Raw genomic sequence first — 57,173 nt, forward strand, 5'->3', positions numbered from 1 at the left:
CCGCGAGGTCGGCCGTCTTGTCGCCGGCCCACTCGATGGCATCACCGACCCCCTCGACCGCGTCCTCGGCCACGTCCTCGACCGAGTCGGGTATGAAGTCGCGCCAGCCCATCAGTTACCGCCCCCGTTGCCGTTCGCCTGGTCCAGCAGGTCCTTCAGCGAACCGATCTTCCCGGTCGAGGTCACCGTGTCCTTGGTGTCCGACCAGGTCTTCTTGATGTCCTCGTTGCTCTTCTGGAACGACTCGACGCTGTAGTCCGGCTTGTAGACGTCGGCCCGGAAGATGTCGCCCCAGCCCTTCTGCTCGATGTCGTCCTCGCTGGCGTGGGGGTTGCCGTACGCCGCGTTCGCCGCGACCTTGAAGGCGCCGCCGATGTACTGCTCCTCCTCCCACACGGTGCCCGCCGCGATGCCGAGGTTCCCGGCCAGGGTGGACGCGTCCTGGATCAGGGAGCGCACGCCCCACTCCCAGCGCTCGCAGAAGTCCTCGAAGTCGGTGGCCAGTCCCGCGTGCCCGGCCTCCATCCCCGTCATCGCCAGATCGCTGAACCCCGCACCCTGGGAGGCCCCCGCGGCGTCCGAGGACTCCCGCAGCTCCGAGATCGCCGCGCGCAGCCCCTTCTGGATCGACGCGACCGCTTCCGGAGAGACCTCGAGGTCCCCGTCGCCCGCCATCAGGCCACGTCCACGGCGTCGACGGCGCAGGCATCGGGGACGATCCCGGTGACCGGCGGGAAGAACATCGAACCGTCCGGATCGGCCACGTTCACGACCACCCCCGCCGGCCCGTCCGCCATCGGAACCACGGCATCCACGAGACGGGCACCCAGGATCGCGAGGTAGGTCCACTCCCGGCCGGCAGCGCCGCGCGCCTCGGCGAACCGGGCCAGCGCCTCCTCGTCCGTGAACGCGTACAGCCAGCGGATGCCGCCCTGGACGGCGGACATCAGGCCACCATGAGAACCATCGGAGTCGGCGGAACCGTCGGCTCCGCCGGCGATCGGCACGAGCAGCACGGCCCGGCGGAACTCGCCCACCAACCGCGCCGGATCACCCCGGCCGTCCCGGACGGCTGCTATCTCCCCCGTCAATTCCACGCTCTCGTCCCCCTCAGGTGCTGGTCAGTGGCCGAAAGGAAACCGTACCCCGGGCGGTTGATCCACTTTCAGGGGGATCTCCACCACGCCGCCGAGGCGGACGACTTCCTCGACGCGGGCGCATCTTGTTCTTGAATGGTTGCTCATGTATTTTCAACCCATGCCCAGACCTCGAGAGTTCGAGCCCGACGCCGTGCTGGACCAGGCGATGCTGCGGTTCTGGCTGCGCGGGTACCGGGCCACGTCCATCGAGGATCTGGTCAAGGCGACCGGGGTGAAGCCCGGCAGTCTCTACAGCGCATTCCCCGGCGGCAAGCGCGCACTGTTCCTGAAGTCGCTGGAGCGCTACTCCAAGTTGGTCGTCCCCCAGAAGCTGGGCGAGCTGGAAGCGCCGGGCGCCTCACTGGCCGAGCTCCGCGGGTACTTCGACGGGCTGGTGCGCGATCTCCTCAGCCCGGAGGGCCGGCAGGGCTGCCTGCTGGTGAACACCGCGATCGAGCAAGCGGCCGAGGACGACGAGGCCGCCGCCGTCGTACGCGGCCATCTGGCCCGCCTGGAGCAGTGCATGGCCACGGCCCTGCGGAACGCCCGCAGCGCCGGGGAGGTGCGCGGCTCGGTCGATCCCGTCGGCAGCGCCAAGCTGCTGGTCGCGACGTGCCAGGGGTTGATGGTCGTGGGGAAGGCGAATCCCGACGAGACGGTCCTGCGCGCCATCACGGACAACGCCTTCGCCGCCCTCGCCTGACGACCGGACCGGGAGCCACCCCTGCGGTGGCTCTTTTTTCAGAGCCAATAGTTGAACCACCGTTCAAGAACGGAGTCTGATCCATGAAGGCCATCGTCATCTCCGCCTACGGCGGTCCCGAGGTTCTCCGCATCACCGACCTGCCGGACCCCGTGCCCGCAACGGGCGAGGTACTGATCCGCGTCAAGGCATTCGGCCTGAACCACGCCGAGGCGTACATGCGCGCCGGCGCCTGGGGCGAGGTCGCAGCCGTCCCGGGGATCGAGTGCACCGGAGTGGTCGAGGCGGACCCCACCGGCCGGCTTCCGGCCGGGACCAAAGTCGTGGCGATCCTCGGCGGCATGGGCCGCACCCGCAACGGCAGCTACGCCGAGCTGGTGACGGTACCGGCGGCCAATGTGGTCCCGGTGCGCTCATCGCTGGGTTGGGCCGAGCTGGCGGCGGTTCCCGAGGTGTACGCGACGGCGTGGAGCGGGCTGTTCGGCAACTTGGACCTGCGGCCGGGAGAGCGGGTCCTGGTGCGAGGAGCGACCTCCTCCCTCGGCCAGGCCGCCGTCAACCTCGCCGTCGACCACGGCGCGACGGTGCTCGCGACCACCCGCAATCCCGCGCACGCGCCGTTGTTGAAAGAGCTCGGAGCCGACGAGGTACTCATCGACGACGGCCGTCTGGCGGCGCAGGTGACCACGCGGAAGATCACCGCTGACGCGGTGTTCGACGTCGTCGGCAACAACGTCCTGCGCGACTCCCTGGCCACGGTCCGCCCCCGCGGACGGGTCTGCCAACTCGGCTTCCTCGGCGGCTTCGAGCCGGTGCGGGACTTCGACCCGATCGCCGACCTCCCCACCGGAGTGCAGCTCAGCTTCTTCGGCAGCGCCTTCGTCCTGGGCAGCCCCGAATTCCCGCTCGCCGACGTTCCGCTGGACGCGATCTACGCCAAGGTCGAGTCGGGCGCGATCCCCGCGAGGCCCGTACGCGTCTTCCGGTTCGACGAGATCGTCGAAGCCCACCGGGCCATGGAGGCCGGTGAGGCGCTCGGCAAGATGACCGTCACCGTCGACTGAGCCTCCACACGGCCCGGCGCCCCCCTACGCCAGGCCTTGCCGGTCAGCACCGTTCCCCGGGCTCAGCGCCAGGTTCTTCCGGCGGGCGGGTGAGATCCCAGGTCTTCACCGTGTGGTCCGCGCCCGCCGTGACAGCTACGGTCCGGCCGTCCACGACCGCGGTGGCCACGTCCCAGACCTGGCCCGTGTGGCCGGTGAGCGGTGCTCCCTCCTGCTGCCGGGTCGTCATGTCCCACACCCGTACCGTCCGGTCCAGGCCGGCGGTGACGGCGAGAGTGCGCTGATCGGCGTGGGCTGCGGTGACGGCCCAGACGCGATCGGTGTGGCCGCCGAGCGGCCGGCCCACGGGCCGCCCGGTCGTCGCGTCCCGTACCCGTACCAGCCCGTCGTCCTCGGCGGTGAGGGTGACCGGTTGCCCGTCCAGCACCACGCTCTCCGCGGCGCCGGTCGAGCCGGCCGGGCCGGCGCTGCCGCCCAGGTGCGACCGGGTGTCGCGACGGCCGGTGATCAGCTCCCACACGCGTGCTTCCCGGTCGTCCCCGACGGCGGGGGCGAGGTGCTGTCCGCTCGGTGCGAGGGTCTCCACGACACGTACGCCGTCCGCCCCTTGACGGGCGGTGGCCAGGTCCCAGATGCGCAGGGTCCCGTCGGCGCCGGCCGCGAGCGCGACGCGCCGGCCCCCGATCACGGCGGTCTCGACCCCGCGCGCGGCTGCGCCGATCCTGAGGCCGGTCGTCACGTCCGCGAGGAGCGTCCCCTCTCCGGTGTCGACCGTGACGGCGACGACTCGCCCGTTCACCACCGTCACCGCCGCCACGTACGGGATGTCCTCGGCGTCCGGATCCTGCAGGTCCGCGGGGGCGGTCCCGGGGTCGTCGAGGGGGTGGCCGGTGGTCAGGTCCCACAGCCGCGGCGCCCGGTCCGCCCCCTCCGTGAGTGCGAGCGAGCGCCCGTCGAGCGATACGGCGCTCACCACGTCCAGGGACTCCCCCACCTCGCGGCCGGTGGCCACGTCCCATACACGGATCGTCCCGTCCGCTGCGCAGGTGAGCACCACGGACAGCCCGTCCAGCACCGCCGTGTCCGTCACTTGCGCGAATTCGCCGACGCGGCGGCCCGTCGCCATGTCCCACAGGCACGCGGTCCCGTCCACGCCGCGCACGGTCTTGTCCCGGCTGCCCGTGACGGCGACGGGCCGACCGTCGACCACCGCCGTCGCCACGGCCCGCACCGGGCCGCCGTGGCCGGTCAGGGAACGCAGGAGTCGATGGTCACGGGGCAAGCCCTCAGAAGACTCGATCATGCCCTGAAGAGTAGGACGTGTCCGGCCGATCATGTGACTACTCCCTTCCCAGGTCGTTGCGCTGGGCACGGGGCGGGGCGATCGGACGGATGCCGGCGGCACATCGGGACATCGGTACATCACAAAGGAACCCCTCACCCGCAGGCGGACGAGCACCGCTGCTCGACCGCCGACAGGCCGATCAGCAACCCGTCGCCAGTACCAGCTGTGAAAACAGCCCACGCCGTGACGCCCACGCCGCCACGGACGGGTGCCGGATGATCGTAGGTCGTATGGCGTGACGAGCTTTCGCCCGGAACGGAAAAAGTTTTCCGCAACCATCTATCGAATGGTCGTTCGTTGGGAATGCTGCGTGTAATCTCCCGCCTCCGCTCGACGCTCCGTCTCAGCGTTCCGCCCGGGCGGGCCTTCCGTTCTGAGCCTTCGGGAGGTAACACGCCATGCAGAAACTCCCCACTTCGCCGTCGGTCCCCAGCCGCCGCGACCTCTTAGCCGGCCTCGGCCTGGCCGCCGCCACCCCGCTCCTCCTCGGCGTCACCCCTGGCCCCGCACTCCGCGACCGCTCCTCCCGCCCGCCCGCTCCGGGTGGCCGTACGGTCCTGCTGCGCGGAGCCTCACTGGTGCTCACCATGGACCCCGCCATCGGCACCGGCCCCCTCGGCGCCGTAGCGAACGCCGACGTCCTGATGCGGAACGGCACCATCGCCGCCGTCGGCACGGCACTGCGGACACCGCCCGACGCCTGGGTGCTGGACGCCTCGGGCAAGCTGGTCATGCCGGGGTTCGTAGACACCCACAACCACCTCTGGCAGGCGGTGATCCGGGGAGGTTGTACCGACCGGGACCTGTTCGGCTGGTTCCAGGGGTGCACCGACCCCCAACGCGGACGGCTGACGCCCGCGGCAGTCCACAGCTTCGTGCGGCTCGCGGCCCTCGACGCCGTCCAGTCGGGTGTGACGACCCTGGTGGACTGGGTGGACATCTTCTCGTACGACCTCATCGAGAGCTATGTACGGGCCCTGGCCGACACCGGGGTGAGGTTCACGTACGCGATGTTCCCCCCGGCGCCCGACGCGGTGCTGGTCAGAAAGGTGAAGAAGGAACTGGTCGACCCGGTGCCGCTGGGTTCCTTCCAGGTCGCCACACATGCGGCGCGGGCGGTCCAGGACCACAACCGCGCCCACTGGGAGGTCGCCCAGGACCTGGGGGTCATGCTCAACTCCCACGTCCTGGAACGCCCCGAGCAGCGCGCCGACGACCCCATCGGGGTCCTGACCGACATCGGCGCGCTGGGGCCGCGGCTCCTGATCAACCACGCGATCCACCTGACGGACGCCGAGATAGCCGCCGTCGCCGAGCACGACGTACGCGCGGCCCACTGCCCGCTCAGCAACATGCGGCTGGCCTCCGGGATCATGCGGCTGTCCGAGCTCGGGCGGCGGGGCGTCAAGGTAGGTCTCGGCCTCGACGGCGGCACCAATGACTGCTCCGACTTCCACGCGCTGATGAAGACGGCCATCGGGCTGCAACGCGCCAGCACGACCGAGGTCGAGGTCTTTCCGCAGGTGACCGACGTCTTACGGATGGCGACGCTGGGCGGAGCCGAAGTCCTCGGCCTCGCGGACCGGGTGGGTTCCCTGACCCCCGGGAAGCAGGCCGACCTCGTGGTCATCGACCCGGCCGCCTTGAACTTCGCACCGCGCTTCGACTGGGTCGGCCAGATCGTCTTCAACGGGCGACCCGAGAACATCGACGCCGTCTTCGTGGACGGGCGGGCACTGAAGCTCGGCGGCCGGCTGGTCGACGTCGACACGGAGCGCGTCGTACGGGAAGCCGAGGCGGCTGCCACCCGCCTCCGCGCGGCCGGCTAGGGGGTGTCCGTAACGTCGTGCCGTTTCACCCGAGGCTCAGAGGGTCTCGCTCAGAGAGTCCGCCAGCCTGCGCCGCGCCGTCCGTGTCGCCGGTACCAGCGCCGCCGCCACGGCGCCCAGGACCGCCGTCGCGACCACCGTCAACAGCACCGGCAATGGCGGCAGTTGGGCTATGCCCGCGCCGATCCCGCTCGACGCGCCCTGGGTGTCCACCAGCCAGCTGCCGGACAGCGCCCCCACCGTCGTCCCCACCACGGCGGAGGCCAGCGCGGTCAGTCCGGCGGCGGTCACGATCATCGCGCCGATCTGCCGGGGCGTCAGCCCGATCGCCTTCAGCGCGAGCAGGTCCCGCCCCCGGTCGCGTACGCCCGTGCCGATCAGCGTCAGCAGTTCGATCAGCCCGATCAGCGCCAGCACCGCGATCAGGGCGGCGATCACTCCGCGCGCCGGCTCCAGCCGGTCCACCGGATTGGGCGTCTCCCGGACCTCCAGCGTTCCGCCGGCCGCCGCGGCGAGCGCGGCGCTCACCGCCCGCGGGTCCGCGCCCTTGCGCAGCACCAGGGCGTGGTAGTCGGGCCGCAGCCCCGGATCACGTTCCCGCAGTGCGTCGACGGTCGTGGTGATCACCCGGCCCCCGGATTCGGGCTCGATGGTGCGGCCGACGAGGTGCAGGATCTGCGGCCGTCCCTCGACGGTCATCCGCACCCACGCGCCGACCCGCACCCCGAGGAGGTCGAGCAGCCCCTGCCCGGCCACTGCCTCGTCCGGACCGCCGGCCGCGTGCCCTTCCACCACCTTGGAGGGGTACGGGTCCCGGGCCGTGCCCAGCCCGCGGAGCGTGATGGTGCCGGTCTGCCCCGGTACGAGCGCCGCCATCTCGGCGCCCGGATGGACCGCGGCGATGCCGGGAATCTCCGCGAGGGTCTTCTCCACTTCCGCATCGGACGACGCGGCGGGCTGTTCGGCCCGTACGGTCAGCGCCGCGGGCAGTCCCATCTGCGCGGGCCGGCTGCGGAACTGGTCCAGCGTCGACCAGGCCACGAGCGCGACCGTGATGAGGACCAGCGGCAGGGCGAGCCGGGCCACCGGTACGAGCGTCCGGCCGCGGCGCGGAAACGCCGCCCGCCACCCCAGGACCAGTGCGGGAGGCACCCGTATCCCCAGGGCCCGCCGGCCGAGCGCGGTCATCGGCGCGGCGGACGGCAGCGCCGCGCGGGCCACCGGCACGGGCGGTACCCGTCCGGCCCGCCAGGCCGAGAGCCCGGTGGCGGCCGCGATCAGCAGCACCGCGCCGCAGGGGACGCCGATCATGAGCGCGGTGTGGCCCGGCAGGTCCTGCCAGACCGCCGCCGCCTCCCCGATCCGTCCGGGTATCCGGGCGCCGAGCAGGGCGATCGCGGCCGTGCCGAGGGCCACGCCGAGGAGCGCGAAGGCCAGATGCTGTACGAGGAAACCTCGGGTCACCTGGCCCGGGGTGAAACCGACGGCCTTGAGGACGGCGATGTCCCTGAGCTGGCCGCGTACCCGCGCGCCGACCGCACCGGCCGCGGCGAGCGCCGCCGCGAGCAGCGCACCGAGCCCGAAGACGGCGAACATCTGGCCGAGGAGCCGGTCGTCGCCGCCCGCCTCGGCCCGGGCCTGCTGCCATTTGGTGACCTGGGCCACCCGGTCGGCGCCGAGGAGGGTCACGGCGCGCTGGACGATGAAGTCGGTGTCGTCCGGATCCTCCAGGCGCAGGCCCACGCTCTGCCCAGTGTCTCCGTGGGCGATCCCGTCGAGGGTGCCGGAGAGCACCCAGCCGGTGCCGGGCCCGCCGCCCGGGTGGTAGCGGGGCTCGGCCACCTCGGCGATCCCGCTCACCTGCAGTACGTGCGGGGCGCCGTCCGGCCCGGTGACCCGTACGGTGTCGCCCGGCTCGGCCCAGAGCGCCCGCGCGACCGAGGCTTCCAGCACGACGGCGCCCGTGCCGGCCCCGGTGTCGTTGTCGGCGCGTACGCCGTCGTCCGGCCGCGGGAACCAGCTGCCGGCGGTGACGAGCGGCCGGCCCGTCTCCGGGGGCGCCTCCGAGGCTGCGCGCAGCGTCACCCCGACCCGCGCGCCGCGCGACTCGACCGTCGTCGTCGCGGTGCGGTAAGGCCCGGAGAGGGCTGCGACCCCGTCCACGCCGGACAGGGCGTCCATGTCCGCCCCGGCGCGGGTCTGGAGCCAGATGTGTGCGCCGTGGGACTGGTTGAAGATCCGCTGCCAGGGGTTCGCGGCATAGCTGAACAGTGCGCCTGCGAGCAGGAGCGAGGCGATGATCCCGGCGCTGGCCAGCACCACGAAGAGGGCTTCGCCGCGGTGTGCGCGGAAGTCGGCGTGCGCCCAGCGCAGCGTGGCCCGCACGGTCACCGCTTCGGTTCCAGGTCCAGGTCCAGTACGCCGGACACGCCGCGGGCGGGGCCGCGCCGACCGCCGCCGTCGAGCTGCGCGTCGTCGGCTATGCGGCCGTCGAAGAAGCTGATGACGCGGTCGGCGGCGCTTGCCATCCGGGCGTCATGGGTGACCATCATGATCGTCTGACCGCGCTGGTGGAACCGGGAGAGCAGCCGCAGCACCTCGCGGGTGCCCTTGCTGTCGAGGCTGCCGGCCGGTTCGTCGGCGAGCAGCAGCGTGGGGTGGTTGACCAGGGCACGGGCGAGCGCGACCCGCTGCTGTTCCCCGCCGGACAGCTCGCCGGGCATCGAGCGCTCGCGGCCTTCGAGGCCGAGTTCGGCGAGCAGTTCGGCGCGGGATGCGCGGGCGGCCTTCGGGGAGGCACCGGCCAGCAGGGCCGGCAGTTCGACGTTGTCGGCGACGGTGAGGTTGGAGACGAGGTTGAAGAACTGGAAGACGACCCCGATGCTGCGGCGCCTGAGGACCGCCCAGCGGGCCTCGCGGTACTCGTCGACCCGCTCTCCCCCGAGCCACAGCTTCCCGCTGTCGGGCCGCTGGAGGCCGCCGATCAGATGCAGCAGCGTGGACTTGCCGGCTCCCGACGGCCCGGTGACGGCGACGAACTCGCCCGGCTGGACGGACAGGTCGACCCCGCGCACGGCGTGCACCGGCACGCCCTCGCCGTGGTGCGTCTTGGTCAGGCCCTCGGCGCGCACGATGGGCGGCGCGGGCACGGCAGGAGCGGTGGTGGCGTCGGTGGTGGCGTCGTCGCTCATTCCAGCTCCTCCTGACAGCGTTCCAGCCAGTCGAGGTCGGCCTGCAGGTGCAGCATGGCGCCCTCGATCAGCAGTTGGGAGATCTTGTTGTCGCGGTCCTCGGCCGCCGCCAGCTTGGACAGGTCCCGCATGGTGTTGAGGTACTGCCGCCGCTGCTTGTTGATCAGCGCGATCGGGTCGGCCAGACCCGACTGCGGTGCGAGTGCGAGCTTCATGAAGAACTCGTCCCGTACCCGGGGCTCCTCGGCGGTTTCCTCGAACCAGGCCAGCACGGCCTCGCGCCCGGCGTCCGTCAGCCTGTACGTGCGCTTGTTGGGCCGGCCCGACTGCTCGACGTCCTCGCCCTCGATGAGGCCGCTCTTCTCCAGCCTGCCGAGGGTGACGTAGATCTGGCCGACGTTGGGCTGAGGGTACGCGGCGCCCAGGAGCTTCTCAAGGTCCTGCTTCAGCTCGTAACCGTGCGCAGGGCTACGGGTGAGGAGCGCAAGGAGCGCCAGCCGCACTCGCTCCCCCTCCTTCCCGCTCCGTAGTCAACGGTTCACTCGGCAGCGGACCGGTGCAGCCGCCGTACGCCTCGTCTGCCTGGACGTCTAGTATCGCCCATGCCTAACGGGTATATATAGGCCACGATGGTCGGCAGCGCAGCCGGATCGTGCACTGGGAGGAATCTATGCGGTGGATGCGTGCCGCGGGTAGAGCTCTCCTGGTCGGGGCGGTGGTGCTGGCGGGGTACGCCGGTTTCGGCGTCCGCGCCGACGCGAGCCTGGCCGCGGAGGGGCGCGGTCCCCTGACGCTCGTGACGGCGGGCGATCTGACCGACTACCTCTCCCCGCTCCTGGACGACTGGAACGACGGCCATCCCGGCGAGCGCGTCACGCTCGTCGAGCTGCCCGATTCGGCGGACGAGACCCGGGCCCAGATGATCAGCGAACTGCGGTCGGGCCGCGACCGGTTCGACGTACTGAACATCGACGTCGCCTGGACGTCCGAGTTCGCGGCGGCCGGCTGGATCTCCCCGCTCGAGCGCGACCGCTTCCCCCTGGACGCCTTCCTGCGGCCCGTCGTCGACACCGCGACCTTCGACGGCCGGCTGTACGCGGTCCCGTACGTCACGAACGCGGGGCTGCTCTACTACCGCAAGGACATCCTGGAGCGGGAGGGCGAGCAACCGCCGCGCACCTGGGCCGAGCTGGTCCGCCAGGCGCGCACGATCGCCCCGAAGTACGGACTGGACGGCTATGCCGGCCAGTTCCTGCCGTACGAGGGGCTCACCGTCAACGTCACCGAGGCCGTGCACTCGGCGGGCGGTTCGATCCTGCGCGACGACGGCGCGCGCGTGACGGTGGACTCGGATGCGGCACGTGCCGGACTGCGGTTCCTCTCGGACGGTGTGCGGGACGGCTGGATCTCGCGCGAGGCGCTCGGCTACAAGGAGGAGGAGTCGCGGAAGGCGTTCCAGGACGGCCGGCTGCTCTTCCTGCGGAACTGGCCGTACGTGTACGCGGACGCCGGCGCGAGCGGGTCGAAGGTCGCGGGCAGGTTCGGCGCCGTGCCGCTGCCCGGACCCGACGGGCCCGGCACCAGCGTGCTGGGCGGCTCCAACCTCGCCGTGAGCAGCCACGCGCGGCATCCGGCGTCGGCGGCCGACCTGATCTCCTACCTCACCAGTGAGCGGGTCCAGCGGCAGGTCCTCACCGAGGGCTCGCTGCCGCCGGTGCGCGCCGCGCTGTACGAGGACCCCGAGCTGATCCGCGCGTATCCGTACCTGCCCACGCTCCGCGAGAGCGTGCTGTCGGCGGTGCCACGCCCGAAGAGCCCGCGCTACGACCAGGTGAGCCTGGCCGTGCAGGCCGTGGCGCAGGACGTGATGGCGCTGCGCCAGACGCCCGAGCAGGCGACGGCGCGGCTTGCGCGCGAGCTCGGGCCCCTGTCCCGCAAGGGCTGATCGCACCACTCTGCTTCCTCCGCTTTCCCCATCTCTCCCGAGGGCATCTACTTACATGTTAAGTAGATGCCCTTCGTCGTGCATGTGGGCACTTAGGTACAAACCACCCCAGCTTTTTGCTGTTTCTGGACACATCGTTGACACCTTCCGGTCGCTGATACTTAACATGCATGCATAACAGCGCACCGATCCGGGGCGCTCTCGCATTCAGCAGAACAGGTCGACGCGAGATGCTCAGCACCCTTCCGGCCGACACCGGCCACTCCTCCCGCACCACCACCCCGGCTGCCCCCTGGTGGCGCGACGCGGTGATCTACCAGGTCTACGTCCGCAGCTTCCTCGACAGCACCGGGGACGGCATCGGCGACCTGGCCGGCGTCCGGGCCGGGCTCCCCTACCTGCGGAAGCTCGGTGTCGACGGCATCTGGCTCAGCCCCTTCTACCCGTCGCCGCAGCACGACCACGGCTACGACGTCGCCGACTACTGCGGTGTCGACCCCGTTTACGGCGACCTCGCCGAGTTCGACCGGCTGGTGGCCGACGCCCGCCGGCTCGGGCTCAAGCTGCTGCTCGACATCGTTCCCAACCACTGTTCGAGCGAGCACCCGTGGTTCCTGGACGCGCTCGCCGCGGCGCCGGGCAGCGCGCCGCGCTCCCGCTTCCACTTCGCGCCCGGCCGCGGCCCGGACGGGGCCGAGCCGCCCAACAACTGGCACGCCATGTTCGGCGGTCCCGCCTGGAGCCGGACCACCGGGCCGGACGGCACCCCCGGCGAGTGGTACCTGCACCTCTTCACGCCCGAGCAGCCCGACCTGAACTGGCGCGACCCGGTCGTGGGCGACGACTTCGAGCAGGTGCTGCGCTTCTGGCTGGACCGCGGCGTCGACGGCTTCCGCATCGACGTCGCCGCCGGACTGTTCAAGCACCCCGATCTGCCCGATTCGGACGACCCCGGAGCCGACGAGCGCGCCCGGGACGCCGTCAACCAGCTGGCCTGGAACCGGCCCGAGGTGCACGACGTATGGCGCCGCTGGCGCTCGGTGTGCGAGGAGTACACCGCCCGGGACGGCCAGGAGCGGCTGCTGGTCGGCGAGGTGTCCGTGCCCACCGCCCGCGAACACGCCGCGTACGTCCGCCCCGACGAACTGCACCAGGCGTTCTTCTTCGACCTGCTCAGCGCGCCCTGGGACGCCGACGCCTTCCGCGCGACGATCACCGAGGCGATACGCGACATCGCCGGCACCGGCTCCACCGTCACCTGGGTGCTCAACAACCACGATCAGGTCCGTACGGTCACCCGGTACGCGGGCGAGCCCGGAGTGGGAAGCAGCGGGCTGGGAGCCGCCCGCGCCCGCGCCGCCGCCCTGCTGATGCTCGCACTGCCCGGCGCCGCGTACGTCTACCAGGGCGAGGAGCTCGGCCTTCCCGAGGTGCTCGACCTGCCGGACGAGGTCCTCACCGACCCGATCTTCCACCGCACCGGCAGCCGCAAGCACGTCCGGGACGGCTGCCGCGTGCCGCTGCCCTGGTCGGGACACGCCTCCCCGTTCGGCTTCAGCCAGGACGTGGCCGGCGCCAGACCGTGGCTGCCGCAGCCCGAGTGGTTCGCCGAGCACGCCACCGACCGCGCCCTGGCCGACACCCGCTCCTTCTGGCACCTCTACCGGGACGGCCTCCAGCTGCGGCGCAGCCTGCCGCAGCTCGGCGAGGGCGCCCTGCGCTGGCTGGACGCACCCCCGCAGGTGCTGGCGATCGCCCGCGGCGACGGCCTGATCTGCGCGGTCAACTTCGGCACGGAGCCGGTGCCCGCGCCGGTCGCCGGACCCCCGCTGCTCGCGAGCGGACCCTGCCCCGACGGTGTGCTCCCCGCGGCGACCGCCGCCTGGTGGACGGCCGAGTGCCCAACCCCCTGACCCCACCCGCCGGCCTCCCCGGCTGCCGGCCTCCCACGTACCGACCTCCCGAGAAGGAGCTCATCATGCGACGACCCAGCAAGACGACCCGGCGGACCGCTGCCACCGCATCGGCGGCCCTCGCCCTCGCCCTCGGCGCCACCGCTTGCGGCGGCGGCACCACCGGACCCGCGAGCGGCGGTGAACTGAGCGGCCAGACCGTGACCGTGGCCGGTGTCTGGACCGGCAGCGAGCAGAAGAACTTCAAGAAGGTGCTGGACGCCTTCACCGAGAAGACCGGCGCCAAGACGGTCTTCGTCCCCTCCGGCGACAACGTCTCCACCTTCGTCGGAAGCAAGATCGAGGGCGGGAACGCACCCGACGTGGTGATGGTTCCCCAGGTGGGCGTGCTCCGGCAGTTCGCCAAGGAGGGATGGCTCCTTCCCCTGTCCGACCAGGCCGCCAAGACGGCCGCCGCCTCCCTCGCCCCGGTGTGGGAGAACTACGGCAGCGTCGACGGCAAGTACTACGGCCTGTACTTCAAGGCAGCCCACAAGTCGACCGTCTGGTACGCCCCCGAAGCCTTCGCCCAGGCCGGTGTCAGCGAGCCCAAGAGCTACGCCGACCTGCTGAAGGCCGGCCGTACGCTCGCCGACTCCGGCCGCCCGGCCTTCGCCGTAGCCGGCGAGGACGGCTGGACCCTCACCGACTGGTTCGAGAACATCTACCTCTCGCAGGCCGGCCCGGAGAAGTACGACCAGCTCGCGCAGCACAAGATCAAGTGGACCGACGACAGCGTCGTCAAGGCGCTGACCACCCTCGGCGAACTGTTCAAGGACAAGCAGCTCGTCGCCGGCGGCGCCCAGAGCGCGCTCGCCACCGACTTCCCCTCGTCGGTCGAGCAGGTCTTCGGCCCCGAGCCCAAGGCGGGCATGGTCTACGAGGGCGACTTCGTCGGCGGGGTCGCCAAGGACCAGTTCGGCAAGAAGCTCGGGGAGGACGCCAAGTTCTTCCCGTTCCCCGCGGTCGACGGCGGCACGACGCCGGTGGTCAGCGGCGGTGACGCGGCCGTCGTCCTCAAGGACGCCAAGAACAACAAGGCCGGCATGAAGCTGCTCGAGTTCCTGGCCGGGCCCGAGGCGGCCGAGGTCTGGGCCGGCGCGGGCGGCTTCCTGTCCCCGAACACCCAGGTCGACCTCGCCGCGTACGGCGACGAAACCACCCGCAGCACCGCCAAGTCGCTGGTCGCGGCGGGCAACTCGGTCCGCTTCGACATGTCCGACCAGGCCCCGGCCGCGTTCGGCGGCACCAAGGGCGCCGGCGAATGGAAGCTCCTCCAGGACTTCCTGCGCGACCCGTCGAACCCGCAGGGCACGGCCGCGGAACTCGAGGCCGCAGCCGCCAAGGCGTACGGGAACTGAGGCGGCCCACCATGGCTGACACCCTGACCGCCCACACCCGGACCGCCCGCGCCGCGGCGAACCCGCGGCGCCTGGCCCAGCGAAGGAAACGCCGCCTCGCGATCGTCTTCGTACTGCCGGCCTTGCTGCTGCTCGGCGCGCTGGTCGTCTATCCGGTCGTCTTCTCGTTCTGCCGCAGTCTCTTCGACGCCAGCGGCGACCGTTTCGTCGGCGCCGGGAACTACGCGGCGATCATCGACGACCCGGCCACCCTCAAGGCGATCCGCAACAGCACCATCTGGGTCGTCGTCGCCCCTCTCCTGCTGACCGGACTCGGGCTGATGCTCGCCGTGCTCACCGAGAAGGTGCGCTGGGCCACCGCCTTCAAGCTGGTGCTCTTCCTGCCGATGGCCGTGTCGTTCCTCGCCGCGGGCATCGTCTTCCGGCTCGCCTACGAGCAGGACCCGAACCGGGGCGTGCTCAACGCGGTCGTCGTCGGCGTCCACGACACCTTCGACGACACCGCCGCCTATCCCACGGCCCGTGCCCGCGAGGGCCAGGGCCTGACCGGCAGGGCGGGCGGCCCGTACAGCACCGAGCAGACGGTACGCCCCGGCGGTTCCGTCAGCCTCGGCTTCGTCGGCGTGGCACCCGGCGCGATACCCGCCGACGCGAAGGCCGCGGCCGCCGCGGCGCCCGGTGCGGACGGGATCGGGGGCGTCGTCTACCTCGACTTCGCCCCCGGCGGCGCCGGCACACCGGGCAAGGTCGACCCGGGCGAGCGGGGCCTGCCCGGCATGACGGTCGAGGCCGTACGGGACGACGGCCGGGTCGCCGCGACCACGACCGCCTCCGCCGACGGGTCGTTCCGCTTCACCGGGCTCGCCGACGGCGCGTACACCGTACGACTGCCCGCGGCCAACTTCGCGGCGCCCTACCAGGGCGTGAACTGGCTCGGCCCGGCGCTCGTGACGCCGGCCATCATCGGTGCGTACCTGTGGGTGTGGACAGGCTTCGCGATGGTCCTGATCGGCGCCGGGCTGGCGGCGATCCCGCGCGATGCGCTGGAGGCCGCGCGGATGGACGGTGCCAGCGAGGGCCAGATCTTCCGCAGGATCACCGTGCCCCTGCTCGCACCCGTGCTCACCGTCGTGTTCGTGACGCTGGTGATCAACGTGATGAAGGTCTTCGACCTCGTCTACATCATTGCGCCGGGACCGGTCCAGGAGGAAGCGAACGTACTGGCCACACGGATGTGGCTGGTCTCCTTCGGCGGCGGCAACGACCAGGGGCTCGGCAGCGCCCTGAGCGTGGTGCTCCTGCTGCTGGTCGTCCCGGCGATGGTCTTCAACATCCGGCGTTTCCGAAGGAGCGGAGCATGAGCAGCCACAGCACCATCGAGCGCCGGCGGTCCCGGCGGGCCACACCACCGGTGAGGTCCGTCCCGGCCCCGTCCGCGCAGGGACCGCGCCGCAGGAGCCGGCTGTCGCGCCTGCTGAGCAGCTCGGTCGTCCAGGGCCTGCTGATCCTGGTCGCCCTGGTGTGGATCACCCCGTTGGCCGGGCTGTTCCTGTCCTCGATGCGCTCCGAGCGGGACAACGCCTCCGACGGCTGGTGGACCGCGCTGACCGACCCGTCCCAGCTGTCCCTGGACAACTACGGCGCCCTGCTGAAGGACTCCGGCATCGCGGAGGCGTTCGGGAACACCGTACTGATCTCGGTGCCCACCACCGTCCTGGTGGTCGGCATCGCGGCGCTCGCCGGATACGCCTTCGCATGGCTGGACTTCCCCGGCCGGGACGGCATCTTCCTGGTGGTCGTCGGGCTGCTGGTCGTACCCGTGCAGATCGGGCTGCTGCCCGTGGCCAAACTCTTCGGCGCGGTGGGACTGTTCGGCACGATCGCCGGAGTCGTGCTCTTCCACGTCGCCTACGGGCTGCCGTTCGCGGTCTTCCTGCTGCGCAACTACTTCGCCGAGATACCGCGCGAGATGCTGGAAGCCGCCCGGATGGACGGCGGCAGCGAGTGGCGGATCTTCTCGCGGCTCGTGCTGCCGCTGGGCCGGCCGGCCATCGCGAGCCTGGCCATCTTCCAGTTCCTCTGGGTCTGGAACGACATGCTCGTGGCGCTGCTCTTCGCGGACAGCGGGTCCCAGCCGCTCACGGTCGCACTGCAGTCCCAGATGCGGCAGTTCGGCAGCAACATCGGAGTCCTCGCGCCGGGTGCGTTCCTTTCGCTGGTGGTCCCGCTGGTCGTCTTCTTCGCCTTCCAGCGGCACTTCGTCCAGGGCGTGATGGCCGGCTCGGTGAAGTGACGGACTGCGGGGCGACTACGAAGCGGCCGGGGCCGGGGTGCGGGGCATGATGCGCATGCGGTCCCCGTCGAACGCCACCGTCTCGCCCGGCAGGATCAGCAGGCCGGATTCGCCGTCCTGGCAGACGCGGCCGATGCGGCGGACCTGGACTGCCGGGCCCAGCACTCCGGCCATGAAAATGGTCGGGTCGACCTCCCACCCCCGCGCGTCGAGCCAGCGCTCCAGTGCCTCGCTGTCCGCACTCTCCGCTCCGCGCGGCCAGTCGTACGTGCTCGCCATGCCTGCCCCCTGTAGCTGGTCTGATCACCGCGCCAGATGGTGCCACCCGCCTCCGACAGCCGCACGGCAATACCTGGGCTCCCCTACTCGGCGGTACCGGCGGAGCCCGCGGGATCGATGGCGGTAGCCGGGACTGCTCTGGGGATCGAAGGCACAGCCCCGATTCGCCTTGATTTCATCAACGCCCCCTGTGAGCGACACCACTGACGGCCTGAAGGGCATCCGTTCGGGGCGAAGTCACGTGCGTCGGCCGCCGCACACGTGACAGAGACGACAGGAGGAGCAAACTGGTCGGAGCCCTGCCGCTGCATGCGGAACTGGAGGGGCCGAGGAGAGGCGAGGTGGCCGACGGGGCGGAACCATCGGCGGACGCCGAGGGCGGCGGGGGTTCCGTCGAGCTCTGCTGAAGCGGACGCTCGGCTCCTTTCAGGTGTTCGCGATCTCGTTCGCGTTCATCTCGGTGGCGGTCAGCATCTTCGCGACGTACGACGACGTGCTGCAGAGCGCGGGGCCGGTCGGGATCTGGCTCTGGATCATCGCGGCGGTGGGACAGACCCTGGTGGCGCTGGTCGTCGCACAGTTCGCGGCCCGTATCCCGCTCAGCGGCTCCTCCTACCAATGGGCCTCACGGCTGGCCACCCGAAGGTCGGCTGGGGGTTCGGCTGGCTCACTTTCTGTTACCTGGCGATCGCCGTGGTGGCGATCGACAACGCGCTGGCGAGCCAGGCGTTCATGCCGCTCGTCGGCCTCGCACCGGACGAGGGCACGGCGCGCCTGATCACGCTCGTGGTGCTGTTCGTCCAGGCCGTGGTCGCGGTGGCCTCGACGCGCATCGTCAGCCTCATCAACTCGGCCGCGGTCGGGCTCGAACTGGCGCTCGTCGTGGTGGTGGCGATCGCGCTCGTCATCGCCGTGGCGGTCACCGGCGACGGGTCTGCCGGCAACCTCACTTCGCGCGGTGTCGCCGAGAACGCCCCCGACTATTTCGCCGTCGGCGGCGGTCTGATGATCGCGATGATCATGGGTCTCGCGACGCTGGTCGGCTTCGACTCCGCGGCGAACCTGGCCGAGGAGGCCAAGGACCCCTTCCGTACCGTGCCACGCGCGATCGTGGGATCGGTCGTGGCGGCCGGAGTCCTGGGAATGCTGTTCCTGATCACGCTCACCGTCGCGATCGACGACATCCCCCGGGTCTGCGCGAGCGGCTCGCCGGTCGCGGCGATCATGCGGGACCAGTTCGGTCCGGTGATGGAGAAGACGCTGCTGGTCGGGATCACGTTCGCGTTCTTCGGCGCAGGGATCGTGGTGATGGTCGCGTGCTCGCGGCTCATTTTCGCGATGGCGCGCGACGCACGCTTCCCTGCGCACCGGTTGATGCGGCGGGTCAACCCACGGACGCAGACGCCGATCCCTGCGACGGTCCTGATCTTCTCCCTCGGGGTCCTCCTGATGGTCGCGCTGCCCGGCGCCGCGCTGCTGGAACTGATCACGGCGTCGACGATCCTCCCCGCGATCACCTACGGCTCCACGATCGTCCTCTACCTGGCGGTGCGCAAACGGCCGGGGCGCAAGGAAGGCGCGTTCGACCTCGGGCGCTTCGAGCTGCCGATCGCGATCTGCGCACTGGTGTGGACGCTCATCGCGCTGTTCGTTCTGGTGACTCCCGAGGAGGCGCTGGTCTCCGTGGTCATCGTGGTCGGACTGCTCCTCGCGGGCGGGCTGTTCTTCCTCGTCATGCTGAGATTCGACCGCGAGGCGCTGGAGAGCGAGCCGGGGGACTCGAGCGCCTTCATGCACTGACGCGAAAGTCTCGTTGTCGGTCGGGCGTGCGACGATCCGGGGCATGATCGTCTCGCTGGAATCCCTGCTTCCCGTCACGGGCCCGCACGCTTCGACCACGTACGCCGACTGGGTCGCGGCGCACGACCCGGACGCGGTCGACGTCGCGCGCGACCTGATGGAGGGAATGCGCACCGAACTCGGCCGGTCCTGGACCAAGCCCGGCCGGTTCGTCGACACGATGGCGGCGCGGGCGCGACGACTGCCGGATGCGCATCTGCCGTGGTTCTGGGACACCGTGGGCCACCGGTTGATCGGCTACGGGAGCCGGCCCGGCGGGAGGGCTTACGCCGCGGCGCGGGCAGCCGAGGCCCAGCACGGGCTCCCGGTGGATCCGGGATACCGCAGGGCCAATGCGCTGCTGTTCGCGGCGGGCGGGGCCATGCCGGCCAAGGAGTTCGGGGCCCATCAGCGGTTCCTCGCCGAGACGCTGGAGCCGGCCGCCGCGCACACGGCGCTCGAGGCGTTCCTGACCGCATGGGCGGGATCGGCCGCCGACCTGCCGGCGGATCTGGTGCGCCGGGTGCGGGCTTCCGCCAAGGCTGCCGGGCACGGGGAGGCGGAGATCGCGCGGATGGTGGGCGCGCTCCTGTCGGTCACGCGGAAGAAGTCCGTGCCGGAGGCTCTGCTGGACGCCGCGGGCCCGGTCCTGGCGGCGCATCCGCCGACGGACGGGACCGCGGCCGGGCTGGTCGAGGTCTTCCCGGACGGGGTCACCGACGGAGGGGCCTGGCTGCGGATGCTGATCGGCTGCGGCGCGGCCGGGGCCATGGCGGCCGGGCGGGTGGTACCGGAGGGCGGACTGCACCACTGGGTGGGGCACTTCGTGCACATGTACCAGTACGCGGCGCAGTCCGGCGGCGGAGTCGCGCGCCAGCAGCTGCCGGTGGAATTCCTCGACCTGGTGGGCGAGTTGGGTCCACGGCTGCGTGCGGAGGGCGCTGCGGTGACGGTGCACACCACCCGGCACCACTACCAGGGTTTCGACGCGGACGTGTTGGACGCCTGTCTGGCGGCCGGGGTGGCGGTCGTCGACCCGGGCCCGGAGACGCGGATGCGCTTCTGGGCCGAGCGGTCCCGGCGGGACCTGTCCGCGCTGGCCGCCGACCCGGTGTTCGGGCCGCGGCTGGAGGGGACCGTACACGCGGACCTGCTGCCGCGGTGGGCGCCGCAACGGCGGCGCCGGGCCGGGTCGGCGGTCACGCTGCTGCCCGGCAACGAGGGCATCGCCCGGGAGGTCGCGGGGCGCGTGGCCAAGCTCGTCGACACCGTCGCGGGCGGCGGCATGGCCGGAGCCGAGGAGGCCGTGGCCGAGCTGGAGACGCTGCTGGACCGGCCGACCGTATCGGCGCTCGGCGGGATCTGCGACGCCCTCGCCGAGGCGGGAGCGGCGGGGGCGCTGCGGCGCTCGCTCGTGGCCGGTCTGCCGGAGGAACTGGCCTGGCCGGTCCTGGAGTCGGTGTACGCAGAGTTCGCGGCGGGCGCAGGGGCCGAGGAAGCGGACGGGGTGCTGCCGGGGGTGGCGGGGGTGACGACCACCTGGCCGGTGCTGACGGTGTTCGGGCGGGACCGGGCGGTCGCCGTCGACCCGGACGGGGTGCGCGGGTCCTGCCGTTTCACGGTGCCCGACGACTCGACCATGTACGCGGTCCACTACGTGGGCGGCTCCTTCCTGGTGAGCTGGACGGTCAAGCCGAGCCCGTACTACTGCGACACCGCCGTTTGGGCCGACCGCCCCACGGAGCCGTTCACGCCGGACGAGCTGGGCGGGCTGGTGCCGTTCGGCGGCAGCCTCGACGGGGCGTACGGATTCCAGTTCGAGACCGCCGACGGAGGCGGGCGGCACGGTGGTCGGCGGGTGCTGCGTCCGGGCGGCACGGAGGGCATCGACCGGGACGAACTGCAGCTCGGCGACGGGACGCGGATCTGGACCAACGCCGTGTTCGGGCGCCGGCCGTGGGAGCTGGTGGACCCGGTCACCGGGGAGCCGCAGGGCGCGGTCGCGCTGCCGGACTTCCCGGGCCGTCCCGCGCGTACCGATCCGGCCGCCGGGCCCTCCGAGGTCGGCATGACCCTGGCCGCGGAGGCCCTGCAGCTGGCAGCGCTGCCCGCCGGTCTGGCCGGCTCCCCGCTGGGCAGCCGGGACGGGCTGGTCGGGACCCGGGTGCTGTTCCGCACCCGGCACCGCGATCACGCGCCCGACCACTTCCTGGTGGAGAGCGTGGACGGGCGCACGGCCCGCTTCGACATCGACCGGCCGGGGCAGGAGCCGTGGGCCCTGTGGGCGCCGCCGGAGGGCGCGGTGGAGGACGTGGTCCTCGCCGAGGCGGAGACGCGGACGGGCGTGCGCGCGTACGCCGCCGACGGCGCCCTGCTGTGGGAGTTGGACGGGCACCACTCGCCCCGGCATCCGCGGGTGAAGGCGGTCCGGCGGGCCACCGCCTCGGGCGGTGTGGCCCTGCCGCCCGCGTTCTGGTACCTGCTGCGGACCCGGGACGCCGCCGGTTCCCGGGCGCTGCGGGCCGTGGGCCGGGATATGGCGGAGGCACTGCTGGCGGCCGCCGACGCCGATGAGGAGGTGCTCCGGGCAGCCGTGGCCCGGGAGTTGCCGGAGGTCACCGACCCGGTGCTGGTCGAGGCGGTGGTGGCGGTGGCCGCCCGGGCCGCCCGGGTGGAGGGGCGCAGGCTCGCCCTGCACCGGCGGGTCACCCTGCTCGCCGAGGCGCCGCCGGCCCTGCCGGGCCGGTCCGCGCCGGACACCGAGCTGCTGCCCGCGCTGTTCGGGCTGGTCTCGGACGGGGAGCGGGACCCGCGGCGACGGAGCCCGGTCGCGCCTTTGGCCGCGACGCTGACCGCGTTGGCCTCCGACGGCGCCTGCTTGGCGGGAGCCCTCGGGGAGGAGGTGCGCCGGCTCTCGCCGCCGGCGCCGCCGCAGGACTGGTCGCAGCTGATGGGCGCGATCGACGCCGCAGCCTGGCGGGCGGCCGTGGCACCGACCCCGGACGGGGCCCGGGCCGCCCTGCTCGCGTTGCTGGACACCTGGGCCGAACAGCCGTTCGCCCGTACGGGCACCCGGTGGTGGGTGGGCCGTGCGTCGGCGGAGCTCCTGGACGGGCTGCGCGAGGGCGGCACCGCGGTGGCGTCCTGCGCGGTGCGGGCCGGCGGGTCGGAGTGCTGGTTCGTGGCGGCCGCCGCCGAGGACCCGGCCGGCGACCCGGTCCCGGCGGCCGTGCCGCAGGCGCGCTGCGTCCGCGTGGAGCGGGACGACGCCGCCAGGCTGCGGGCCCTGGTCGCGGCGGTCGAGGCGCACGGGCCCGTCCCCGTTCCGGAGTCGGCGGCCGCGCGCTTCGCCGAACTGACGGGCGTCCGACGGGCGGTGGCCCGGCTGGTGGTGTCGGGTCTGGTCGGCCGGCCCGACCGCGACGAGGACCGGTCCCTGGTACGCAAGGCCCCGTACAAGGCCACTCCGATGACGGCCGAGTCCTACGATCGGCTGCGCGCGCAGCTCGGCGGCGCGGGCCGGCGGGCCGTCCTGGCGGCGGCCCTGCCCGAGGATCCGGCGGAGCTGTGGCGGCCCGGCGGGGTCGAGGCGGCGGTGGAGCGGATGGCCGAGGTGTGGCGGGAGCGCATCGGGGAGCAGCCGGCCGTGTACGACGAGGCGGCCGACGCCCTGGAGGCGGAGCTCGAACTCCCCGAGGTGTGGGCCCGTCGGCTGGCGGGCGGGTACGGGGCGGCTGCGGACGCGACCGTGGAGGCGGCCGGCTGGGAGCTGGCGGCGACCCGGTACGGCATCGGGGTCGAGGTCCGGGCCGTGCCGCCGGCCGGACCGGAGTTGCCCTACCGCACCCCGGTGGGCCTCTCGTACCGGCAGATCGCGAGCGCGCTGGTGTGGGCGTGGACGGACCGGCCCGTCGGCGACCCGGCGGTGGCCGGCGCGACGGCCCTGTACGAGCGGCTGCGCGCCGAACTGGATCGTCCGGAACTGCTGGTGGCGCTGCCCGGTGGGCGGGTCCAGGACACCTCGGCGCGGATCGCGGAGCGGTTCGGGCCCGGGCAGCTGCCGGTGGCGATGGACGCCCGCAAGGAGGAGGGGCCTGTTCCGGTGACCGCGTACGACTCCGGGCCGCTGGTGGTGTGCGCGCCGGGCGGTGCCTCCTTCCTGCGGCCCGCGGCGGTGGCCGACCCGGAGCTGTGGCAGCGGGTCCTGGAGGTCACCGACCTGGCCGAGGAGCTGGAGCGGGTGGCGCCGCTGCTGACCGGCGGCGGGCTGGAGCGGATGATGCGGCGGGCCCGATCGGGAGCGGTGCCGGCCGGGGCGTACGAGGCGGACCCGCGGCAGTCCTGCCCGGAGCTGGTCGCGCGGGCGGCGCAGCAGCTGGGCGTCGGCGCGGACGCGGCGGCGCTGTACCTCCAGCTGGCGACGCTGGCCGCGCCCACCGACCGGAACGTACGGCGGTGGAACGGCTGGTCGGCCAAGCAGCACGCGCAGGCCCGGACGGAACTGCTCGGCACGGGCGCGGTGGTGGAGGCCAAGCGGTCGCGAGCGGGCCGGACGCTGTTCCTGCCCGGGGAGTGGACCGAGCTGAAGGCCCCGCACCTGCCCTTGGAGACCGTGAAGCTGGCGGCGCACGCGGTGCGCCCGCTGTGGCGCAACCAGATCCACAGCCCGTTCGGGCGGGTCTTGCCGACGGCGCCGCTGCACGAGATGTTCACGGCGGCCTGGGAGCGGGTCTGCGGTGGCGAAGGAGACGGCGGCGCGGGAGCCAGTGGCGAGGGAGGCAGTGGCGAGGGAGGCAGTGGCGAGGGAGGCAGTGGCAGCTGAGGCCCCGCAGCGACCGGCCCCGTGGGCGTGTCAGCCGAGGACGAGCGGCAGTTTCGCGGCCCGCCCGACGAGTTCGGCCTGCTCCGCTTCGGTCGGGGCCCGGCGGCCGGTGCCGATGAGGAGGGCGTCCTTGTCGGTGAACGACGCGGGGAACGCCGCGCCGGCGATCTCCTCCAGCATCGCGCGGGACCGGGCCAGACCCTCCCGGGGCGGTTCCGCCGCGTCCGGGAGGTGCACGATCAGGTCGAGGTGGTGCAGCGTCCATTCCAAGACGTACGCGGTGAGGTAGTCGCCGACGGTGAGGACCTCGCCGCGGGTGCTCACCCGTGCGCCGGGGTCGGCGAGTTCCGCGGCGCGTCCGGCGGCGGAGCCGACGTCGTCGAGGTGGAAGGTGAGCAGGCGCGGTTCCCCGTACGCGGCAGCCAGCCGGACGATCAGCGCGTCGAGCGGATCCTCGCCGGTCGGCGGCCGGTCCGCGACGTTCCAGTAGGTCACGGCGTCGACGGTCGGTTCTGCCTCGGCAGGGGTGACGAGGGTGATCAGGACGTCCTGCGCGTCGATGACCAGGTGGCACACCAGGTCCCGCACGAGCCAGCCGGCGCAGCCGGACGGCTGCGCGAAGGCCTCGTCCGGGAGCGCCGCGACCGCCGTGCGCAACGCCGTCCAAGAGCGTGAGAAGAGATCCACACCGGCACGGTAGTGCGGAGCCGGAATGCCGGACAACTCCGCATCCCCGGCGGACACTACCGGCCGATCAGCGGCAACACCGGGAAGGTGTGGTCCTGCCAGATCAGGCGGGAGCGCTCTTCCGGATAGGCGGTGACGGCCGGTCGGGTGTCGAACAGCTGGGCGAGGCGTCGACCGGTCTCGTACGCGGGCCACCCGGGGTCGCCGTGGGCGGCGAACGAGGTCCAGGCCGCGCGCATCCGGGCGGACAGGGCCTCCGCCTCCGGGGACGGCGCCTCGCCGATCAGCACGGCCGGCTGGCCGCGGTCCAGGTTGCCGAAGACGAGCGGTACGTCGAGGCCGTGGCAGGCGCCGAACGCGCCGCCCATGCCCTGGGCGGGCCAGGTCAGTTCGTAGACGTGCGCTCGGCCGCCGGCTGCCGTCTGGGCCTCGGCGAGGTGGAGCGTCGGCATCCGGAACAGCCAGTCGGAATGGACCAGCTCGTACAGCTCGTCCGGGCTCGCCGTCGGGAAGGCCTCGCGGTAGCGGCGCTCGCCGTCCGGTCCCGGGGCGAAGAGGCGGAGGGCGCCGGCCGCCTGCTCGTCCGTCACCTGGCCCAGCAGACCGTCGAGGGCGGTGAACAGGCGCTGCTCCTCTCGGGTGTGGCCGACGAGGAGTTCCACATCGCGGCCGGCGCCGTCGGTCAGGGCCTGCCACGGGGTGACGGCCAGGACGTCACCGTCGACGACGGGTGAGAAGGGGATCGACCTGTGCGCGGCCAGGCCCCAGCGATGCGCGCAGCGGTCCATCTTGGCGCTGACCGCATCACCGGCGGCGGTCAGCCGGTGCGGAGCAACGCCGGAAAGGCCGGCCACCGTGGGCCGCAGTCCCAGCTCGGCGGCGCAGGCGGCGGTGATGTCCGCGGCGAGCTCCGGCGAGAAGAACGTGCCCTGCGCGCTCTGGGCAACGGCCCGGCGGAACAGCCCCGTTGCCCGGTCCGTCGCCAGCAGCGCGGCGACCGATCCCGCCCCCGCCGACTGGCCGAAGACCGTGACGCGGTCCGGGTCGCCGCCGAACGCCCGGATGTTGTCGCGCACCCACTCGAGTGCGGCGATCTGGTCGAGGAGTCCCCGGTTCGCGGGAGCCCCCTCGATCTGCCCGAAGCCCTCGATGCCCACACGGTAGTTGAACGTCACCACGACGACGCCGCCGTCCCGCGCGAGCCGGCCGCCGTCGTACTCAGGGAGGCCCGACATGCCGATCACGTAGGCACCGCCGTGGATCCACACCATCACCGGCAGCCCGGCGTCCGGGCCAGGGTCGGGCGACCAGACGTTGACGGTGAGCCAGTCGTCGCCCGCGGCGTCCTGCGCCAGCGCGTCCATGCCGAACACACCGGCCTGCGGGGGCGGCGGACCGTACGAGACCGCCTCCCGTGTCCCGCTCCAGCCCGCCGCCCGCCGTGGCGCGGCGAAGCGCAGGGCGCCGACCGGGGGCTCGGCGTACGGGATGCCGCGGAAGACCGCCACGCCCGCCTCCCGGGTCCCGCGCAACGCCCCACTGGCCGCGTGGACTTCGGGCCCGGGCCCGGGCTCGGAGGACTCGTACGCGGCAGCGGTCATCACAGTTCCCCTCGGGCGGGTCGACAGGGCTCACGGCGGCCCCGGACCCTGCGCATCATCCGCCGTCTCCGGATGCGGCGCCAACGATTTACGCATGCCTGGCGGACACCCCCTGGCACCGCTGCACCGGCTCTCCCGCCGTCAGCCGATACCGGGCCCGGCCGTCGAGGAGCAGGGGTACGAGGGCCCGCAGGGGTTGGCGCAGCGGCACGAACGCAGCCCCGCCGGCGGCGGAGGGTACGACGCGTACGCCATGGAGGGCGAGACGGTCTCCGACCTCGGCGTACTGGGTGGCTGTGAGGCCGTAGCCGCAGGGTGGATCGGTCAGGGTCTCGTCCTCGGTCGCCGGCCGTTCGTCGGTGCCGCCCAGCAGGATCGGGCTCTCGTCCTGGTATCGGGCCAGGCGGGCGGAAGCCGTTACCGCTGCCAGGTCGCCCGCGCGCCGGGGGAGGTAGGTGAACAGGCCTCGAAGGCCGGTGAGCTGGGAGCTCACCCGGCGCCGGTGGTTGAGGGCCGGGTCGGCCCTTTCCGCGTCGCCGGCCGCTTCGATGCGGCTTTCGATCAGCAGCGTGACGGCGTGTTTGATGCCGGCCGTGTTGCGCAGGATCCGCTCCTGTTCGTCGCCTGCGGTCTGCTGGACGGGGGCGCCGGTGACGGGGTCGGTCCAGATGCCGTACGTGCCGGTGGAGTACCCGGCGGCGTGCGCCGCCTTCCGTACGAAGGCCGCGGACAGCGCGCGGGCCTGCGCGTACACCCCGGGGTCGGTGTTGAGGTTGCGCGGCCAGAGGTCGAAGAGGTCCTTGTCGTGCGTGCGCGGCGTCGACCGGTACTCGTGCAGGTCGTAGACGACGTCGGGGCGCCGGTCGCGCAGTACGGCGGCGACCGCGCGTGCCTCGGGCGAAGTCAGGGCGAGGTGATCGCGGTTGATGTCGGTGCCGTCCGCGTTGGCCCGGGTGGCGGCGGCCCGCCCGTCCGGGTTGGCGGTCGGGATGACGAGGACCGTGGTGCGCGCCAGGAGGCGTCGGGTCGCCGGGTCGGGGGCGTACGCGAGGTCGCGGACGGTGGTCAGACAGGCCTCGCGTCCCGCCGGCTCGTCGCCGTGCTGGCTGCACACCAGGAGGACGGTGACCGGTGCACGGGCGCTGCCCAGGCTCACGAGCCACAGCGGGCGGCCGCGCGGGGTGGTGCCGATGCGCCGTAGGCCCGTGCCCTGGCCGTGCCGTTCGACGGCGTCCAGCACAGCCTGCTCCTCGGCCTCCGTGGTCCAGCGCGCCCCGTGCGTGGCCTCGAACCCCGTACGGGGTGCGCCGTCGGCCGCTCGGGCAGGGACGGCCGTCTGGGGTACGGCGAAGGCGACTGCGGCGAGGCCCAAGGCCGATGCGGCGACAGCGAGCCGGTGGAACGGCACAGGGGGCTCCAGCACGGTCGAAACGGTCACGACGTGATGGCAACGGCCCTGGTGATCGATAGGTCACGCCCGCCCGGAGCAAGCCGGTGGACCACTCCTCCGGGCGCTTGTCCGGAACATCATCCATAAGTACAAACTTCGATTATTTTACCCAACCGAGATGCTGCAAGCCGTGTCCGGTAGTCGCAACTTCCGGCCTATCGGAGAAAACTGGTCCGCCATCGAGAGCCAATACGCATGTCACCGACGCAGAACCTCACCCGGAACTGTTTCAGCAAAGCAATGCGGAGGTATCACGATTGAGCTGCACCAGGACGGACAACCGAAAACCTGCAAACGGCCACCTGCCGAACCGCCGCATCGCCGCGGTGTTCACGTTCTTCCTCATAATCTCGCTGGCCAACTTCACCGGTCCCGCCGCCCAAGCCGAGGCGGCCTCACCGTACGGCGCCAGGGCCGTCGCAATTGCCGCCTCCAAGCGGGGCGCACCGTACGTCTACGGAGCGACGGGGCCGAGGGAATTCGATTGCTCGGGCCTCACGCTCTACGCCTTCAGAAAGGCCGGCCGGAAGCTTCCCCGTACGGCCGATGAACAATATGAACGTACGCGCCACATCTCGCGCGTTCAGCGCGTGCCGGGCGATCTCGTCTTCTTCCCCGCAGGCGCGACCATAGGACATGTGGGAATCTACGCCGGTCACGACAAGATCTGGCACGCCCCACGGCCGGGCACGCGCGTCCGGCTCGAGCGCATCTGGAGCGGAAACGTCCGCTATACCCGTGCCACCTGAGCAGGAGGCGGAGTGATGAGCGATGCACCCGCGCCCCGGCACTACTCACCCCGATGGAACGGCGACACCCGCACGGCTCCGCCTGACGTGGGCGGCGAGCGGGAAACGCTGAGCGCGGTCCTGGACTGGCAGCGGGCCACCTTCGAGCTCAAGTGCGCCGGCCTGTCCCCGGAGCAGCTGTCGGAGAAGGCCGTGGCGGCGTCCGCGCTGTCCCTGCACGGCCTGGTCCGGCACCTGTCCGGCGTCGAGCGCTGGTGGTTCCGCATCCAGTTCGCTCACGAGGACGTCCCCCTGCTCTACTACTCCGACGACGACCCCGACCAGGACTTCGACCGCCTGGACGGTGACGTCGAGGAGGCCTTCGCCGTGTGGCGGGCGGAATGCGACCGGTCCCGGCAGATCACTGCCGCCGCAGCCTCGTTGGACGAGACGGGGATCCGCAAGAGGACCGGCGAGCCGATCTCACTGCGAAGGATCATGGTCGACATGATCGCCGAGTACGCCCGGCACAACGGTCATGCGGACCTCCTCCGCGAGGGCATCGACGGCGCGACAGGGATGTGACCTGGCAAGCTGTCCGGGTCGGGATGCCGCTGGGCATCCCGGCCCCGAGGGGAGGTCCTTGCGTGGATGTCGGTGGAGAGCCGTGGGAACACGGCCCTGTCCCCAGGGCTCGGCACGCGCCTCCCTTCGACCCGGAGCTGGGTGCCGCGCTGGCCGCCATGGGCGAGGGGGCGAAGGAGCCGGTCACCCTGGAGGGCCTCGCGGCCAGGCAGGAGCGCGATGCCTCGGCCCGGCCCAGGCCGACGGCTCCAGAGCTCCGGGCCGGCGGCCGCTTCGAGGTGGAGGAGATACGGGTGCCGGGCCCCCGGAACGGGAGGGAGGTCACCCTCGTCAGTGCACGGCCCGCCGGGATCAGCGGGCCGCTGCCGCTCCTGTACTACATGCACGGCGGCGGAATGGTCATGGGCAATGCATGGTCCGTCCTTCCTCGGCTGCTGCGCGAATGGGCGCTGCCGCTGCAGCTCGCGGTGATGTCCGTCGAGTACGGACTGGCGCCGCAGGCGCAGTACCTGGAACCCGTGGAGGACTGTCGTGCCGGACTCCTCTGGGCGGCTGACCACGCGGCCGGGCTGGGCCTCGACGCGGACCGCATCGTCGTCGGGGGGAAGAGCGCCGGCGGTGGTCTCGCCGCGGCACTGGCCCTGCTGACCCGCGACCGGGGCGGGCCGGCCCCGATCGGCCAACTGCTCCTGAGCCCGATGCTCGACGACCGCAACAACTCGTTCTCCGGCCACCAGATGGCCGGACTCGACCCCTGGGACCGGACCTCCAACGCGACCGCGTGGCAGGCGCTGCTGGGCGACCGGTACGGCGCTGCCGGCCTTGCTCCCTACGCTGCCCCTGCGCGCGCCACGGATCTGTCCGGGCTGCCCTTCGCGTACGTCGAGGTCGGGTCGGCCGAGACCTTCCGGGACGAGGCCGTGGCCTATGCCGATGCGATCTGGCAGGCGGGCGGCGAGGCCGAACTGCACGTATGGCCCGGCGCGTTCCACGGCTTCGACACGCTGGCACCGCGGGCGGCCCTCAGCCAGGAAGCCCGCGACGCCCGCTCCCGCTGGCTCCGGCGGATCGTCGGACGATGACCCCACCGGACGTCGCGCCGCGGACCGCCCCCGCCGGGCTCCTCACGTACGCCCGATCGCGTGCCCGATCTCCGCGGCGACCTCGGAGTGGGCGAGGTACTCCTCGATGCTGTGCGCCCTGCCGTTCGCGTTCTCCACGGCCATGTCGGTGAGCTTGCCCCAGGTCTCCCCCAGCGGGCAGCCCAGGGCGACCGTGTCGGTGGGACACCACGCGTTGACCCAACGGCGCACTCTGGCCGACAGGTTGGGTCCGGGAGGCAGCAGCCGGCCGTACACCGTGTCCAGCCCCAGCGGGCTGCCGGCGCTGACGAGCAGTGAGACGTCCAGCCGCTCCGGGAGCCGGTGGACGAGGTCCATCCCGACGACCGTGCCAAGGCTGTGGGTGACCAGGACGATCTCACCGGAGGTCGGCAGGGTGTCGAGCACGCTGGTCAGGACTGCCTCACGGACGGCGCGGTCGTCCAGGTACGCATCGACGTCGCGAAACCGGGTGGCGATGGCCAACGCGTCCATGTCGGTCGTGGCGGCCAGCCAGCTCACCGCCCGGCGCAGACGTGCGGCCAGTGCACTCCCGAGGCTTTCGTCGCCCGTACCGCCGTCCTGCGGCATGCCCGCTTCCGCCGCCGCTTGCAGGAGGAGCTGCTCGTACAGGCCCGTCGTCGACTCGGCGGCGAAGGCCTCCGCGGCCGAGTGGCCGTTCAGCTCCTCGAACGGGGCGGGGGTGGAGACGGCCTCGCGGCCTCCGGCGCTCTCCCTTCTTCTGATCGCCTCGATGATCCGGTCCGCGTAGAAGGGGAACCACACGTCCGCCGGGTCGACGGTGGGGAGACCGGCGCGCGTGAGCCCGTGGTTCAGCCCTGCCGTCCAGCCACGGCGGAGCTCCTCGGGTTCGTGCTCGTGCTGGCTGCGGCCGTGGAGGAAGACCAGGTGCCGTCCGCCGGCGGAGGGAGTGCCGCGGGCGGGCAGACCGTTGCGGATCACCACGCTTCCGCCCGGGCCGGCCGCTTCGTGCGGTGAGCCCCCGACGGGGAGCGGGGACGGAGTCTCCACCGGGGCCGGGCTCGCCACCGGGGCCGGGCTCGCCACCGGGGCCGGGATCGGGGCGGAGATCGGAGCAGGGACCGGAGCGGACACGGGCGCGGCGACGGGAGTGGTGACGGGCGCCTCGACGGCGGGGCCTTGCTGGAGGCCGGACTCCGGCCCCATCTCCGCCAGCAGCGCACGCTCCTCGGGTTCCGGCTGCAGCGCGGCGAGATGTTTCAGGATCGAGCTGACACGCGCGCCCTCGTTCGCGACGTAGTCGATGGCGTCGTCGGGGTCGCCGGGGCGTGCGATGCTGCCGTTCTTGAGGAGCCTGTTGCCTTGGCCGTCCTCCCTCGCCACACCGCTGTGGTGGAGGGCCACGACCTCCCACTGGTCGTTGTACACCGGCGATCCGGAGTTTCCGCGCTCGGTGTCGGTCGTGTAGTGGAGGAACTCGGGCAGGCGGTCCTGGATCGTGTTGTCCCTGAACGCGACCTCCTTGAACCGGCCCCCCGGGTGGCCGATGACGTTCACCCGTTCGCCCAGGAGCACCTTGCCCTGCTGGATGCTCAGGCGGTTCCAGCCGAACATCTCACCCGGGAGGCGGCCGTCGGCTGCCGGCGCGACGGCCACCAGCGCGAAGTCGAGGTGCTTGTCCATGACGAAGAAGGCCGCAGGATCGAGTGCGAAGCGGACGGCCGCGTCGGGGGTGTTGTCGACGGTGTTCTGGACGTTGAACTCGACGAAGCAGCGCTGGCTGAACGCCTCGTGCAGCAGGACGTGCTGATTGGTCATCAGCAGGCGGGGCGAGACCAGGAATCCGGTGCCGTGCGGCTGCTCGCGGCCCTCCGTGCGGACGGAGATCCGGGCGACGGTGGCCGCGGCGCGGGCGCCCCGTGGCAGGAAGCTCCACGGTTGTGACTCGTTGGCGATGTTGATGATGCGCTCGTTGGCGTCCGCCTCGGTGAGCGCCGCCGCGCGAACGCCGTCCACCAGGGCCGAGGCCGGGACCCCGCCCCTGTCGATCAGCCTGCCGGCCCGCGCGGCCACGTGCTCGGCCGAGTCCGGGAACCGCGTCCCCTCGGCCTGTCGCTCTTCCACGGTACGGCGCGTACTGCTCGCGTCGCGGTAGCGCCGGCTCGCCGCAGCCTGCTGCCGCTCGAGCGCCCCGCGTGCTTCGTCCATCTCCGGCAGCTCGGGCATGGGGATCCACCGTTCCGTCGTCGAACAGGTCACCTTCCAGGGAGCAGCCGTGGGACCCGCTCCGCAACAAGTACGGGGCCACTCGAGTCGTCGGACCGGAGGGCGGCTCATGCGTACGGCCCACCCCGGATGCGGCACGTGCCGGCTCCCGGCCATGCTGGCCGAGACCCCACAGCAGGCAGTCCGAGGCCGCGCAGCAGGCGGAGGAGGAGTCTTGACACCTCTCGCGCGGATTCCGTTGGACGGCGGGGGCAGCCTTCTGATCGAGGCCCCGGCCGGCTGGGCGGGACCGGTGAAGGCCGGTCGCCTCGGTGATGTCGTCCACGAGCTGCCGGGCAGCCTGCAGGAGGCCCTGGAGCCGATCACGCAGGCGGCGCGCGCCACTCTGGATCAGCTGCGCAAGGCCCGCCCCGATGCGATCACCGTCGAGTTCGGCGTCGACCTCGCGGTCCAGGCCGGGGCCGTGATCACCAAGACCGGAGCCAACGCCCACGTGAAGGTGACGGTCCGGTGGACGAGCGAAGGCCCGTCCTCGACGAAGTGACCGGCATGCCCACCGGTCACCGGTCACCGGTGGGGCTCGGAGTGCCAGCGGACTGCGCCCGTGCCCAGGGCGATCGTGACGCGGGGCCGCATGGGCTCGTCGCCGCGGCGGGAGAGCAGGACGATCTCCTCGACCCGGGCCGGCAGGCTGCCCAGCCGGGCAGCGCACTCCTCGGCCAGACGCCGCGGCTCGTGGGTGCGGCCCAGTGACAGGTGCGGTGTGAAGGTCGGGAACCGCCCGCCGCAGAGCGGGAACGGCTCCGTCAGGGCACGCTGGAGCGCCGTCCAGGGAGCGAGGCCGGCCGCGGCGGGGTCGAGCCAGACGGTGGCGTAGGCACGGTGCCGGAAGGTACGGACCCCGCTCAGCCGGATCGCGAACGGCTCCGTCTCGGCGACGGCAGCGGCCAGCAGTGGGGCCGCCGCCGCAAAGTCGGTCTCGGGGACGAAGCCGAAGACCAGGTTCACGTGGGGCGGCCAGCGGCGGATCTGGGGGTCGTGCACCTCACGGATGCTCTGGATGACGGGCCACGACCCGGCCGGGGGCAGCCACACCACGGCGGTCCGTGGTGTGGGAGCCACCTCCATCACTGCGCCGATCAGCCGCGGCCTCCGTCCGAGGAGCTGCGCACCGGGGCCGGGCGCCACGGCGCGAATGCGCTCGCCGTGCGCGGCAGCAGGCCCGCCAGCTCGGGGCAGTGCCGCAGGACGATGCTCGTCATGCCGTTGCGCTCGATCCAGTCCATGCCCAGCGGCGTGTAGACCTCGGGCCTGAAGTCGACCGTGAGGAAACGGTCGCTCTGCAGCCGCCGGCTGGCCATCAGGATGAAGATGCGGAAGGCCGTGTCGCTGAAGCCGAAGCCCTGGGGCGGGTTCTCGGCGAACAGCCCGACCATGGTGTCGATCTGGTCCACGTCACGGTAGACCTCCTTCAGCCGGGCGACCGTGTCCGGATCGGAGGAGAGGTCCTCGAAGCGGCGCAGGCGCGGCTTGTGCAGTCCGGCCCGGAAGTCGTTGTACCGCGGCACACCGCGCCGCCGGGTGCGCACCAGGTCGACCACGGACAGATCGATCACCTCGCCGTCCCGCTCGAACGCCTGGAGGGCACGGGGGTAGTTGTGCAGGGTGATCGCGCCGGGGTGGGCGATGCCGAGCGAGTACAGCGAGTTGGCCAGGCCGGTCTTGCGGATGAGCGGCTGCGCCGCGGTGCCCTGGAGGTCGTTGAACCCGAGGGTGTCGAGCCTCCGGCCGAGCCGGTGGTCGACGATCTCGAAGTCGTCCGGCAGCAGCGGGTGCATGCGGTAGACGGTGACGAAGTCCTCGGTGAGGGAGTACGGCGCGGCGTGGTGGTCCGGGAGGGTCTTCGGGATGCCGGTCAGCGAGTGCGCCTCGAACAGCCACAGGCCCAGCTGTGTGAGCCAGTTCTCGGGCGGTCCCTGCCAGTTGGTCTTCAGCCCGATGTCGATCGTCTCGGTGGCGAGGATCGCGGGCGTCCACTCGACCGTGTGGATCTTGGCGATGAGGGCGGAGACGACGAGCCGCGCCGTGTGGTAGATGCGGTCCTCGTTCAGTTGTGGGTACTCCTGCCGCAGCGCCTCGCACACCGCGTTGTGCTCCCGGGCGAAGAGGGTGTGCATGGCGCTCAGGCCGAGCCACCAGCTCTCCGCGAAGCCGGTGAGGGGGAAGCCGTTCGGGCTGAAGGGCAGGTGTCCGTCCTCCAGGCGCAGCGCGGCTCCGCCGTCCGGCTCGCGCAGGGAGGTTCCGGCCTCCTTGGTGCCTCCGTACACCTCCGAGCCGTCCCACCAGTGCGAGGCCGCGTTGCCGAACAGGATGGGCGGTGCTTCGCCGCCGGCGGCACCCAGACTCTCGTTCTCGGCGAAGCGCATCACCGTTTCGGGCCGTCCGCCCGGGGTGTTGCTCCAGGTGACACCGGGCGGGAGCGGCACCTCGACGCTCTTCGTACCGGTCGGGTAGCGCTTGTGGTTGACCCAGTCGTGCACCTGGAACTGGATCCAGGCGGCCGCCAGGATGTTCAGCGACCGTGCGGGGATGAACGCGTCGCGCTGCAGCAGTTCCCTGCTGACGGTGACCGGGTTGGGCGTGTCGAACAGGTCGGGCCGGTAGACGGGTGGGAGGTTGCGGCCGAAGGTCGATCCGACCGCCCCCATCTTCGGCGCGGACAGGTCGTTGTAGGTGCCGTCGTAGCTCCGTGCGGTCCGCATCTGCTCGTCGACGGGCGCCGGCACCGGCTGGGCCCTGGGCGGAGCCTCGTGGACCTCGGTGTCGATGAGGTTGTGCCGGCGCAGCGCCTGCCGCAGCGTCACGAGGTTGAGCAGGCCGAGCCGGGTGGGCAGCCGGTGCCAGGGCACGAACCGGTTGAGGGCCTGGAAAGCGGCGTCCAGGGGCACGCCCAGCACGGCGTTGCGGTGCGGCTCGGTGGTGAGGAAGCGGTGGCCCAGGCGGTGGGCGCTGCTGGCCTCGTAGGCCACCTTGCGGGCACGGTTGAGGTTGCCCAGGGGACGGAATTCTTCCGTGGTGTTCCACGGGTTGAAGACCAGCTGGTCGACCCGCACCGCGGCGGCCCGTGCCTGGGCGCTGTCGATGTCCTGGCGCGGGATCGTCAGCGTCGCCACCCGGACGACGGGCGCATCCTCCTCCTTCCACTCGGCCGCACCGTCCTCGATGGGCGTCCGGCGGGCGTCCACGTAGCGCTGGACGCACAGCTCGAAGACGACGTCCGCCTTCTTCAGGCGCCGTGCGAGCTCGTGGTGCAGGTGGTCGGGGTCGGTACGGGAGGGGCTCGGGGCCGGTGACGCGTTCGAGGCGGGGCGCAACTGGTAGCGCACGGGTCCCTGATCGCCCCACAGGATGGCCCCGCGGCTCCAGTACGTCTCCAGCGCCAGGCTGCGTACGGTGCGGCTGGTTCCGGCGCGTACGTTGCGCCGCATGCGCGCGGCCGTGGACCAGCCGACCGCGAGGGGCAGGGTGAGGAACAGTGCGGACGCCTTGCGGAGCGTCGTATCGGCACCTGCCATGGCTTTGGCGAATTCGACGAACTCGCGTGCGTTGCGCGCATGGGAGACCGGGAAGCTCGTCATGAGGAGGTCGTGGGCCTCGTCCGGCCCCACCTCGATGCGCAGGGCCGCTCCCCGCAGGTCGGGGGCGTGGTCGGGCATGCGGGCGCCGTTCGCGTTGGACAGCCTGACGGTGACCGGGTATGCGGCCGCAGGACGCGCGAAGCCGGTCCGCAGGTCCTCGGGCAGGTCCCGGACGAACTCCAGCCGGGCGTTCTCCACGCCGAGGACGGCCTTCGCGTGGAAGGCCCGCTCGATGCCCGCCGCGCCGCTGCGCTTCCTGGCCTTGAGCTGGACCCGCATGAGCTCACGGGCGAGCCGCTCGAAGACGAGCCGTTCCGCTTCGGGGTCGCCGCCCACGTAGCGCTCGTACTGCCCGATCTCGTGCATCTGTGCCCCTTAGAACGGCTGCCCATGACGGTGGCCGCGGGCATCTTCGTCACACGCAGCAACTTTGACCCACCGGCGGGGCTACGTCGCGCGGAGCAATGCAGACGGGTACATCGCGGTCGCGGGCCGACCGTCGCGCTGCGTTCCCGCTCACGGGCCTGTTCACCCGAACGGACCCGTGCGATCAGCCCGAACGGGTCTGCGCGGGGAGACTGACATGCAGGATGACGGCACAGCACGGCATCGGATCGTCGTCCTCGGCCCCATGCGGCAGGGCACGGACGAGGGAGTGCCGATGAGAGTCTACGAGGCCATCGTCAAGGGGCTGGAAGGCATCGGGGTCCAGGCCGCATTCGGCGGCGCCGGCGAGAACGCCGCCGGCCTGATGCTGGCGCTGAAGCATTCGCAGCAGATCCGGCCGATCATCACGCGGCACGAGCAGGCCGCGTCCTTCATGGCCTGCGGTTACGCGATGTACACGAACCGGCTGGGCTTCTGTTTCGCGACGGCCGGGCCCGGTGCGTTCAACCTGTTCTCCGGGCTGGCCGTGGCGATGTCCGACTCCTACCCGGTCCTCGCCGTCTCCGGATACGCGTCGATGAAGTGGCAGGGATGGGGTTCTCTCAACGAGACCTCCGGACTGAACCGCACGCCCGACTCGCGGGCCATGTTCGCGGCCACGACGAAGAAGTCCTTCCTGCTCACGGATCCCGCCGACACGTGCGACGTCCTCGAGGAAGCGGTCAACACCGCGTTCGAGGGGCGACCGGGGCCGGTCCACATCCACGTACCCGAGAACCTCACCGAGCACGGCATCGAGGTCACGGACTTCCGGCACGTCCGGCTCGACGTCAAACCGGTCGTGCCCGATCCGGCCCGCGTGGAGGAGATCGCCTCGGTACTGGCGGACGCCCTCACCGGGCGGAAGCGGATCGTGGCGCTCGTCGGCTTCGGCGCCGTCCGCAGCGGAGCGGGAGCGGAGGTCAAACGGCTGATCGAGCGGTTCCAGATTCCGCTGCTGACCACGCTGGACGGCAAGGGCATCGTGTCCGAGGGGCATCCGCTCTCGGTGGGCGTCTTCGCCGACAGCGGCCACTCGAGTGCGTGGAAGGCCTTCCGCGAGGCGGACGTCGTGCTGTGCATCGGCAACTCCCTCAACCAGCACGCCACGTTCAACTACCGCGAAGACCTCTTCGAGAACAAGGTGCTCATCCATGTGAACATCTCCGAGGCCGAGTTCCACAAGGCCTACCGGCCCGACCACGCGCTGCTGTCCGACGCGCGCCTGGCGGTGGCGGCGCTCGTCGAGGCCTTGGAGGGGAAGGTCGGCGAGGTCCCGCGGGCCGAAGTCGACGGCCGGGACTACGAGGCCCGGCACATCACCCACCTGACGGGGCACATCCACCCCGGGGAGCTCGCCCAGGCGATCGGCCGGATGCTGCCGCCACAAGCCGTCCTGCTCGCCGACGCGGGCGCGCACCTGGCCTGGCTCGGCTACTACGTGGAGCTCGAAGAGGGGCAGCACTTCCGCAAGGCCGGTTCGTTCGGACCGATGGCCGGCCATGTCAACGGCGCCATCGGCCTGAAGGTCGCGCACCCGGAGCGGACGGTCGTCGTCGGCTGCGGCGACGGGTGCTACTCGCTGTCCGGATTCGAGCTGATGACGGCCGTCGAGAACGAGATCCCCGTCATCTGGGTCATCTTCGACGACCGGGAGTTCAAGCTGATCAAACTCTTCCAGCTCACCACCTACGGAGAGACGGGGCTGGTCGAGTTCCAGAACCCGGACTTCGCCGCCTACGCGCAGGCGTGCGGCGCCGACGGCTATCGCGTCGAGACGCTGGAGGAGTTCGAGAAGGCGTTCCGCGCGGCGCTGGCCTCCGGCCGGCCCACCGTCATCGACGCCAGGATCACCCGCTGGGCCGTCCCGCACTACAGCCCCTCGCCCGACGGCGTCATCGCCGGTCTCGTCGAGACCATCGAAGCACGTCTGCGCGACTGACCGCCGGCCGGCTCGGCTGCCACCGGAAGGGGCAGGAGCATGACAGACCTGACGAACACACACCGCCACACCGGGCTCGACGCCCTGCTGAACCGCCCGCTGATCACGTCGATCTGGCGCCGCCGCACCCACCGGGTCAGCCGCGGGAGCTCCGTCGAAGCCGGCTCGATGAGCTGGTCCTCCACCGAGGCGCGCGCCCCGCTCACGGAGCTCGAGGAAGCGGTCCTCATCTCCATGACGGGGTGCACCGGCCTCACCATGCCGGACCGCCCCTTCGCCGATCCCCGCAACGGCAAGCCGATCATGGCCAAGCCGAACCTCAACATGGCCGGACGGACCGCGGGCAGCCCCGACAACGCGCAGGGCACCCACTTCTTCCTGATCAACGACACCGGCACCTACTTCCTGCGCAAGCTGCCTCCCCCCGCCGATGGCTCGCAGGCGACCTTCGACGCGGAGACCCTGTGCTCGCGCGCCGCCGAGGCGAAGGTGCAGCTGCTCGACCACCGCATCGACGTACCGGACGGGAAGCGCGACTTCCCCGCCTACCTCGACTCCAACAGGTTCCTCTCGAACCTGCCGGGCACCACCGTCCTGTTCCCGGTGGTGGACCTGTCGCGGCAGTACATCAACGGCATGATGTACCTGCTCACGCAACCCGAGGGCGCACGACCGGCCATCGTCGACGACCGGAACCTCTACCGCTCGGCGGGCGTGGGCAAGTGGGTGAAGTCGGGGTTCCTGAACAAGGACATCAAACTCCCGCTGGGCGCGATCTGGGCGATGCGCACGCAGATCGAGGCCGACCTGCTGCTGCAGAACATCATGCTCACCGCCGACGCCATGGGGCTCGGGGCATGGATCCATGCCTCGCTCGCCCCGCCGATCCTGCTGGGCGACCCGAAGTTCCGCCCCACGTACGGTCCGATGCTCGGCTTCGACTGGACCACGCCCCGCTGGCGGCCGGCCGACCTCCTGCGCTGGCAGGTGCCGCTCCCGCGCTACTCCACGCTGCGGGCGACCACCGTCGGCCTGCGCCACAACGGGGAGCACCTGATCAAGGCGATGTGCCCGCCGAACTACGCCACCATGAACGACGCGGTCGACGCAGTCGTGGCGGACAAGTTCGGCCCGCGGGGCATCTACACCGACGAGGGCTTGTTCGAGCGCATCTACCGGGGCGAGTTCGGCGCCCAGTACCTGCGCGAGGCCAGCAACTACTCGGCCGATGTCATCGCCTGCACGCGCGACATCTGCACGTACATCTACGAGACCCACGGGCGGTTCCCCGCACACTGCGACACGATCCACGTCCCCGGGGTCTGGCTGCAGGCCCATCACGTCGAGACCGCCTACTACGAGCGGTTCTTCCGCGACGGGCTGACCGAGGCCCACCAGCTCCACGATCGGCAATGGCACGGCTGAGCGAAGCCGGTCCGCGAAGGATCCGGCAGGACTCCGGCTGACCGGCAGTCAGTCGGCCGGACCGAGCTCGTACGAGAGGTGGTGCGGGGCCAGTGAGCGCAGGAACGCGTGCGCGTCGAAGATCTCGCCGGGCGCGACCACCCCGACCGTCCCGGCCTGTCCTGCGAGGATGCGGCTGACCGCTTCCACGACGAGAGGCGCGCTGACGGCGTAGATGTCCTGCCCGCGGGCCACCGCACGGCGCCGGGTGCCGCCCGCACGGACGACGACGTCGACGAGGAAGGTCTGCGCCGAGCGCCCCCGCTCGTCGACCGGCTCCGGAGGTTCGGCGTCCGGGGCCAGTACGTCCTTGACGGCCTCGAGCGTCATGCAGGTGTGGATGTCCGGGGCGGACAGGTGGTGTGCGATGGTCACGCTGTCGGTGGTGGTGAACTCGCCGATCACGGGCCGGTCCCCGACCGGAGCGGGGAACGTCCACCGGCCCGTGGGCGCCTCGTCGGTACGCAGCTCCAGGCGGCCCTTCGCGTAGACGAGCCGCCGGCCCTCGCGCCGGCTGCGCGAGACCTGGCCGGACCCGCGCGTCCCGGCCGTGGGCCGCCAGCTGCTCAGGGCGAACGCGAGGTGCACCTCGTCGGCCGCCGGGGCGTCGCCCAGCGCGGCGGTGGCGAGCAGGTCGCCGAGGCCCCCGTAGAACGCCATCGCGGGAACGAGCACGATCCCGGCGTCGCGGGCCCGGTCCGCGAAGTGCGCGAACGTATCGGCGACGGCCTCCACCTCCCCCGCGACGTCCAGGTAGGCGATCCGTGCGCGCAGCGCCGCCTCGATGACCGGCGCGGCCGTCACGGCGAAGGGACCGGCGCAGTTGATCACGGCTGCGGCGCCGTCCAGTGCGCGGTCGAGCGACGCCGGATCGTCGGCCGAGGCCGGCCGGACGTCGAGCCCGGGAAAGTCGTCGGCCAGCGCCCGCAGTTTGCCGGGGTCGCGGCCGGAAAGGATCGGGGTCAGCCCCCGTTCCAGCAGTTCGGACACGACGAAGCGTCCGGTGTGCCCGTAGGCGCCGAACACCGTTACCGCTGCCGCTCGACTCGTTCCCATGAGGTTCCCCCGTCTCGTGCGCTCGCGCTTCTCTTGCTCGTGCGCGAATGATCACCGGATGCCATCGTGCCTCCGGCGGCCGGGCGGCCGGCAGTGGCGGCAACGCCACACCCCGTACACTTTCGGACATGAGCCTTGTCGCGCTGGCCGTCACATCCGGAGTGCCGCACTTCGAACTCGCCGCCGCCTGCGACGTGTTCGGGGTCGACCGCTCGGACCTCGTCGATCCCTGGTACGAGTTCACCGTGTGCGCCCCGGGCACCGTACCGGTCGGCGACCGCTTCCGGCTCGAGCCCGACGCGGGACTCGACCGGCTCGTGCATGCGGACACCGTGATCGTCCCGGCGTGCGCCGATCTGGACGCGGACCCGCCCGCCGAACTGGTCGATGCCGTGCGCGCCGCACACGAGGCGGGCGCCCGGGTGGCTTCCCTGTGCACGGGCGCGTTCGTACTGGCCGCCGCGGGTTTGCTGGACGGGCGCCGCGCGACCACGCACTGGCTGCACGCCGCCGCGCTGGCCGAGAGGTACCCCGAGGTGGAGGTCGATCCGGACGTGCTCTACGTGGACCACGGCGCCGTGCTGACCTCGGCCGGCAAGGCCGCCGCGATGGACCTGTGCCTGCACCTGGTGCGCCTCGACCACGGCTCGGCCGTCGCCAACGAGGTCGCGCGCCGCCTCGTCGTCCCGCCCCATCGGGCCGGGGGCCAGGCCCAGTTCGTCACCACCCCGCTGCCCGAGCGCCCCGACCACCCCCTCGGCGCACTGCTGGCGTGGGCGATGGAGCGCCTCGACCAGCCGCTCACCGTGGAGGACCTGGCGCGCCGGGCGAACATGAGCTCACGCCACCTGGCGCGGGTCTTCACGGACATCGCCGGCACCACTCCCCTGCGCTGGCTGCTGACGCAACGCATCCACCGCGCCCAGGAGCTCCTCGAAACCACCGACGACACCATCGGCGCGATCGCCGCAGCCACCGGCATGGGTACGGACGCCACCCTGCGGCGCCACTTCAACCGCACGGTCGGCGTGCCCCCGGACACCTATCGACGCACCTTCCGCAGTGCCCGTCCGGACCGCGTCGGCTGACTGTACGGGATCACCCCCGGGGCAGGGCCTTCTTCAGGCCTTCGTGCAGGGCCTTGGCGAGTTGCTCGTCGGAAGGCGGCTTGTCGCCCTGGAGCCGGGCCAGTTGGGCGGCGAACGTCTGGCTGAAGGCGCCGTAGAGCGGGGTGCGCGGCCGCTGGACGGCGTTCTCCAGTGCGGGCAGCAGGGTGCCGCGCGCGTATTCCGGACGGCCGTACACGTCCCGTGGCATGTGGTCGGTGCGCTCGCTCGTCGGGGCCGCGGTGGCCTGGCCGGGTGACTTCGCCGCCTCGCACTTCAGCTTGTCGTCCACGTACGCGGAGATCCTGGTGGCCGCGAACCCCGCGTCGAGCAGGCAGCGTTCGTTCTCCCTGCTGGTGAGGAACTCGACGAGCTGCCTGGCTGCGACGCTCCGCTGCGACCCCGTGGCCACGGCCAGGTTCTGGCCGCCCAGTACCGCCCGGCCGGGCAGCGGGGCCACGCCGAGATTCTGTTCGGGCAGGGACTGGTGGAGCGTGCGGTAGGCGTACGGCCAGTGGCGGAGGAAGCCGGTACGGCCGGCCGCGAAGTCGGTGAGCGTGTCCGCCTCGTCGGACTGGGCGGAAGCCGGGAGGGTGTAGGCCGCCTCGGTGCGATTGCGCAGCTCGTCCAGCCCCGCCTTCAGGTCGTCCACGGAACCGGCGTAGCGGCCTTCCTTGTCGGTGAGGGTGAAGCCGTCGGAGGCTGAAGCGGAGGCGAAGGCCTCGATGCCGTTGACGGTGAGCCCCTCGTACGACGCGTCGAGCTGCGAGGTCCAGCCCTTCTCGTAGGCCTCGGGCAGTTTCTTGCGCGCCGCGTCCAGGGCGCGGATCAGCTGCTGGACGGCGGGCCAGCCGCCGGTGCCCTTGCTCAGGTCGGTCTCCGTGACACCCGCGCTCTGCAGGTAGTCGCGGCGGTAGAACAGCAGACCGACGTCACTGTTGAAGGGGACCGCGTAGAGCTTGTCCCCCCAGCGGGCGGTGGCGGCGACGGACTTGATGACGTCGGAGTCGACCAGCTTGTCGGGAAGCTGCTGGACGAGACCCGCGGCGGCGAACTCCGGCACCCAGGTCACGTCGAGGTTGACCACGTCGTACTCGGCGCTGCCGGACTGCAGTGCGCCGAGCAGCTGGCTGCGCTGCTGGTCCGCCGAGCCGGGCAGCTCGACCAGGCGGGCCCGGTGGCCGGAACCCTTGCCCTCCTGCTCCCGGTTCCACTCCTCGATCAACTGCTGGCGGATGCCGCCCTTGCCGGTCACGTCCCGGCCGCTGGCCAGCACGATGTCGCCCGGCCGGTCGGCGGCGCCCGCAGCGCCGCTCTGCCCGCCGCCGGTTCCGCCGGTTCCGCCGGTTCCGCCGGCGTCGCACCCTGCGGCGAGCAGCACGGCGAGGAGCAATAAGGCCGCGGCGCGCCCTGCGGGCCCGTGCCTCATCCTTGATCCCCCGTTCCGGTCCTCGCGACCTCGTCCCGCAGCCGCGCGACGAGATCGCTCTTGGTGTCCAGGCAGCGGCCGCCGCTCGCCTCGGAGATGGCCGCGTCCGGTTTGCCCTTGTCGCAGCCGCCGCTGTCCAGGGAGGCCATGACCACCGGGATCCTCCTCCCCGTCCGCGCGGACAGGAGCAGAGTGCTGAGCCGGCCGCCCTCGGCCAGCCGGTTGTTGTCCTCGTCGTCCGTGATGTAGACGATCAGTTGCGGACCGCGGTCGTCGGTTCCGCGCTGCCTCATGAAGTCCAGGGCCGCGACCAGCGCCTTGCCCGGATCGGCTTCCAGGTCCTTGACCTGGGCTTTGGCGGCGATGGTCTGCTGGGCCGCGCCGCGCACTTGTTTGCCGAACGACAGTACTTCGCTGTACACGCGGGAGCCGCCCGGCTCGGTGGCAACCGCCCAGACCCCGTACTCGTCCAGCTCTCCGAGCCCGGCGAGGGACTGGGAGATGATGCCGGGGGCGCCGCCGGGGCCCTCCCAGAGGCTGCCCATGGACCCGGACGAGTCGAGCAGGAAGAGCACCCGGCCCGGCCCGTTGGCTCCCCGATAGCCCTTCAGCGCCGCGGTCATCGCGGGCGGAAGGGCGGGGCCGGTGAGCGGGCCGGGGTCGTCCAGGGCTCCGAAGTCGCTGAAGACGACACCGGTGTCGGCGGACGCTTCGGCGCCGTTGCCGAGGGGCCGGCGAGGACCCGATGCACTGCGGAAGCCGTCGCTCCCGAATACGGCGAGTCCGCCTCGGACGGCGGACCCCGAGGTCTTCGCTCCGTTCTTCGTGGCCGCCCCCTTGCCGGTCAGCCACGCGTGGAACCGCTCCGCGGCGTTGTCCCGCGCCTCCTTGTCCCGTTCGGGTTCGGGCCCCAGCCAGCGCACCCGTACGAACGTCGGGGTGAGGCCCGGGACGTCGACGGGGTACTCGGCCATCCGGCGGACACGGGTCGTACTGTCGCAGCCCACTCCGGTTCTGAGCAGGAACTCGGGTACCAGAGCGGTGGTGATCTTGTCCGCGGCGCCGTCGTCGGGCAGGGTGCACAGGAGGTCCCCGCCGGTGCGCGAGGGCGGTCCCGGCTCTGCCACGCCGTGTTCGGCGGCAGCCGGATCCTGCGCTCCCGCGCCGTACAGGCCGACGGTCGCGAGCAGGCCGGCGTCGGTGTTCTCCGGGTCCGTACGCCGTATTTCGGACTTGGGCTCGCGTTTCCGGAGCGCCTCCGTCAGGGCTGTGAGAGGACCGACCCGGTCGGCGACCGCCTCCGCCGCCGGGTCCTGCGGTACGGCGAGCACGATCGGCGAGTACGCGAAGGGCTCGGGATCTGCCTCCAGCGCGACGTAGGTCCGCTCGCTGGACGCCGTACGGGCCCGGTCGACGCTCGAGGACGAGCCCGGGATCCAGATGTCCGGCTGTGGGCCGATGTCGCGCTGCGGGTTGGTGTCGTCGGCCACCGGCCGCTGCCACGGGTCGGACTGCCGGTTGAACGCGGCGACGGCCGCAGCGGCTCCGGCGCTGTAGACGGTGATGCCCGTGTGCCTGCACCCGCCGTCCGACTCGTTCTCCGCCGACGTCAGGTACGCCTCCGCGGCCTTGCGGACGGTGGGCTCGAGGTCGGGATCGGTGAGCAGCCGGAGTTCGAGCGGCGGCTTGCAGGGGGCTCCGTCCCCTCCGTCGAGCGCGGCGATGCCGGTGGCGACGAGTCCGGCGATCGCGGCGGGCACGCCGATCGCGGCCGCGAGCCTCCGGCCGGAGAGGGGGCGGAGCCTGCCCAGCACTCCTGGTCTGGGGGTAGGGCCGGGGCCGGGGCCCGGCGATTGCGGCGAAGACGGCCGGCCGTCGGACCCGCCCGTTGCGGAGACGGGCTTCGGCGAGGGCGGCGCGTTACGCGAGCGGTCCGGAGGGGCTGCGAGCAGTACGTCGGCGCCCGAGGCGGCCGCGCGGCTCTGCGGCTCCCACCGCTCGGTGGGCCCGCGCAGCGTCGTGTGGTGCACGGACATGTGGGCCCACAGTTCTTGGGCCAGTTCAACGAAGCCGACTTCGCCGCCCTGTTCGGAGAGGCCGTCGCGCAGGAAACGCACGAGTTGACCGGTGAAGGGCGTGGGTGAGTTCTCGTCACCCGCGTCGATGCGGTTGTTGGCCTGGACGCTCATCAGCAGCGAGGTCCGCTGTCGCTGGGCGGTGCCGAGCGCGTTCCACGCCGCCGAGGCGTTGCCCGCGTAGCAGCAGTCGAGGATGACGACCACCTGCTCCGCCCGGGCGCGGGACAGTACGGTGAGGACGCCCTTCCAGGGCGCGGCGCCGAGGAACACGGACTCGTCGCCCGGGACGATCGTCGCCCGCCGCATCAGCAGCCAGAGCTCGTCCCCCGTACTGGGCACGGCGCCGTGGCCGGAGAAGTAGAGCAGGAGCAGCCCCTCGGCCTCCCCCACCGCGGTGTCCAACTGCCGGTCGAACTCGTCCACGGTGCCCGGCCGGGTGACGGTGATCCCGTCCTCGGCGAACATCCCGCCCCCGCGGAGAGCCCGCTCCAGTGCGGCGAGGTTGTGCTCGACCGCGCCGAGGTCGCCCGACACTCCGAAGGGGTGCTCGGGCTGCTTGAAGTCGTATTCGGGGACTCCGACGAGCAGCGCCCGGTTCACTTTCCCACGCGGGTCGAAGCGCGTCACCGGGCTATCTCCCGTCGCTCTCCGGCGCGACCTCGACCTCTGGGGGCTCCCCGCGTTCGACGGAACGGCGGTTCTCCCGCCATGCACGGACCCCGCTCATGACCTGCGCGAACACTTCGTCGAACAAGGTGGAGGCGCCCGCTCCGACCAGCACCAGGACGATGTCCATCCCTGTCCCCATCGGGCTGGTGGACCCGTCCTCCGTCCCCGCGCGCTCGTGGATCTCCAGTTCGCCGCTGTCCCTGCGCGCTTCGAGCTTGCGCTCCCGCTCGAGCCATGCCTTCAGCGCCGCGACGTCGCTCTCGCTGGCGCCCTGCGTCAGGCGCACGCGGATAGCCGTATTCGCCATAGCCTCCCCCTCAGCCACAACTCAGCATCATGACATGCGCGTTGTACGGAGGGGCACCCTTTGGTCACGAACGACCACGCCCGGGCGCCGGCGACTTCAGCCGGCCGCTGCCGCCCGGTAAGGGCGGAAGAACTCACGCAGTTCCGCCGCGTAGAGCTCGGGCTCCTCGAACGGTGCGAAGTGCCCGCCGCGCGGTGGCTCGGTCGCGTACACGACGTTCGCCGTACGCTCCAGCCACGCCCGCGGCGGGCGGACCACGTCGCCGCCGAAGATCGAGAAGCCGGAGGGCACTTCGACCCGGCGGGCGTGCTGGGCGAGTGGGATCGCGGCATTCGCGTGGTACATGCGCATGGACGAGCCGATCGTCCCCGTGAGCCAGTAGAGCGTCACGTTGGTGAGGATCTCGTCCTTCGTGAAGCGCCGCTCGATGTCGCCGTCGCAGTCGCTCCACGCCCGGAGCTTCTCGACGATCCACGCGGCGAGCCCGGCCGGCGAGTCGGTGAGCCCGAAGGCGGCGGTCTGGGGTTTCGTACGCTGCATGGCGACGTACGCGCCCTCGGTCGCACCCCAGGCCGCGACGCCCTCCATCCAGGCGCGCTCCTCGGGCGCGAGTTCCGCCGGGTCGCCGGTGAAGAGCGGCAGGCCCGCGTCCGTACGGTGGACGGCCACGACCCGCTCGGGATGGTCGAGCGCGAGGAACCGGCTCACGTGGCTGCCGAGGTCCCCGCCCGCCGCACCGAACCGCTCGTAGCCGAGCACCCCCATCAGCTCGGCCCACAGCCCGGCCACGGCGATGGTGTCGAGGGGTGGGCCGGTGGGACGGTCGGAGTACCCGAAGCCCGGAATGTCGGGGACGACCACGTCGAACGCGTCGGCGGGATCGGCGCCGTGTGCGGCCGGGTCGGTGAGGAGCGGGATGACCTTCGAGTACCGCCAGAACGAGTCCGGCCAGCCGTGGCTGAGTACGAGCGGCAGCACGGGCCCGGCCGGCGCGGTGGCCCGGACGTGCGCGAAGTGGATCCCGAGGCCGCCGAGCGGGACGCGGAAGCGGGGGAACCGGGCCAGCTCCGCCTCCTGCGCCGGCCAGTCGAAGCCGTCCGCCCAGTGGGCGACGAGCTCGCGCAGGTAGCCGAGGTCGGTCCCGAGCGACCAGCCGGCGCCCTCGGGCATGTCGGGCCAGCGCGTCGCGCGCAGCCGCGCGCGGAGGTCCTCGATCGCCGCGGGGGCGGTCTTCGGGGTGAACGGCTCGGGGCGGGGAGAGACGTCCGGCATGCGGGGCATCCTATGCCGTCCCACGCAGAACGAGCCGCCCCCGACGCGGCGTCGGGGGCGGCTCGTTCTGTACAGCAGGCCGGTCGGCCGATCCGGCAACCGGGCAACTGGGCAGCAACCGGTCAGTCGGTGCCGGACTCCATCGCGGCGCGGTCCAGCAGCTCGTCCTCGGCGGAGACCTCGCCGCGGGAGGCGATGGCCTCGGCGCCGCCCTCGGGCATGGCCCCGATCAGCCCGGTCGCCGCCGCCTGCGCGGCGCCGACCAGCTCGGGGTGGGCGGTGCCGACGATGCCGAGGCCGGCGTACTGCTCGAGCCGGGCGCGCGAGTCGGCGATGTCGAGGTTGCGCATGGTGAGCTGCCCGATCCGGTCCACCGGGCCGAACGCCGAGTCCTCGGTGCGCTCCATCGACAGCTTGTCCGGGTGGTAGCTGAAGGCCGGGCCGGTGGTGTTCAGGATCGAGTAGTCCTCACCGCGCCGCAGCCGCAGCGTCACCTCACCGGTGACCGCCGAGCCGACCCAGCGCTGCAGCGACTCGCGGACCATCAGGGCCTGCGGGTCCAGCCAGCGGCCCTCGTACATCAGCCGGCCGAGGCGCCGTCCCTCGTTGTGGTAGTGCGCGAGGGTGTCCTCGTTGTGGATCGCGTTGACGAGGCGCTCGTACGCGGCGTGCAGGAGCGCCATGCCGGGCGCCTCGTAGATGCCGCGGCTCTTCGCCTCGATGATCCGGTTCTCGATCTGGTCGGACATGCCCATGCCGTGGCGGCCGCCGATGGCGTTGGCCTCCATCACCAGGTCGACCGGGGAGTGGAACTCCTTGCCGTTGATCGTCACCGGACGGCCCTGGTCGAAGCCGATGGTCACGTCCTCGGCGACGATCTCGACCGACGGGTCCCAGAACCGCACGCCCATGATCGGCTGCACGGTCTCCACGCCGGTGTCGAGGTGCTCCAGCGTCTTGGCCTCGTGGGTGGCGCCCCAGATGTTGGCGTCGGTCGAGTACGCCTTCTCGGTGCTGTCGCGGTACGGCAGGCCGTGGGTGACCAGCCACTCCGACATCTCCTTGCGGCCGCCGAGCTCGGTGACGAAGTCGGCGTCGAGCCACGGCTTGTAGATGCGCAGGTGGGGGTTGGCGAGCAGGCCGTAGCGGTAGAACCGCTCGATGTCGTTGCCCTTGAACGTCGAGCCGTCGCCCCAGATCTGGACGTCGTCCTCGAGCATCGCCCGGACCAGCAGGGTGCCGGTCACGGCGCGGCCGAGCGGCGTGGTGTTGAAGTACGCACGGCCGCCCGAGCGGATGTGGAACGCGCCGCAGGCGAGTGCGGCCAGGCCCTCCTCGACCAGCGCCGCCCGGCAGTCGACCAGGCGCGCGATCTCGGCACCGTAGGTCTTCGCACGACCGGGCACCGACGCGATGTCGGGCTCGTCGTACTGGCCGATGTCGGCGGTGTAGGTGCACGGGACGGCACCCTTGTCGCGCATCCACGCGACCGCGACGGAGGTGTCGAGGCCGCCCGAGAAGGCGATGCCGACGCGCTCGCCGGTGGGCAGGGAGGTGAGAACCTTAGACATGGGAAGAGTATGCACTTAAACGCATGTCTATGCAAACGCATCCTGTCCCTCCGGCCCCGATCGGCCAGCCGGCCCGGATGCCGGCTCCTTCGTGCGGGTACCCTCCCGCACCTCCGGAGCGGCGCCACCGTGAGCCAGGCGGGCCGGAAGCATGATCGCCGCGACATCGCGAGCACGGCGGAGCCTGGACTGCGGCCGCACTCCTCCCGCATCAGGAGAGACGAGGCGAGGGCCCGCGGGCGCGGCGGGTCGACCCGAGCCCGGCCTACGCCAAGCGCGCCTGCGAAGCACCACTGCAACGCCTGAACGTCGACCACATCGATCTGCACGACCTCCACCGCCGAGACCCCGACGTTCCCCGTCGAAGACACCGTCGGCGCCCTGAGCCGGCTGGTCTGCGAGGGGAAGCTGCGCCACATCGGCCGGTCGGAGGTGAGCGCCGACACCCTGCGCAGGGCGCATGCGACCGCGCCGATCGCCGCGCAGCAGAGTGAGAACTCCCTGTGGACGCGCGGCTCGGACCGGGAGATCCTGCCTGCGGCGCGGGAGCTCGGCGTCGCGCTGGTGGCGTACTCGCCGCTCGGCCGCGGTGCCGTCGCGCCCATCTGGACGAGAATTGCGGGGCGTTGGGCCTGCGCCCCTCCCCCGCGCAGCTGGACTCGATCGACGAGACGACCCCGGAGGCCGCACGCGCCCGCGCACCCGACCTGTCCCGTCCGGAGCCGTAGCGCGGTGGCCGACAGGTACGGTTTGGCCATGGATCTTTCCGTAAACGCTACCGATGACAACTCCCCCCAGTCGGCGGTCATCAAGGCCACCGCGCGCCAACTGCTGGTGAAACTGGGCACTTCAGGGCTGTCACTGGATGCCGTTGCCGAGGGCAGCGGTCTTGCCGTCAGCGACGTGGCGGACGCTTTCCCGCACCGGGACGACCTGCTGACCGCATTGGTCATCGACGCCTACAACGACTCCGCCGCCGCGATGGAGCAGGCCGACCAGGCCGCCGGCGCCGCCGGTGCGACGGCCGGCGCGCGGCTCCTCGCGGTGACCCGCGCACTGCGGCAGTGGTCCTTCGACCACTCCGCCGAGTTCACGCTGATCTACGGCTCCCCCGTCCCGGGCTACCACGCCCCGCAGGACACCGTCCCGGCCGCCTCGCGCACCCCCGCCGTGCTGGCCGGCATCGTGCGTTCGGCACTGGCGGCCGGTGAACTGACCCCGCCCCGGCGGGCGGTGCCCGGGCCGCCGCTGCTCCGCCCGGAGGCCGTGCAACTCTTCGGCGGTGTGCCCGAGGCCCCTTTCTCGGACCTCATCGAGCGCGGCATCGTGCTGTGGAGCAATCTGATCGGGCTGCTGGTGTTCCAGGTCTTCAGCCGTACCCATGACAGCGTCCGGGACGAGTCCGCGTACTTCGACTTCGCCATCGCCGTGGCGGCCGAGGGCATCGGCCTGACGGTACCTCTGGAGGAGAACAGCTCCACGAACTAGACCGTCCGGCGCGCGCGGTCCTTCGCCGTCCCGGACGTCACCGGGCGCCGGAGGTCCGCACGCCGGCCGCGGCGTCCGCCGGGGTACGCGGCCGGTAGCGGGACACCGCCACGCCGGCCAGGCACAGCATCCCGCCGAGCAGGGTCAGCCAGGCGGGGACCTCGCCCAGGAGGGCCCAGCTCAGCAGGACGACGATGGCCGGGACGGCGTACGTCGTCGCGCCCAGCTTCCCGGCGGGCATGCGCGCCAGGGCGTAGGTCCACGTGGTGAAGGCGAGGGCGGTCGGCACGACGCCCAGGTAGACCATGTTGAGCGTCGCGGACACCGGCGCCTTCGGCAGTTCCGCGACCAGCTGCCCCGTGAAGGGCAGGCAGGCCGCGGTTCCGGTCAGGCAGCTGTAGGCGGTGATCTGCAGGGGCGTCCCGAAGGACAGCGCGGGCTTCTGCGCGATGACGCCGCTCGCGTAGGCCACCGCCGCGAGCAGGCACAGGACGACGCCGAGCACCGAGGTCGAGCCGTCGCCACCGGACGACATGGAGAGGCCGACGACCACCGCCCCGACGAAGGAGACGGCCATGCCGGCCAGCAGCCGCGGCGGCAGCGCCTCGCCGAGCAGGCGGGCCGCGAGCAGGGCCATGAGGATGGGCCCGGTGTTGACGAGGAGGGCGGCCGTACCCGCGTCGACCAGCCGTTCGCCCCAGTTCAGCGCGACCGTGTAGCCGCCGAACCACACCAGCCCGGACACCAGGATTCCGCGCCGGGCTCCGCGCGGCGGCAGGCCTTGGCGGCGGATCAGGAGCAGGGCGGCGAGCACCACCGAGGCGGCCAGCAGCCTGCCGAGGGCCAGGGCCCCCGGTGAGTACGCGTCGCCCGCGCTGCGGATGGACACGAAGGCCGAAGCCCAGGCCAACACGGTGAACGAGACGGCGGCGACCGTGAGGAGACCGGGCGGAATCGAGCGCAGGCGGAAGGTCATGAACCCCACCCTACGAGCGCAACACTTCGGTGTCCACCGAAATGTTGCGGGCGGGACGCTTCGACTCAGTTCCAGGCCTCCGGGCCGATCCCCAACAGGTCACCGAAGGCCCGTTCCCCGGCGTCGGTCACCTCCAGCCCCCGCCCGCCTGCCGCCGGCCGCACCACCCACTCCTCGTCGAGCGCCCTCGCGCACAGCCGCGCCCCGGCCAGGCCCCCCAGGTGGCGGCGCCGCTCGGTCCAGTCCAGGCAGGAGCTCGCCGGCGGCCTGCGCCCCTCACGGTCGAGGCTGACCCCGGCCCGGGCACACCACTCGCGCCCGGCCTCCGTCAGCTCGAAGACCCCGTCCGTACGGAGCAGCCCGCGCTGCTCCATGGCGTCGGTCACGGCCATCCCGAGCCGCCCCGCGAAATGGTCGTAGCAGGTCCGGGCGCGGGCCAACGGGTCGGGCGCGGCCACCACGGGTACCGCGTGCGCCGCGTCCCGGTCGGGGATCGCGTACGAGGCCAGCTCGTCGACGAGGCGGGCCGTCGCGGCGTCGGCGATCCGCACGTAGCTGTGGCGGCCCTGCCGCTCGGTGACACAGAGGCCCGCATCGAGCAGGCGCGTCAGATGGCCGCTGACGGTCGACGGCGCGACCGCGGTGATCCGGGCCAGCTCTCCCGCGGTCCAGGCGCGTCCCTCGAGCAGCGTCATGCAGATGGCGGCCCGGGTCTCGTCGGCCAGGGCTGCGGCGAAGGCGGCGAGGCGCGCCGCGGGGGCGACACCGTCGGCCGGCGTCTCGGGATGCAATGCATTCATGCTCCCCAGGATGCCTCAAGAGTTCGGTGTGCAGCGAATGATCGGGCATGATCCGCTCCGGCAGGCGGACCGTGACGGGGCGCCCTCCTTTCGTACGGGTGGCCTCCGGCCCGTACGGGCCGGAGGCCGACGCGGCAGCCGACTGACGGCGGGCCGAACGCTTCGACTAGGGTCGGCGGGACAGCGCACCACGATCGACCATCGACCACGAGGAGCAGCCGTGAGCCGGCCGGCGTCCACCGTTCTGCAGCAGGAGATCGCCCGGGAACTCCAGGTGTCGGAGACCTTCGACGCGCACCGGGAGATCGAGCGCCGGGTGGCCTTCCTGACGGACCGGCTCACCTCCTCCGGCCTGCGCTCCCTGGTGCTCGGGATCAGCGGCGGCGTGGACTCCACCACGGCCGGGCGGCTCTGCCAGCTCGCCGTGGAGCGGGCCCGGGAGAGCGGCCACGAGGCGACGTTCTACGCGATGCGGCTGCCGTACGGGGTCCAGGCCGACGAGCAGGACGCCCAGCTCGCGCTCGGCTTCATCAACGCGGACCGGGTGCTGACGGTGGACGTCAAGCCCGCCAGCGACGCCGCACTGGAGGCCGCCCTCGCCGGTGGCACCGTCTTCCGGGACGCCCACCACCAGGACTTCGTGCAGGGCAACATCAAGGCCCGCCAGCGCATGATCGCCCAGTACGCGGTGGCCGGCGCCCACGACGGCCTGGTCGTCGGCACCGACCACGCGGCGGAGGCCGTCTCCGGCTTCTTCACCAAGTTCGGCGACGGCGCGGCCGACCTGGTCCCGCTGACCGGCCTGACCAAGCGCCGGGTGCGCGCCGTGGCCGACGTCCTGGGCGCCCCCGCGGAGCTGGTCTGGAAGACCCCGACGGCCGACCTGGAGACCCTGGACCCGGGCAAGGCCGACGAGGACGCCCTCGGTGTCACGTACGACGACATCGACGACTTCCTGGAGGGCAAGCCCGTCGACGAGCGCGCCTTCGACACGATCGTCCGTCGTTACCGCCAGACCGAGCACAAGCGCCGGCTCCCGATCGCGCCGTAGCGGAACGCCCGCCACCCGCGGCGGTCGCAGGGTGGGTACGGCGCTCCTACGATGGTGGGAGCGCCTCGGGGGCTCGGGGACTCGGGGACCGTCGTCCGATCGACCCTGGGCAGAGGTGACCGATCATGGGCAGGTACCGCCCGTTCCGAGCTCGCCGGGCCCGCCGGGCCCGCCGGACGGCCGTACCCGCCGCGGTGGCGCTGCTGTTGGCCGCCCTGTGCGCGGGCACCGGCCCCGAGGCGTCCGCCTCCGTACGGCAGGACTTCGATCCCGCCACCGTGCAGGAGTTGGACGCGGCGATCACGAAGGTCATGGAGCAGACCGGCATGCCGGGCCTCAACATCGGCCTGTGGATGCCCGGCCGCGGCGTGTACGAGAAGTCCTTCGGTGTCGCGGACAAGCAGACCGGTACGCCCATGAAGTCCGACCTCTACTCGAGGATCGGCAGCGTCACCAAGACCTTCACCATCACCGGCCTCCTCCAGCTCGTCGACCAGGGCAAGGCCGGCCTCGACGACCCCATCTCGCAATACGTGTCCGGCGTCCCGGGCGGGAACGCCATCACCCTGCGCCAGCTGGCGGACATGCGCAGCGGCCTGTTCGACTACACGATGGACAAGCAGTGGCTGGCCGACCTGCGCGCCGATCCGCACCGCGCGTACACCCCGCGCCAGCTGGTGGACATCGGCATCAGTCATCCCCCGAACTTCAAGCCCGGCGCCAAGTGGCAGTACAGCAACACGAACACCATCCTGCTCGGGATGCTGATCGAGAAGGTCAGCGGGCAGGGCCTCGCCGACTACCTGCGGGAGCACGTGTTCGCGCCGCTGAAGCTGAACGACACCTCCCTGCCCACCGACAGCGCCATGCCCGATCCGCACGCCCACGGGTACACCGACCTCACGCCGAAGGGCACCGTCGCCGACGCCACGAACTGGAACCCCTCCTGGGCCTGGGCCGCCGGCGGGATCATCTCCGACCTCGACGACCTGCACGCCTGGGCCCCGGCGCTCACGGACGGCCGGCTGCTAACCCCCAAGACGCAGGCGGAACGGCTCCGGACGCTCCCGATCGAGTCCGTCCCCGGCGCCTCCTACGGGCTCGGCATCCTCAACTTCAACGGCTGGCTCGGCCACACCGGGGAGCTGCCCGGCTACGAGACCATCGCCGCTCAGCTCCCCGCCAAGAAGGCCACCCTGGTGGTCCTCGTCAACAGCGACATCGACTACCAGGGCAAGAACCTGTCCGGCCTGATCGGGAACGCGGTCACCTCCATCGTGACCCCCGATCACCTCTGGCCGGCCCCTGTGCCCACTGCCGAGAAGTAGTCCCCCCGGCCCTGCACGCCTCGGTGTTCACTCGGTGACGCGTCCGGCAGGGCCGTCGTCCGCCCCGCTACGGGACCTCGCGCGGGGAGCGGGCGGGTGCTCGTGTGACCATGGCCCCTTTGGCACATCCGCACCACATGGGGGGACCATGCGCACCCGTACCACCACCGTCTCGACCGGCATCGCCGCGGCACTCGCGGCGTTGCTCGTCCTGGCCGGCTGCACCTCGCCCGGTGGGAGCCCGAAGGAGAAGCCGAGCAGCGCGGTGGCGACCGCTCCTGCTCCCGCCGCGCCGGGCAACGGCTCCGGGTACGAAGGTCCCCGGCCCCAGGACCAGAACCTCCTCGCCTGGACCGGCGACCCCAACGACGCGGGGCACGTCACCGCCCAGTCCGCCGCCGGGGTCGGCGGACGGGTCACCCTCGTACGGATCGTGCTGCGCGAGCAGATCACCTGGTCCAACGTCTGGCTGGGGCTGGCCGGCATCGACCCGAACGCCCAGCTCTCCCAGTGCTACCTCGGCGTGTACGACGCCACCGGCGCCCTGCGCGCGTCCACCGCGGACATCTCGCCGCAGCTGATGACCGACGCGATCGCCAAGCCGCTGCCGCTCGCCAAGCCGTTCACCGCCGCCCCCGGCACGTACTTCGTCGCCCTCCTCCTCAACGGCAACTGGGCCACCAACGCCCTCACCCTCAAGTCCACGGGCGCCGGGATCTCGGTCAACGCGGGCCTGACCCCGCCGAACCTCCGCTACAGCACCGTCCTGACCGGCCAGACCTCCCTGCCGGCCACGCTGAACCTCGCCGAGCAGTCCACCAGCACGATCAACACCGGCTGGGCCAGCCAGTGGTACGGAGTCTCCTGAGCCGGGTGACCCGCTCAGGTCGGGGCCCGGCGGCCGGGCAGACGGCACCCCGCACCGCAGCGGGTGCGGCGTACGCCCGGATGGGGGAAGCTGGGGACGGGTGCAGCACCGACAGCTGACGGATGACGCGAGGAGGGTCCCGTGGACGTTTCAGGAGACGGCGGACTCGGTCCTGCACCCCGAGCGAGGGTGCGGACGGCCACCCTGCTGTGCGCGGCTGCGGCCCTCGCGGTGGGTGTCGTACCCGCCTCCGCACAGACCCGGGCCGCGCCGGAACCGGATCCCGAACCGGTCGTGGTCGTGGACTGCTTCTCCGAGGCCCAGGTACGCCCCGAGGAGTACCTGCTGGCCTGCGGAGACGGGAACAACCGCCTCGTCCGGCTCAGCTGGGACACCTGGGGACCGCGGAAGGCGACGGCCACCGGCACCGACATGGTGAACGACTGCAAGCCCTACTGCGCAGCCGGCCGCTTCCACGCGTACCCGGTCACGGTGACCCTGAGCAAGCCGGAGCCGTGGCCCGGACACCCCGATGTCCAGCGCTTCACGACCATCCGGCTCTTCTACCCGGACACCGCTCCGTCCCCGGTCCCCAAGGACGTCACGTACAAGCTCGTGTACTGAGGGACGCCACTCGGACGCTATCCGCCGAGGCGGGCGCTGATGAGATAGTCGGCCTCCTCTGACAGCCGTGCCCGCCGCTCCTCTTCCTGGGCACGCTCGAGCTCGCCCCGCAGCGCCAGCTCGGTGCGCAGGACCGTCGCCCGCGGTACGGGGATCCGCTGACCGGGCTTCTCGGTGAACGGCTGCAGCTCCGCCGCCGAGACGTGGGCGTCCTCCGACGAGCCGCGGCGGAGCGAAAGGAACACCCGGGCCAGCCAGTCGGCCGGGATCTGGACCATGAGATCAGTCATGTCCGGGAAACGACGGGCCGCCCCCAGCCGTGACTCCCCCTCCCCCGACCGGCTCAGTGGACAGCGGCCGGTCCCGGTGACTTCACGGTCACCTCGCGGTCACCGCGACGAGCTCGACGGCGTCCGGACGCGCGCAGCCCCCAAGAGCCGCAGCCGCCGCGGAACCAGTCGGTTCCGCGGCGGCTGCGTGGAGGGGAGCCGGGGGGCTCGGTCAGCTCTTCTTGATCTCGTCGATGCAGAGCACGAACTGCTTGCCGGAGCTGCGGCGGGAGCCCCTCATCTGCTCCTGGTAACCGATGTCCGACTTGCCCTGGCACTGGTTCGTGTCGAGCGTGTCGGGTATCACCTTGACCACCTTGAACTCGGCGTCGGCGCCCCCGCACTTCACCACCTGCAGGTCAGGGGTCACCGCGTTCCCCTTGTTCGTCAGGCAGTCCCCGACCTTCGCCTTGTCCGCGTCGTCGCGGCTCGCGAAGTAGCCGACCGCGATCATGATGACGACGACCACACCGGCGATGATCTTGAGGATCTTCATGATCCCCATGCCACCGCGCCGGGCGGGCGGGGCCGGCGGGGCCGCGAACTGCTGCGGGTGCGGGTACTGCTGGGGCGCCGCGCCGTAAGGGGGCTGGGCCTGCTGCTGCGGGTATCCGTATCCCGGCTGGGGCG

At 72.0% G+C, this 57,173-nt stretch carries 45 protein-coding genes and 1 pseudogene (1 of these 46 running past the window's edge); 23 read left to right on the plus strand and 23 right to left on the minus strand.

Features of this window, described 5'->3' with window-relative positions; genetic code table 11:
• Positions 1-111: 111 nt before the first annotated feature.
• Positions 112-675: a hypothetical protein gene (locus ACZ49B_RS30810; protein WP_468312091.1), complete on the minus strand. Its 564-nt coding sequence runs from the start codon at positions 673-675 to the stop codon at positions 112-114.
• Positions 675-1,097 (minus strand): SseB family protein, encoded by a 423-nt coding sequence (locus ACZ49B_RS30815; protein WP_468312094.1) that lies wholly within the window; start codon positions 1,095-1,097, stop codon positions 675-677. The genes ACZ49B_RS30810 and ACZ49B_RS30815 overlap by 1 nt, the downstream gene beginning before the upstream one ends.
• 160 nt (positions 1,098-1,257) lie before the next feature.
• On the opposite strand from ACZ49B_RS30815, the gene ACZ49B_RS30820 reads away from it, so the two are divergent.
• Complete coding sequence (locus ACZ49B_RS30820; protein WP_468312097.1) at positions 1,258-1,842, plus strand: TetR/AcrR family transcriptional regulator; 585 nt, start codon at positions 1,258-1,260, stop codon at positions 1,840-1,842.
• A gap of 83 nt (positions 1,843-1,925) precedes the next feature.
• A complete protein-coding gene (locus tag ACZ49B_RS30825; protein WP_468312100.1) occupies positions 1,926-2,906 on the plus strand; it encodes a zinc-binding dehydrogenase in 981 nt (326 codons plus the stop codon).
• Positions 2,907-2,949: 43 nt separating this feature from the next.
• Here ACZ49B_RS30825 and ACZ49B_RS30830 read toward each other — a convergent pair whose 3' ends face one another.
• Positions 2,950-4,209, minus strand: coding sequence for a WD40 repeat domain-containing protein (locus ACZ49B_RS30830; RefSeq protein WP_468312103.1), 1,260 nt, complete (start codon positions 4,207-4,209; stop codon positions 2,950-2,952).
• 440 nt (positions 4,210-4,649) lie between these two features.
• Here ACZ49B_RS30830 and ACZ49B_RS30835 point away from each other — a divergent pair, with 440 nt between their 5' ends.
• Complete coding sequence (locus ACZ49B_RS30835) at positions 4,650-6,080, plus strand: amidohydrolase family protein (protein ID WP_468312106.1); 1,431 nt, start codon at positions 4,650-4,652, stop codon at positions 6,078-6,080.
• Between the two features lie 36 nt (positions 6,081-6,116).
• Here ACZ49B_RS30835 and ACZ49B_RS30840 read toward each other — a convergent pair whose 3' ends face one another.
• Genes ACZ49B_RS30840 through ACZ49B_RS30850 form a run of 3 tightly spaced genes read right to left on the minus strand, consistent with a single transcriptional unit; the run spans position 6,117 to position 9,774 of the window.
• Complete coding sequence (locus ACZ49B_RS30840; protein WP_468312256.1) at positions 6,117-8,465, minus strand: ABC transporter permease; 2,349 nt, start codon at positions 8,463-8,465, stop codon at positions 6,117-6,119.
• Between the two features lie 2 nt (positions 8,466-8,467).
• Positions 8,468-9,271, minus strand: coding sequence for an ABC transporter ATP-binding protein (locus tag ACZ49B_RS30845; RefSeq protein ID WP_468312109.1), 804 nt, complete (start codon positions 9,269-9,271; stop codon positions 8,468-8,470).
• Positions 9,268-9,774 carry a PadR family transcriptional regulator gene (locus ACZ49B_RS30850; RefSeq protein ID WP_030869259.1) on the minus strand — a complete coding sequence of 169 codons (507 nt, stop codon included), beginning with the start codon at positions 9,772-9,774 and terminating at the stop codon, positions 9,268-9,270. The genes ACZ49B_RS30845 and ACZ49B_RS30850 overlap by 4 nt, the downstream gene beginning before the upstream one ends.
• 167 nt (positions 9,775-9,941) lie before the next feature.
• Between ACZ49B_RS30850 and ACZ49B_RS30855 the strand changes: the two genes are divergently transcribed.
• The 5 genes from ACZ49B_RS30855 to ACZ49B_RS30875 all read left to right on the plus strand — a co-directional run bounded on the left by ACZ49B_RS30855 (position 9,942) and on the right by ACZ49B_RS30875 (position 16,822).
• Positions 9,942-11,216, plus strand: a complete 1,275-nt coding sequence (locus ACZ49B_RS30855; protein WP_468312112.1) for an ABC transporter substrate-binding protein — start codon at positions 9,942-9,944, stop codon at positions 11,214-11,216.
• A gap of 230 nt (positions 11,217-11,446) precedes the next feature.
• A complete protein-coding gene (locus ACZ49B_RS30860) occupies positions 11,447-13,129 on the plus strand; it encodes a glycoside hydrolase family 13 protein (RefSeq protein WP_468312115.1) in 1,683 nt (560 codons plus the stop codon).
• Between the two features lie 65 nt (positions 13,130-13,194).
• Positions 13,195-14,529, plus strand: a complete 1,335-nt coding sequence (locus ACZ49B_RS30865; RefSeq protein WP_468312118.1) for an ABC transporter substrate-binding protein — start codon at positions 13,195-13,197, stop codon at positions 14,527-14,529.
• A gap of 11 nt (positions 14,530-14,540) precedes the next feature.
• Entirely contained in the window at positions 14,541-15,890 is a 1,350-nt protein-coding gene (locus ACZ49B_RS30870; RefSeq protein WP_468312121.1) for an ABC transporter permease, read from the plus strand.
• Complete coding sequence (locus ACZ49B_RS30875) at positions 15,887-16,822, plus strand: carbohydrate ABC transporter permease (RefSeq protein WP_468312124.1); 936 nt, start codon at positions 15,887-15,889, stop codon at positions 16,820-16,822. Before ACZ49B_RS30870 ends, ACZ49B_RS30875 begins: the two co-directional genes overlap by 4 nt.
• 15 nt (positions 16,823-16,837) lie before the next feature.
• Here ACZ49B_RS30875 and ACZ49B_RS30880 read toward each other — a convergent pair whose 3' ends face one another.
• Entirely contained in the window at positions 16,838-17,101 is a 264-nt protein-coding gene (locus ACZ49B_RS30880) for a hypothetical protein (RefSeq protein WP_468312127.1), read from the minus strand.
• A 618-nt stretch (positions 17,102-17,719) separates the two neighbouring features.
• On the opposite strand from ACZ49B_RS30880, the gene ACZ49B_RS30885 reads away from it, so the two are divergent.
• Together ACZ49B_RS30885 and ACZ49B_RS30890 are read left to right on the plus strand one after the other, a co-directional pair.
• On the plus strand, positions 17,720-18,901 hold the full coding sequence (locus ACZ49B_RS30885) for an APC family permease (protein ID WP_468312130.1): 1,182 nt from the start codon (positions 17,720-17,722) through the stop codon (positions 18,899-18,901).
• Between the two features lie 43 nt (positions 18,902-18,944).
• Positions 18,945-23,762 carry a hypothetical protein gene (locus ACZ49B_RS30890; RefSeq protein ID WP_468312133.1) on the plus strand — a complete coding sequence of 1,606 codons (4,818 nt, stop codon included), beginning with the start codon at positions 18,945-18,947 and terminating at the stop codon, positions 23,760-23,762.
• A gap of 30 nt (positions 23,763-23,792) precedes the next feature.
• On the opposite strand, the gene ACZ49B_RS30895 is transcribed toward ACZ49B_RS30890, so the two are convergent.
• The 3 genes from ACZ49B_RS30895 to ACZ49B_RS30905 all read right to left on the minus strand — a co-directional run bounded on the left by ACZ49B_RS30895 (position 23,793) and on the right by ACZ49B_RS30905 (position 27,488).
• Entirely contained in the window at positions 23,793-24,449 is a 657-nt protein-coding gene (locus tag ACZ49B_RS30895) for a maleylpyruvate isomerase N-terminal domain-containing protein (RefSeq protein ID WP_468312135.1), read from the minus strand.
• Between the two features lie 56 nt (positions 24,450-24,505).
• Positions 24,506-26,050 (minus strand): carboxylesterase/lipase family protein, encoded by a 1,545-nt coding sequence (locus tag ACZ49B_RS30900; RefSeq protein WP_468312138.1) that lies wholly within the window; start codon positions 26,048-26,050, stop codon positions 24,506-24,508.
• A gap of 88 nt (positions 26,051-26,138) precedes the next feature.
• A complete protein-coding gene (locus tag ACZ49B_RS30905) occupies positions 26,139-27,488 on the minus strand; it encodes a M14 family metallopeptidase (protein ID WP_468312140.1) in 1,350 nt (449 codons plus the stop codon).
• Between the two features lie 329 nt (positions 27,489-27,817).
• Here ACZ49B_RS30905 and ACZ49B_RS30910 point away from each other — a divergent pair, with 329 nt between their 5' ends.
• From ACZ49B_RS30910 to ACZ49B_RS30920, 3 genes are all read left to right on the plus strand, one after another.
• Positions 27,818-28,249, plus strand: a complete 432-nt coding sequence (locus tag ACZ49B_RS30910) for a C40 family peptidase (RefSeq protein WP_468312259.1) — start codon at positions 27,818-27,820, stop codon at positions 28,247-28,249.
• A gap of 15 nt (positions 28,250-28,264) precedes the next feature.
• Positions 28,265-28,813, plus strand: coding sequence for a DinB family protein (locus ACZ49B_RS30915; RefSeq protein ID WP_468312143.1), 549 nt, complete (start codon positions 28,265-28,267; stop codon positions 28,811-28,813).
• Between the two features lie 158 nt (positions 28,814-28,971).
• On the plus strand, positions 28,972-29,895 hold the full coding sequence (locus ACZ49B_RS30920) for an alpha/beta hydrolase (protein ID WP_468312262.1): 924 nt from the start codon (positions 28,972-28,974) through the stop codon (positions 29,893-29,895).
• 42 nt (positions 29,896-29,937) lie between these two features.
• On the opposite strand, the gene ACZ49B_RS30925 is transcribed toward ACZ49B_RS30920, so the two are convergent.
• Positions 29,938-32,121, minus strand: coding sequence for a trypsin-like peptidase domain-containing protein (locus tag ACZ49B_RS30925; RefSeq protein ID WP_468312145.1), 2,184 nt, complete (start codon positions 32,119-32,121; stop codon positions 29,938-29,940).
• Positions 32,122-32,335: 214 nt separating this feature from the next.
• Here ACZ49B_RS30925 and ACZ49B_RS30930 point away from each other — a divergent pair, with 214 nt between their 5' ends.
• Entirely contained in the window at positions 32,336-32,665 is a 330-nt protein-coding gene (locus ACZ49B_RS30930) for a CU044_2847 family protein (RefSeq protein ID WP_468312148.1), read from the plus strand.
• A gap of 23 nt (positions 32,666-32,688) precedes the next feature.
• Here ACZ49B_RS30930 and ACZ49B_RS30935 read toward each other — a convergent pair whose 3' ends face one another.
• The gene (locus ACZ49B_RS30935; protein WP_468312151.1) at positions 32,689-33,249 is read right to left on the minus strand and encodes a 2'-5' RNA ligase family protein; all 561 of its coding nucleotides are present in this window, start codon (positions 33,247-33,249) and stop codon (positions 32,689-32,691) included.
• 11 nt (positions 33,250-33,260) lie between these two features.
• A complete protein-coding gene (locus ACZ49B_RS30940) occupies positions 33,261-36,125 on the minus strand; it encodes a peroxidase family protein (protein ID WP_468312153.1) in 2,865 nt (954 codons plus the stop codon).
• A 295-nt stretch (positions 36,126-36,420) separates the two neighbouring features.
• Here ACZ49B_RS30940 and ACZ49B_RS30945 point away from each other — a divergent pair, with 295 nt between their 5' ends.
• Positions 36,421-38,127, plus strand: a complete 1,707-nt coding sequence (locus tag ACZ49B_RS30945; RefSeq protein WP_468312156.1) for a thiamine pyrophosphate-binding protein — start codon at positions 36,421-36,423, stop codon at positions 38,125-38,127.
• Between the two features lie 39 nt (positions 38,128-38,166).
• The gene (locus ACZ49B_RS30950; RefSeq protein ID WP_468312158.1) at positions 38,167-39,552 is read left to right on the plus strand and encodes a hypothetical protein; all 1,386 of its coding nucleotides are present in this window, start codon (positions 38,167-38,169) and stop codon (positions 39,550-39,552) included.
• A 48-nt stretch (positions 39,553-39,600) separates the two neighbouring features.
• On the opposite strand, the gene ACZ49B_RS30955 is transcribed toward ACZ49B_RS30950, so the two are convergent.
• On the minus strand, positions 39,601-40,647 hold the full coding sequence (locus ACZ49B_RS30955; RefSeq protein ID WP_468312161.1) for a saccharopine dehydrogenase family protein: 1,047 nt from the start codon (positions 40,645-40,647) through the stop codon (positions 39,601-39,603).
• Positions 40,648-40,775: 128 nt separating this feature from the next.
• Here ACZ49B_RS30955 and ACZ49B_RS30960 point away from each other — a divergent pair, with 128 nt between their 5' ends.
• The gene (locus ACZ49B_RS30960; RefSeq protein WP_468312164.1) at positions 40,776-41,735 is read left to right on the plus strand and encodes a helix-turn-helix domain-containing protein; all 960 of its coding nucleotides are present in this window, start codon (positions 40,776-40,778) and stop codon (positions 41,733-41,735) included.
• Positions 41,736-41,745: 10 nt separating this feature from the next.
• Here the strand turns inward: ACZ49B_RS30960 and ACZ49B_RS30965 are convergent, their stop codons facing one another.
• From ACZ49B_RS30965 to argG, 5 genes are all read right to left on the minus strand, one after another.
• Positions 41,746-43,182 (minus strand): extracellular solute-binding protein, encoded by a 1,437-nt coding sequence (locus ACZ49B_RS30965; RefSeq protein WP_468312166.1) that lies wholly within the window; start codon positions 43,180-43,182, stop codon positions 41,746-41,748.
• Positions 43,179-45,887, minus strand: coding sequence for a VWA domain-containing protein (locus tag ACZ49B_RS30970; protein WP_468312169.1), 2,709 nt, complete (start codon positions 45,885-45,887; stop codon positions 43,179-43,181). Before ACZ49B_RS30970 ends, ACZ49B_RS30965 begins: the two co-directional genes overlap by 4 nt.
• A gap of 4 nt (positions 45,888-45,891) precedes the next feature.
• Positions 45,892-46,236, minus strand: a complete 345-nt coding sequence (locus tag ACZ49B_RS30975) for an effector-associated constant component EACC1 (RefSeq protein ID WP_468312172.1) — start codon at positions 46,234-46,236, stop codon at positions 45,892-45,894.
• A 96-nt stretch (positions 46,237-46,332) separates the two neighbouring features.
• Positions 46,333-47,508, minus strand: coding sequence for an epoxide hydrolase family protein (locus ACZ49B_RS30980; RefSeq protein ID WP_468312175.1), 1,176 nt, complete (start codon positions 47,506-47,508; stop codon positions 46,333-46,335).
• 122 nt (positions 47,509-47,630) lie between these two features.
• Complete coding sequence (gene argG, locus ACZ49B_RS30985; RefSeq protein ID WP_468312178.1) at positions 47,631-49,079, minus strand: argininosuccinate synthase; 1,449 nt, start codon at positions 49,077-49,079, stop codon at positions 47,631-47,633.
• Positions 49,080-49,487: 408 nt separating this feature from the next.
• On the opposite strand from argG, the pseudogene ACZ49B_RS30990 reads away from it, so the two are divergent.
• Both ACZ49B_RS30990 and ACZ49B_RS30995 read left to right on the plus strand, forming a co-directional pair.
• Positions 49,488-49,616: pseudogene (locus ACZ49B_RS30990) on the plus strand (aldo/keto reductase); the annotation flags it as partial.
• A 219-nt stretch (positions 49,617-49,835) separates the two neighbouring features.
• Complete coding sequence (locus ACZ49B_RS30995; RefSeq protein ID WP_468312181.1) at positions 49,836-50,567, plus strand: TetR/AcrR family transcriptional regulator; 732 nt, start codon at positions 49,836-49,838, stop codon at positions 50,565-50,567.
• A gap of 37 nt (positions 50,568-50,604) precedes the next feature.
• Here the strand turns inward: ACZ49B_RS30995 and ACZ49B_RS31000 are convergent, their stop codons facing one another.
• Together ACZ49B_RS31000 and ACZ49B_RS31005 are read right to left on the minus strand one after the other, a co-directional pair.
• On the minus strand, positions 50,605-51,543 hold the full coding sequence (locus ACZ49B_RS31000; protein ID WP_468312184.1) for a DMT family transporter: 939 nt from the start codon (positions 51,541-51,543) through the stop codon (positions 50,605-50,607).
• Between the two features lie 65 nt (positions 51,544-51,608).
• Positions 51,609-52,343 carry an ArsR/SmtB family transcription factor gene (locus tag ACZ49B_RS31005; protein ID WP_468312187.1) on the minus strand — a complete coding sequence of 245 codons (735 nt, stop codon included), beginning with the start codon at positions 52,341-52,343 and terminating at the stop codon, positions 51,609-51,611.
• Between the two features lie 220 nt (positions 52,344-52,563).
• Between ACZ49B_RS31005 and nadE the strand changes: the two genes are divergently transcribed.
• The 4 genes from nadE to ACZ49B_RS31025 all read left to right on the plus strand — a co-directional run bounded on the left by nadE (position 52,564) and on the right by ACZ49B_RS31025 (position 56,214).
• A complete protein-coding gene (gene nadE / locus ACZ49B_RS31010; protein ID WP_468312188.1) occupies positions 52,564-53,394 on the plus strand; it encodes an ammonia-dependent NAD(+) synthetase in 831 nt (276 codons plus the stop codon).
• Positions 53,395-53,519: 125 nt separating this feature from the next.
• Entirely contained in the window at positions 53,520-54,722 is a 1,203-nt protein-coding gene (locus ACZ49B_RS31015; protein WP_468312191.1) for a serine hydrolase domain-containing protein, read from the plus strand.
• 148 nt (positions 54,723-54,870) lie between these two features.
• Complete coding sequence (locus ACZ49B_RS31020) at positions 54,871-55,590, plus strand: hypothetical protein (protein ID WP_468312194.1); 720 nt, start codon at positions 54,871-54,873, stop codon at positions 55,588-55,590.
• Positions 55,591-55,731: 141 nt separating this feature from the next.
• Complete coding sequence (locus ACZ49B_RS31025) at positions 55,732-56,214, plus strand: hypothetical protein (protein WP_468312195.1); 483 nt, start codon at positions 55,732-55,734, stop codon at positions 56,212-56,214.
• A gap of 17 nt (positions 56,215-56,231) precedes the next feature.
• Here the strand turns inward: ACZ49B_RS31025 and ACZ49B_RS31030 are convergent, their stop codons facing one another.
• On the minus strand, positions 56,232-56,504 hold the full coding sequence (locus tag ACZ49B_RS31030; protein WP_468312198.1) for a hypothetical protein: 273 nt from the start codon (positions 56,502-56,504) through the stop codon (positions 56,232-56,234).
• Positions 56,505-56,715: 211 nt separating this feature from the next.
• On the minus strand, positions 56,716-57,173 hold the 3' portion of the coding sequence (locus ACZ49B_RS31035; protein ID WP_468312201.1) for an LppU/SCO3897 family protein. Its footprint extends 76 nt past the window's final position; only the last 458 of its 534 coding nucleotides appear in the window; its start codon lies beyond the right edge, outside the window; it ends in the stop codon at positions 56,716-56,718.

The sequence above is a fragment of the Streptomyces sp. NPDC031132 genome (genome assembly GCF_055570595.1).

What these genes read in the sequence shown, in the direction of transcription:
- ACZ49B_RS30975 (WP_468312172.1), bottom strand. Translation starts at nt 46,236, where the DNA reads ATGGCGAATACGGCTATCCGCGTGCGCCTGACGCAGGGCGCCAGCGAG.
- ACZ49B_RS31030 (WP_468312198.1), bottom strand. Translation starts at nt 56,504, where the DNA reads ATGACTGATCTCATGGTCCAGATCCCGGCCGACTGGCTGGCCCGGGTG.
- ACZ49B_RS30825 (WP_468312100.1), top strand. Translation starts at nt 1,926, where the DNA reads ATGAAGGCCATCGTCATCTCCGCCTACGGCGGTCCCGAGGTTCTCCGC.
- ACZ49B_RS30980 (WP_468312175.1), bottom strand. Translation starts at nt 47,508, where the DNA reads ATGCCGGACGTCTCTCCCCGCCCCGAGCCGTTCACCCCGAAGACCGCC.
- ACZ49B_RS30915 (WP_468312143.1), top strand. Translation starts at nt 28,265, where the DNA reads ATGAGCGATGCACCCGCGCCCCGGCACTACTCACCCCGATGGAACGGC.
- ACZ49B_RS30900 (WP_468312138.1), bottom strand. Translation starts at nt 26,050, where the DNA reads ATGACCGCTGCCGCGTACGAGTCCTCCGAGCCCGGGCCCGGGCCCGAA.
- ACZ49B_RS30925 (WP_468312145.1), bottom strand. Translation starts at nt 32,121, where the DNA reads ATGCCCGAGCTGCCGGAGATGGACGAAGCACGCGGGGCGCTCGAGCGG.
- ACZ49B_RS30955 (WP_468312161.1), bottom strand. Translation starts at nt 40,647, where the DNA reads ATGGGAACGAGTCGAGCGGCAGCGGTAACGGTGTTCGGCGCCTACGGG.
- ACZ49B_RS31015 (WP_468312191.1), top strand. Translation starts at nt 53,520, where the DNA reads ATGGGCAGGTACCGCCCGTTCCGAGCTCGCCGGGCCCGCCGGGCCCGC.
- ACZ49B_RS30995 (WP_468312181.1), top strand. Translation starts at nt 49,836, where the DNA reads ATGGATCTTTCCGTAAACGCTACCGATGACAACTCCCCCCAGTCGGCG.
- ACZ49B_RS30860 (WP_468312115.1), top strand. Translation starts at nt 11,447, where the DNA reads ATGCTCAGCACCCTTCCGGCCGACACCGGCCACTCCTCCCGCACCACC.
- ACZ49B_RS31005 (WP_468312187.1), bottom strand. Translation starts at nt 52,343, where the DNA reads ATGAATGCATTGCATCCCGAGACGCCGGCCGACGGTGTCGCCCCCGCG.
- ACZ49B_RS30870 (WP_468312121.1), top strand. Translation starts at nt 14,541, where the DNA reads ATGGCTGACACCCTGACCGCCCACACCCGGACCGCCCGCGCCGCGGCG.
- ACZ49B_RS30885 (WP_468312130.1), top strand. Translation starts at nt 17,720, where the DNA reads ATGGGCCTCACGGCTGGCCACCCGAAGGTCGGCTGGGGGTTCGGCTGG.
- ACZ49B_RS30960 (WP_468312164.1), top strand. Translation starts at nt 40,776, where the DNA reads ATGAGCCTTGTCGCGCTGGCCGTCACATCCGGAGTGCCGCACTTCGAA.
- ACZ49B_RS31000 (WP_468312184.1), bottom strand. Translation starts at nt 51,543, where the DNA reads ATGACCTTCCGCCTGCGCTCGATTCCGCCCGGTCTCCTCACGGTCGCC.
- ACZ49B_RS30855 (WP_468312112.1), top strand. Translation starts at nt 9,942, where the DNA reads ATGCGGTGGATGCGTGCCGCGGGTAGAGCTCTCCTGGTCGGGGCGGTG.
- ACZ49B_RS30890 (WP_468312133.1), top strand. Translation starts at nt 18,945, where the DNA reads ATGATCGTCTCGCTGGAATCCCTGCTTCCCGTCACGGGCCCGCACGCT.
- ACZ49B_RS30820 (WP_468312097.1), top strand. Translation starts at nt 1,258, where the DNA reads ATGCCCAGACCTCGAGAGTTCGAGCCCGACGCCGTGCTGGACCAGGCG.
- argG (WP_468312178.1), bottom strand. Translation starts at nt 49,079, where the DNA reads ATGTCTAAGGTTCTCACCTCCCTGCCCACCGGCGAGCGCGTCGGCATC.
- ACZ49B_RS30835 (WP_468312106.1), top strand. Translation starts at nt 4,650, where the DNA reads ATGCAGAAACTCCCCACTTCGCCGTCGGTCCCCAGCCGCCGCGACCTC.
- ACZ49B_RS30945 (WP_468312156.1), top strand. Translation starts at nt 36,421, where the DNA reads ATGAGAGTCTACGAGGCCATCGTCAAGGGGCTGGAAGGCATCGGGGTC.
- ACZ49B_RS30865 (WP_468312118.1), top strand. Translation starts at nt 13,195, where the DNA reads ATGCGACGACCCAGCAAGACGACCCGGCGGACCGCTGCCACCGCATCG.
- ACZ49B_RS30935 (WP_468312151.1), bottom strand. Translation starts at nt 33,249, where the DNA reads ATGGAGGTGGCTCCCACACCACGGACCGCCGTGGTGTGGCTGCCCCCG.
- ACZ49B_RS30830 (WP_468312103.1), bottom strand. Translation starts at nt 4,209, where the DNA reads ATGATCGAGTCTTCTGAGGGCTTGCCCCGTGACCATCGACTCCTGCGT.
- ACZ49B_RS30875 (WP_468312124.1), top strand. Translation starts at nt 15,887, where the DNA reads ATGAGCAGCCACAGCACCATCGAGCGCCGGCGGTCCCGGCGGGCCACA.
- ACZ49B_RS31020 (WP_468312194.1), top strand. Translation starts at nt 54,871, where the DNA reads ATGCGCACCCGTACCACCACCGTCTCGACCGGCATCGCCGCGGCACTC.
- ACZ49B_RS30920 (WP_468312262.1), top strand. Translation starts at nt 28,972, where the DNA reads ATGGGCGAGGGGGCGAAGGAGCCGGTCACCCTGGAGGGCCTCGCGGCC.
- ACZ49B_RS30810 (WP_468312091.1), bottom strand. Translation starts at nt 675, where the DNA reads ATGGCGGGCGACGGGGACCTCGAGGTCTCTCCGGAAGCGGTCGCGTCG.
- ACZ49B_RS30950 (WP_468312158.1), top strand. Translation starts at nt 38,167, where the DNA reads ATGACAGACCTGACGAACACACACCGCCACACCGGGCTCGACGCCCTG.
- ACZ49B_RS30845 (WP_468312109.1), bottom strand. Translation starts at nt 9,271, where the DNA reads ATGAGCGACGACGCCACCACCGACGCCACCACCGCTCCTGCCGTGCCC.
- ACZ49B_RS30940 (WP_468312153.1), bottom strand. Translation starts at nt 36,125, where the DNA reads ATGCACGAGATCGGGCAGTACGAGCGCTACGTGGGCGGCGACCCCGAA.
- ACZ49B_RS30880 (WP_468312127.1), bottom strand. Translation starts at nt 17,101, where the DNA reads ATGGCGAGCACGTACGACTGGCCGCGCGGAGCGGAGAGTGCGGACAGC.
- ACZ49B_RS30965 (WP_468312166.1), bottom strand. Translation starts at nt 43,182, where the DNA reads ATGAGGCACGGGCCCGCAGGGCGCGCCGCGGCCTTATTGCTCCTCGCC.